23 protein-coding genes and 1 pseudogene (1 of these 24 running past the window's edge) are annotated in these 40,489 nt (G+C 54.8%); 12 read left to right on the forward strand and 12 right to left on the reverse strand.

Annotated elements, in window-relative coordinates:
• Positions 1 to 1,071, forward strand: the 3' portion of a protein-coding gene (locus QEH53_RS19190; RefSeq protein ID WP_309024838.1) for an aminotransferase class III-fold pyridoxal phosphate-dependent enzyme. Its footprint begins 156 nt before the window's first position; the window shows 1,071 of its 1,227 coding nt (coding positions 157-1,227); the start codon falls outside the window, past its left edge; the stop codon is at positions 1,069 to 1,071.
• Between the two features lie 27 nt (positions 1,072 to 1,098).
• Here QEH53_RS19190 and QEH53_RS19195 read toward each other — a convergent pair whose 3' ends face one another.
• The 3 genes from QEH53_RS19195 to QEH53_RS19205 form a co-directional block, all read right to left on the reverse strand.
• Entirely contained in the window at positions 1,099 to 2,163 is a 1,065-nt protein-coding gene (locus tag QEH53_RS19195) for a hypothetical protein (RefSeq protein ID WP_309024839.1), read from the reverse strand.
• A gap of 12 nt (positions 2,164 to 2,175) precedes the next feature.
• Positions 2,176 to 3,222 (reverse strand): NAD(P)-dependent oxidoreductase, encoded by a 1,047-nt coding sequence (locus QEH53_RS19200; RefSeq protein WP_309024840.1) that lies wholly within the window; start codon positions 3,220 to 3,222, stop codon positions 2,176 to 2,178.
• Positions 3,223 to 3,298: 76 nt separating this feature from the next.
• Positions 3,299 to 4,075, reverse strand: a complete 777-nt coding sequence (locus QEH53_RS19205; protein WP_309024841.1) for a sugar phosphate isomerase/epimerase — start codon at positions 4,073 to 4,075, stop codon at positions 3,299 to 3,301.
• A 125-nt stretch (positions 4,076 to 4,200) separates the two neighbouring features.
• Between QEH53_RS19205 and QEH53_RS19210 the strand changes: the two genes are divergently transcribed.
• Positions 4,201 to 5,067 carry a hypothetical protein gene (locus QEH53_RS19210; RefSeq protein ID WP_309024842.1) on the forward strand — a complete coding sequence of 289 codons (867 nt, stop codon included), beginning with the start codon at positions 4,201 to 4,203 and terminating at the stop codon, positions 5,065 to 5,067.
• A 397-nt stretch (positions 5,068 to 5,464) separates the two neighbouring features.
• Here QEH53_RS19210 and QEH53_RS19215 read toward each other — a convergent pair whose 3' ends face one another.
• The 7 genes from QEH53_RS19215 to QEH53_RS19245 all read right to left on the reverse strand — a co-directional run bounded on the left by QEH53_RS19215 (position 5,465) and on the right by QEH53_RS19245 (position 19,508).
• Entirely contained in the window at positions 5,465 to 6,382 is a 918-nt protein-coding gene (locus QEH53_RS19215; RefSeq protein ID WP_309024843.1) for a sugar phosphate isomerase/epimerase, read from the reverse strand.
• A 252-nt stretch (positions 6,383 to 6,634) separates the two neighbouring features.
• Positions 6,635 to 7,951 carry a glycoside hydrolase family 28 protein gene (locus QEH53_RS19220; protein WP_309024844.1) on the reverse strand — a complete coding sequence of 439 codons (1,317 nt, stop codon included), beginning with the start codon at positions 7,949 to 7,951 and terminating at the stop codon, positions 6,635 to 6,637.
• A gap of 120 nt (positions 7,952 to 8,071) precedes the next feature.
• Entirely contained in the window at positions 8,072 to 11,029 is a 2,958-nt protein-coding gene (locus QEH53_RS19225; protein ID WP_309024845.1) for a TonB-dependent receptor plug domain-containing protein, read from the reverse strand.
• 192 nt (positions 11,030 to 11,221) lie between these two features.
• Positions 11,222 to 13,216 carry a glycoside hydrolase family 88 protein gene (locus QEH53_RS19230; protein ID WP_309024846.1) on the reverse strand — a complete coding sequence of 665 codons (1,995 nt, stop codon included), beginning with the start codon at positions 13,214 to 13,216 and terminating at the stop codon, positions 11,222 to 11,224.
• Positions 13,217 to 13,238: 22 nt separating this feature from the next.
• Entirely contained in the window at positions 13,239 to 16,013 is a 2,775-nt protein-coding gene (locus tag QEH53_RS19235; RefSeq protein WP_309024847.1) for a polysaccharide lyase family 8 super-sandwich domain-containing protein, read from the reverse strand.
• 4 nt (positions 16,014 to 16,017) lie between these two features.
• Positions 16,018 to 17,700, reverse strand: a complete 1,683-nt coding sequence (locus QEH53_RS19240; RefSeq protein WP_309024848.1) for a right-handed parallel beta-helix repeat-containing protein — start codon at positions 17,698 to 17,700, stop codon at positions 16,018 to 16,020.
• A gap of 56 nt (positions 17,701 to 17,756) precedes the next feature.
• Entirely contained in the window at positions 17,757 to 19,508 is a 1,752-nt protein-coding gene (locus QEH53_RS19245) for a tetratricopeptide repeat protein (RefSeq protein WP_309024849.1), read from the reverse strand.
• A gap of 163 nt (positions 19,509 to 19,671) precedes the next feature.
• On the opposite strand from QEH53_RS19245, the gene QEH53_RS19250 reads away from it, so the two are divergent.
• The 3 genes from QEH53_RS19250 to QEH53_RS19260 all read left to right on the forward strand — a co-directional run bounded on the left by QEH53_RS19250 (position 19,672) and on the right by QEH53_RS19260 (position 23,875).
• The gene (locus QEH53_RS19250) at positions 19,672 to 20,928 is read left to right on the forward strand and encodes a VCBS repeat-containing protein (protein ID WP_309024850.1); all 1,257 of its coding nucleotides are present in this window, start codon (positions 19,672 to 19,674) and stop codon (positions 20,926 to 20,928) included.
• A 75-nt stretch (positions 20,929 to 21,003) separates the two neighbouring features.
• Complete coding sequence (locus QEH53_RS19255; protein ID WP_309024851.1) at positions 21,004 to 22,332, forward strand: acetylxylan esterase; 1,329 nt, start codon at positions 21,004 to 21,006, stop codon at positions 22,330 to 22,332.
• A 7-nt stretch (positions 22,333 to 22,339) separates the two neighbouring features.
• Positions 22,340 to 23,875, forward strand: a complete 1,536-nt coding sequence (locus QEH53_RS19260; RefSeq protein ID WP_309024852.1) for a sulfatase-like hydrolase/transferase — start codon at positions 22,340 to 22,342, stop codon at positions 23,873 to 23,875.
• 55 nt (positions 23,876 to 23,930) lie between these two features.
• On the opposite strand, the gene QEH53_RS19265 is transcribed toward QEH53_RS19260, so the two are convergent.
• The gene (locus QEH53_RS19265) at positions 23,931 to 25,115 is read right to left on the reverse strand and encodes a Gfo/Idh/MocA family oxidoreductase (protein WP_309024853.1); all 1,185 of its coding nucleotides are present in this window, start codon (positions 25,113 to 25,115) and stop codon (positions 23,931 to 23,933) included.
• Positions 25,116 to 25,467: 352 nt separating this feature from the next.
• Here QEH53_RS19265 and QEH53_RS19270 point away from each other — a divergent pair, with 352 nt between their 5' ends.
• From QEH53_RS19270 to QEH53_RS19295, 6 genes and pseudogenes are all read left to right on the forward strand, one after another.
• On the forward strand, positions 25,468 to 26,523 hold the full coding sequence (locus tag QEH53_RS19270; protein WP_309024854.1) for a LacI family DNA-binding transcriptional regulator: 1,056 nt from the start codon (positions 25,468 to 25,470) through the stop codon (positions 26,521 to 26,523).
• Between the two features lie 93 nt (positions 26,524 to 26,616).
• Positions 26,617 to 28,080, forward strand: coding sequence for an MFS transporter (locus tag QEH53_RS19275; RefSeq protein ID WP_309024855.1), 1,464 nt, complete (start codon positions 26,617 to 26,619; stop codon positions 28,078 to 28,080).
• 689 nt (positions 28,081 to 28,769) lie between these two features.
• Positions 28,770 to 29,441, forward strand: a complete 672-nt coding sequence (locus tag QEH53_RS19280) for a hypothetical protein (protein WP_309024856.1) — start codon at positions 28,770 to 28,772, stop codon at positions 29,439 to 29,441.
• Between the two features lie 452 nt (positions 29,442 to 29,893).
• Complete coding sequence (locus QEH53_RS19285; RefSeq protein WP_309024857.1) at positions 29,894 to 30,241, forward strand: hypothetical protein; 348 nt, start codon at positions 29,894 to 29,896, stop codon at positions 30,239 to 30,241.
• Positions 30,242 to 30,245: 4 nt separating this feature from the next.
• Positions 30,246 to 32,849, forward strand: a complete 2,604-nt coding sequence (locus QEH53_RS19290; protein WP_309024858.1) for an NB-ARC domain-containing protein — start codon at positions 30,246 to 30,248, stop codon at positions 32,847 to 32,849.
• Positions 32,850 to 32,889: 40 nt separating this feature from the next.
• Positions 32,890 to 33,193, forward strand: a pseudogene (locus tag QEH53_RS19295) (cell filamentation protein Fic); the annotation flags it as partial.
• 435 nt (positions 33,194 to 33,628) lie between these two features.
• Here the strand turns inward: QEH53_RS19295 and QEH53_RS19300 are convergent.
• Entirely contained in the window at positions 33,629 to 35,044 is a 1,416-nt protein-coding gene (locus tag QEH53_RS19300) for a hypothetical protein (RefSeq protein WP_309024860.1), read from the reverse strand.
• Between the two features lie 384 nt (positions 35,045 to 35,428).
• Here QEH53_RS19300 and QEH53_RS19305 point away from each other — a divergent pair.
• Positions 35,429 to 40,489, forward strand: a 5,061-nt coding sequence (locus tag QEH53_RS19305; protein ID WP_309024861.1) for a fibronectin type III domain-containing protein, incomplete at its 3' end; no start/stop codon positions are given.

Consider the following 40,489-nt stretch of genomic DNA (forward strand, 5'->3'; position numbering starts at 1 on the left):
GGTTGCCGCGTCTGGGACCTGGACGGCAAGGAGTATATCGACTTCAAGGCGTCCCTCGGCCCCATAATCCTAGGCCACCAGTATCCGGAAGTTGACGACGCTGTCAAAGCTCAGCTGCAGGACGGCGTACTCTTCAGCATGGCGAGCCCCCTGGAACTGGAAGCAGCAGAAGCCATTCTCGACACCCTCGGCTGGGCAGACAAAATTCGCTTCATGAAAACAGGGGCCGATGTCTGCGCCTCCTGCCTGCGCCTCGCTCGCAGCAAGACGAAGCGACACCACTTCCTTACCAGCGGCTACCACGGCTATCAGGATTGGTTCGCCCTCGGCTGGCCGAACAACGGCATTCCCTCAGACCTCCAGAAATTCTCTCACGCCATCGAATACGGAGACTTAGAGGCGGTGGACCAAATTTTCGCTGCCGTCGGTCAAGACCTCGCCGCCGTCATCGTCTCCCCCGTCGAGTGGCACAAGGAACCGAGCAAGGCGTTTCTCGAAAAGCTGCGGCACAAGTGCAATGAATACGGTTCCGTGCTCATCTTCGACGAAGTCCTGACCGGCTTCCGCCTCGCCAAAGGAGGAGCCAGCGAGTACTTCGGCATCGTGCCTGACCTCGCCGCTTACGCTAAAGGAATCGCCAACGGGTATCCGCTTTCCGCTTACGCCGGAAAAGCGGAGTTCATGAACGTGCTCGATAGCAGCATCATCACCACCACCTACGCAGGAGAGTGCCTTTCGCTCGCCGCCGCTAAGGCCACCATGGACGTGTTCCAGCGCGAGCCAGTCTTCCACCACCTAGCTGCTCTCGGTCAAAAACTGCGAGACGGTTTCGATTCGATCTTCAAGGAATTCAGTTACCCCGCCAAAACCGTAGGCCTCGCTCCTGCCGTTACCATCCAGTTCGGAGGTAACGAAGCCGAACAGAGCACCGCCCGAATCAAGCTTTTCGAGCAACTTTTTCAGCGTGGGATCTTCGCCAACAAGGAATGGTTCATCACCTATTCCCACCGAGAAAGCGACATCACCGAAACCCTCGAAAAATTCCGGGAATCGGTGAAAGCAATATCTTAAAGGACCTTCGCTGTCTCTCCTTGAGCTTCAGCTCAACCAGCGATCCAGATTCTCTCGCACGAACGTATCGTCGTTAAGGCTTGGATACGCAGCATAAACGCGATCCAACTCTTCTTTCTGTCCGGGCGACAATACTTCGTCAGGATTCAAACACCAAAGCCCTTCCAACAGGCCTTGTCTACGGAGGATTTCATGGATACCAGGAATGCAGCCAGCAAAGCCATTTGCGACATCAAAGATCGCCGCGTTCGCATCCGTCAGCTGGTGAGCTCGCGTCAGAAGTTCTTTAGGCAAAGCTTGCCCGTGCAGCGCTTTTACAACGTCCAAATCCTTGGCAGCTTGATGCGTCCAAACCGCCCACTGCCCTAAAAGTCCCCCGCGAATACGGATCGGCTCCGCCTCTTCCGAGAAGCGGAATTCGCTGGCCAGATCGATCAAAATATTGTCGTCATTCCCCGTGTAGAGAGCGACCTCACCTGCACGCCCCGATTCGGAAACCGCTCGAATCACATTCAAAGTCTCGTAACGATTGAAGGGAGCCATCTTGATTCCGACCAGATTCTCGATCTCCACTGCCTTTCTCCAGAATTCATAGTCGAGCCGCAACCCTCCAACCGATGGCTGTAAGTAAAAACCACATACTGGAATCACTTCCGACACTGCTTGTAAGTGGGCGACCATGGCATCATTCGAATTCCCTTTCAGGGCGGCCAAACTAACCAGTCCCAGGTGATAGCCCAGCCCGGCCGCGATTTCCGCTTCCGCCACCGCTTGTTCGGTATCGCCCGCGATGCCCGCGATCCGCAGCAGTTCGTTACTCGAACCTTCTTCGCAGGAATCCATCGTACGCGCTGCGAGTTCCAAGACCGGCTGGTAAAGACCATACTGCGGTTCTCGGATCTCGAACTGAGTCGTGTGCACACCTACCGCAATCCCGCCCGCCCCAGACTCGCAATAGTAACGCGTCAAGGCGACCTGTCGCCGCTCGTCCAATTTCCGGGAACGATCCAGAGCCAAAGGATGAGCAGGAATAGCCACTCCATCCATCAAGCGTTCGTGAAGAGAACTCTTAAGAACCGTTTTCGAACTCATGTATCCAAATTGTTAGAACTTTCCATCGCGCTTTTCGAATCCAGTCGGCTTCCCATAGGTGCTTCCGCCTCCCGCCAGCCATACAGCCACCCAATCCATCATAGTATTGATAGCGACGGCCGGTTCGCCGAAGAGTCGATGCGAGCGACTGGCATTGTTCAACCATGCCGTTTCGCCCTCCTCTCCCTCTAAACGAACCGTACGGCCAAACTTGCGAGCGAATTCCTCGGCGATCTCCCGAACGCTCAGAATCTCTGGCCCTGTGATGTTCAAAGGGATTGCCGGAGATTGAACCAAGGCCAAAGCCTGCACGATTTGGCAGAGCGCGTCGTTTTGCCAGATCACATTGACGAAGCCCGTCGATACGTCGACCGGTTCTCCCGCAAAAACCTTGCTGGCGATATCGACCAAAACCCCGTAGCGAAACTCCACCGAGTAGTTGAGCCGAATCAGGACCACCGGCGTGTCATGCAGCGCCGACACCTCCTGAAAACAGAGTTCCCGCTCCAGGCACGATTGGGCGTATTCACCCACTGGATTAGTGGGTGAACCTTCGTGTGAACCACCGGATGCCGGGGTGACAAACGAATAGACGCATCCAGTGGAGAAAGCTACAATGCGGGACGCGCTATATCGGCCAGCTAGTCGTTTCGCTAAGTCGACATTAGTCTCTCGCAGAAGGTCCGGATGGTCAGCGGTTCCAAACTTCGCACCTACCAAATAAAAGACGGTCGCAGCTTCGGGAAGCGACTTCACAAAATCGTCATCTCGCAAGTCCCCAGCACGTGTTTCGACACCATGCTCCTCGTATTCACTTTTGGACTTCAGGTTTCCGAAGCGAGAAACCGCGATCACTCGATTGGTTTGTTCCAGCTCGTTCAAGGCAAACCGAAGCATCAAGCAGAGGTGCAGCCCCATTTTTCCTCCAGCCCCAAGTACCACGATGTCACCTTCCAGGTTCCTCAGGGCGTCGCAAACCGCCTCGCTCGGTTGCGAGAGGAACAGGTCTATCTCTGAGCGTGGTACAGGTAAATTGCGTCGAGCGTCCGGGAGCGCCATAGCAAGACAGTTTCGGGAATTCACGGCAGGCGCCGCAACGAAACCCACAGTTTACAGAAAAACAGCGAAAAATGCTCTAGCCTCGGATCCAGCTCCGCAAAGTAGTCGCATCTTTCCGGAAATTCTCGATCGAGTGATCCTTCACATGCTCGATGCTGATCCATCGCTCTCGTCCATCTGACCGCAAAACCTCCAGAAACTCCTTCCACGGTTCCTCGCCCTCTTCCAATAAAAGCGAGTGGGGCCAACCTTCTTTGGCGAAATGGTAACAATGCACGTTGCTCACCCGTTCCCCCAGCTGCTGTAAGCCTTCCAGTCGATAGGATTGATCCATCGATAGGTACGGCTGCCAAAAGGTGAACAGGTTGGGATGTCCGACCTCCTTTAAGAACAAAGCAGCTGACTCGTTCGAATCGGTCAAGGTATTGTCGTGGTATTCCAAATCGACCGTTATTCCGCGTAACCGCGCTTGCTCAGCGATCTCGCGACAGCGTTCCACGATTCTCTCGCGTTGCATCGCAGTAGTATCTTGCGAGCCCGAGCGACCTGCCCAAACACGAATCGACGGAGCCCCGAGCTCGCTCGCCGTGTCCAAAACCGCATTCCACGCAGGTCCGCTATCAGAACCATACGAGATACAATCCTCGAATCGGTAATAGGAACCGTAAGAAGACACCTCCAACCCCGCATCCGCCGTCATTTGCTTCACTTCCTGCGCGCGTTGCAAATGCCCATGCGGCACGTGCTCGTCCCCACCCCATTCTACGCCGCCGAGCTTCGCTTCGCTGACAAGGCCTACGATCTCTTCCGCCTGCAAATTTCTAAATGTGATAGATACCAATCCCGTTTTCATACGCGTAACCTCCAAGCATTCATCCGATCTTCGAGAGGTATCGCAAGGCCGCTGCATAGTTACGATAAACTAGCACCCCAAGCGACAGCCTTTGGTCAGCGGATCAATATAGCGACAGACGATCGATGAGCATCTCCAATACCAACGACCAATCAAACAAGCTTCCGGTTCTAAAACTATTCCTGAATACCGGGACCCTCCGCGACCTGCCCCAGCATAGCCAGCCCTCAGGCCTGGACCTTATTCAACAGTACAAGTTGATCCAAACTGCTGGATTCGTCGGCCTGCAAGATGGCGAGGCCGAACCATGCCGACAGTTAGGCCTCGATCGCGCTGGAAGCGGTAGAGTCAACCACTCTTCCGAAATCGAACCGCTCGTCGAAAAACACGTCAAGGAAGGGCTTCTCGCCACCACTCTCCACGTCGGCTGGGGAACAGAGAACGACCAAGAGATTGACCAACTGATTTCCCAAATAATCGAAATATCAAGCTCCTACCGTTACCCGCTCTACGTAGAAACGCATCGAGCAACGGTGACCCAAGACAATTGGCGTACCGTTCAAATCGCAAAGCGCTTTCCCGAAATTCGCTTCAATGGAGATTTTTCCCACTGGTACACCGGCCACGAGATGGTCTACGGCGATTGGGAGGAAAAGTTAGAATTTATAAAACCGGTTCTCAGCCGCGTTCGCTTCATTCATGGACGAATCGCCACTCCCGGAGCGATCCAAGCACCATTGCAGGCGAACCCAAATACTGAATACGTCTCCCATTTCCGCCAAATATGGCGTCATTGTTTCGAAGGTTTTCTCGAAACAGCGACTTCAGGCGACTTCATCATATTCGCTCCGGAGCTTCTGCCAGCTGCTATCTACTACGCGCAAACGCACCAAGACAAGACCAAGCAAATCCGCGAAAGCTCAGATCGCTGGCAAGACGCGCTCCAGTTGAAACAGATCGCCGTGGAAGAATTCAAGAACGCGAAAAACTAGAATACCCGTCCTACCATCGCTACGGACATGTTTCAAAATGTTGAGCTGGCATAGTCAGAATAGTTGCAGTGACAGCTTCACCTGTGATCCCTAAAACGGAAGCGCTTTGAAACTAGGACCAATCCGCTACGAAAAAGCCTCTTTAGCATATTCTGATCAAACTGCACAAAGCTCTCTTCTGGCCATTCGTTCATGCGAATCGACCAAACCCGCAAGGAAGCTCATCGATACGAAACTCAACATGCCCGCGAGGTTTGAAGGCTAAGTACCGAAGAGCGAAGCGATGACACACCGAAACGAAGCAAAGAATAACAGCTGCATTTCTGCTTCAATTCTCAGCCATGGCATCCACTAGGCAGGCATACTGCTAGTAGCTCTAACAGTCCATGGCTCCGGCCTACTCTACGTCCAAGCCTTTGAGGTAGGCTAAGCTGAGCGGAATGTCGACATGGGGCCGGATGCCCTCGTCCTCGATGAAATGAAGGTCCACCCCGTACTCGAGGGCCGTGCTGATGACGGCCTCCCAGTCAATCTGGCCGGTGCCTACCGCTACTTTATCTGTGGCAGGAGCGCCTCCGGTGGGTTTTCCAATCGGGGCTCCTTTCCGGATATCCTTGATGTGTGTGGCAATCCAGCGGTCCTTGTACTTGTGCAGGAGTTCAACTGGATCTGCCCCGCCGTGCACCACCCAGAAGACATCCATTTCGAACCAGACGGTATCGGGATCGGTCTTCCGAAACATGGAATCGAGGAGAGTTTCACCCTCCCGTTCGCCGGGGGCAAATTCATAGCCATGAGGATGGTAACCGAACCGAATCCCTTCTTTGGCAAACATCGCTCCCCACTTGTTGAAATGGATCACTGCGGTGTTCATCTGCTCTATATCGAAGGTATCGCCCTGCCGTATCCATGGAATGAAGACCGCCTTGACGCCGAGAGCCTTCATTTCTTTCACCACTTTTTCAGGATTTTCCTTCATCGCCCTGTATTGGACGTGGGCAGAGCGCAACTTGAGGCCGCGCTTTTCGATTTCTTCGCGGTACTCTTCAGGAGTCCATCCATAGAGACCGGCGGCTTCCACTTGCTCGATCCCCCAAGCTTTGACCAGGTCCAAGGCCATCTCCGGGTCCTCCTTGGTCAAGTCACGCAGGCTCCACAGTTGCAGCCCAATGTTATTTTTGAAATGGCCGGGACCATGATCATGGGCCTTGTCGCTCCCCGCGAAGAGGAGCGGCGGTGATAGTGTCAAGGTCAGGGTAAGCAGGGTGAGGATCGATTTCATCAGTCTGTCGAAGACAGTAGTTAAAAGAGGCATTGTAAATCGGAAAGTGGCTATCGCCCGTGGATCTTTTGTGGAAATGGCGTAGTGCAACTTCGGATCAAAACGGTAAACGCGCAGCATACCATCCCGCCCGCTAGAAGAACCTTTCACCTAGGTTCTGTGGCGACTTCACCTTCGCTTGAAATGGTTCTAAGGCTGCGAAGCTGGACGAATGAATAGACTCTTAGGACTACTGTCTCTTGCCTAGGACTAGACCGTCATAATCTTTCCTTCTCTCGAGCAACCTTATTGCCAATCAACTGCTAGGGCGTTGATCGCTACGCTCTCTTCTTGAGACGTTCCCCCTTCGATCCCAGATAGTCTGACATCAGAGACTGGCAGCAGCGAGTCTCCACAGATTCGATAGACATAACGCACATTTCCTACCTTTATGTTTTCCATTCGAACAAATTTTATCTGAGTAATTCGCTTCTCATAGGTCGGCACAAGTTCACGCCACTGGTAGAGAACGTCCGTATCGATCCCGAGGATACCTTTACGGAGATCTCCCGACTCGATATTTCGCATCCATACATTACGCACCCAGCCGCCACGACGTTCGTTTGTCTTGATATACAGTAAGTGCCCGACGTCGCCCAACGACTTATCGAGGCTACAATTTTCGATCAATACGTTTTCCACTCCCGCTGAAAGCTCGGTGCCGATCGCCAGGAGCTGGTGGGCGTTCTTCACTTCGCAGTTGCGGATCACCACGTTGCGAGTCGGCACTCCGATACGCCAAGCATCTTGATTACGACCCGACTTGATCGCGATCGCATCATCGCCCTGATCGAACACACAATCTTCAATCAGCATGTTTTGGCACATCTCCGGATCAACTCCGTCGTTGTTGTGTCCGTGCGCTCTAACCGAAACGCCGCGTATCACCACGTTTTCGCAAAGAAAGGGATGCAATACCCAGAAAGGACTGTTCTCGATGGATACGCCTTCGATCAATACCTGCCGGCAGCGGTTAAACTGCACGAACTGAGGACGCAGGTTGGCGTCGCCCTTCGTCATGTCGCGCTCACCCAATGGCCAATCTTTGCAGCCCATTTCGTAGAGGAGCTTCAAGCCCTCCATGTGAGCAGGCGGTCGGGCAAACCACTTTTCCCAAGTGTCCATTTCCGCGACCAGCGTTCCCTCCCCGCTTATCGCCACGTTCTCGCACTCGTATCCATAAATCAAAGGCACATAGTTCAAGCACTCGAACCCTTCCCAACTTGAGGGAACTGCCGGCAAATAGTCTTTCGGATTTCCTGAGAACGAAAGACGTGCATCGCGAGCGAGGTGCAGGTTCACGTTGCTCTTGAAGCGAACACCGGAGCAAAGCCACTCGCCTTTGGGTACAACAACCACGCCTCCACCCGCAGCATTCGCGTCCGCAATAGCCCGTGCAATCGCCTTCGTGGTGGCGCTTCGATCCTCCCGCGCCGCACCGTAGTCAAGGATGGAGTAGCGCTGGCAGTTCTCGAAATCCGGAATTCGGATACGGGGCATCTTAAACGGAGCCTCGACTTTCACCAATTCGTATCCAAGGCGTTTCTCTTTTTCTTTCTGCATATTGTGTGCGTGTGAAGAGGCCTTGCGGAACAGGTCCTCTATGAAAATAACGACAAAAGTGGCTACGCCGATTTCCGACGCAGCCACTGATGAATCAATTACCTAAATTATTCAGACCTCTTAGAATATGAACGAATTCGTGAGCGACCACGTGAGCCCGTCCGTTGGGCGCCACTTGTAGTCCTGCCATTCGAATGTGCTAGGATCTGTGCCAACACTACGTTTCTCGATGACGTAAGGATCGTCGTCGTCGAAAACGTTCTTCACGTTGAACTGTACGCGCCAATCCACCTTGTCATTGATGGGACGGCTGTAAGTTGCGAAGAAATCAATTGTTGTACGCTCATCACCCTTAGCAGGGCGGCTTACGTCAAAGTTGCCGTCAGCATCTACGAAATAGCCAATGATCGGAGCACTGGACCAGCTGAAGTTCGTCCCCACAGAAGTACCTTTCAGAGCAGAATCACTTTCAAAACGATACTTGAGGATACCGTTCATGCGATACTTGGAGGAAGGGAAACTTTGATTGCCTTGCAAGGCGATGATCTTAGCAGATTCATAATCTGCTTGAGCTAAGTAGCCCGCCAGAGTTGTCGTACCATTCTCAGTAGTGAGAGAAGCGTAGTCTGGATTTGTATACACGGAACGACGTCCCTCGAAATAGTCCAGCATATCAGTGCCTGCTTGCTGAATCGTTGTCTCGTTCTCACGACCTGAAAGTCGGAACGTCCAGCCGTTACCGAGTGATCCGTTAACGATCAACTCTGTACCCTCTGCGATTTCATTGGATCGTGAATGTGAACCAGAGTTTTCGAGCAGGTCTGAAGTCGAACCGGTTACGTCCGGATTGCTGTAGAGGATCGTTTCGATCGCACGAAGATCGTTAACGAACGACGAGAACTGACGCGTTTGTTGAGCAACCGTTTCATATTGGTTGATCGAGATATTCAAGCGATCTTCCAACAGGTTGAAACGGACTCCGTACTCGTCAGTCTCTCCATCGGTCGCTCCCAACAACTCTCCATAGATATCGTTACTTTCCGAAGGCAAGCCGATGCTGTTAGCTCTGCTGAAGGAAAAGCTGACCCAATCCGTCGCGTGGAAAACAACTCCATGGTTACGAGAGATACCTGAATTGGTTCCCGTCTTCTCATCTGGCAGCGCCGCATTGCGGAAAGAGCGATCGCCCACAGGCGTCCCGTCTACGAAGCCATACTCCGGTTCTACGATCGTGTACTGGCTGCTTCGGTCGCCCGTGATACCAGTTGCGAGCCATTCATCTCTCGTTTCATCACGATACCCGATCGAAGTTACAATGCGATCGTTCCAGAAACGGCTCTGTAATACATAGAGCTTCGTGTCCAACTTGTAAGTTTGATTCTTGTTGGCCCAGTTGTCCGTCTTCACCCACTCGAAGGTATAGCCATCGATATTCATGGTTTCCTTATCCCAATAGGTATCTCGCCAGTCAGAAGAGTAGTACTCGCCCTCACTTGGATCGAAATATTCCTTAAACAAAGGACGGAGGCTACTAGCTGCGAAATTAGAGGTTTCGATCGGGCCGTCCGGAGTTCCTGTCGTAACCATACGCCATTGGTCCCAAACCTCGTTCTTTTCGTTTTGCTCCACCATGGCAGCTAAACGGTGCGTACCAAAGATATCACTACGCTCTCCAAAGTCGAAATCGTACGACAAAGACAATCGGTAGTCTTCGATGTCCCAGTAGCGACGAATCTGCATCGGACGCGAAGTCGATGTATAGAATTCGCCGAAGTGCTCTCCAGACTCGGGTTCTACACGCAAGGAAGTACTAACCGAGTGAGTCGACAGTTTTTGTTGGTCGGACTTTCCGTAAGAGAAATCCAAATACAGGTCTTCAGTGATCTTTTGCTGAAGATTGAACTCCGTTACATTGAAGCGCGTATCGGAAAGCGTGTTCGTTCCGGAAGGCTGGTAGTTAAGCGGGTAACCGGCATCAATCAACTTCTGCGGGTTGCTGATCGTATAGCCATTTTCCGAACCGGTTTCCGAGAGTAAGTAGCGGGACCGCGTTGCGCTCTCACGGTCGCTTATCATGTAGGCGGTACCAATGATTCTCAGATCGTAGTCGCGTCTATCGACCACCGTGTCGGAACCTGCGAGCAAGATAGCATTGCCTTGGGCGATCCCGTTCGGGTTTCTAGGATCGTCCTCCGCGATATAGTAATCCACCACTTCAGGGGCACCTGCTTCGAGATAACGCGAAAATTGGTCCGCGCCGAATACTTTTCTTGGATAAGCGCGATCAACATTGTTGTACTCGTGGCTCAAGGTCAGCGTGGTTTTCTCGGTTGGCTTCCAACGCAACGATGCGTGAAGCGCGTCAGACACCGTGTAGCCCGGCTTATGAAAGTACTCCCAATCCTGGCTCAGAGCGTTTACGCGCAGAGCAAGTTTGTCCTCGATCAACACCTTGTTGATATCAGCCGTCGCACGCTGGCCACCTTCGCTGCCGATCTTGTAGGAAACGTTATTCTCGTCCGCGAAGAACGGGACCTTTGTGGAATAGTTATAAGACCCACCGGGATCACCGAGTCCGAAAAGCACCGCGTTCGGCCCCTTGGAGAAATCCACGCGCTGAGCATTATAAGCCTCCACCGACGTTTCCAGGTTCATAAAATTACGCGTGGCTGTACCCACCTTGAAGCCACGAATCGTCAGGTAGTTGAAATTCCATGCTTCGCGTTCCTCGCCGTTCGAATTCGCGAAACCAACCTCCGCTGGCTCTACATTGTTGGCGATGGCTGCCATGTCTTGCACGTCTGTAATCGCCAAGTCCTCGATTAAGTCCTTGGTAATAACGTCGACTGAGTTGGCGATGTCTTTCATGCCAGTCGCCGTACGGCCGCCTAGCAGCGAACTCGTAGCCCGGTAGCCTTGCTCTTGCTCAGCTGAAACTTCGAATGGACTGAGTTCGAAAACCTCGTTGTCCATTTGCTCCGTGGATTGAGCAAGAGCGTTGGTCGCACCAAAGAGTGCTAGGCATGCCGCTGCTCCATATGCAGGGCGCCAATTTGGCTTTGTATCTATTTTTCTCATTGGGATAGAAGGGTATTCAGTTTGGTAGTTTTGAAAGACGGCTCCCCCATTTTATTGAGAGCCACCTCGGAATGTTGGACTACTAAGTAACAGACCGATCAAACCAGCAACTGCCTCAGCTATGACTAAACAACCATAGCAAGTATATTCATAAGCATACAGGGATCGCTCGATGCGCCCCCGCTTATGCTACTACTGCGACGCTTCCCAAAGCGCCTTCCAAGCATCCAAACTATCGACCTCCACCTCGCCACTCCAGCCGAAGCCACTGCGGTAGCGAAACTCTCCGTTCTCGTCTGTCTTGCCAACTAGTAGCTCCTGTCCGGCATCCCCGGAAGCAAACTTGGTAAAGCTAGTCGTGTCTACGAGCTGCAGCGCGCTGCCAAGGGTCCCGTCGTGGAACGCCTCCCAAAGCCCAAGCGACGCCTTTTCCTCGTCGTTCCATATCTCAGGACTCTTAGACTGGGCAACCAGTCCAACTGCCACCGGCAAGTCCTTTACGCCTTCCCAGGTACCCGCATAGACGAACTGTGAAACTGCTTCGTAGTAGCGATCCCCCATATCGAGGGTGATCGTCTTCTTCTCTGTAATTGCGCCGTACTCGGTTTCCGGATACTCATAATGTACCGTAATCGATGCCCTCTTTGATGAAGTCCAGTTAACGAAGCCGCGATCGTAAACATTTGCTTGCAGCAGGGCATCGCTCTGCCAGATCCCACTCCCTCCAAGTCCCACTGTGGGACCGACTTTGTATCCGTCAAACCCTTCACCCGTATCTTCGTGGTAGCTCTTCCCATGCTTCAGGTCGCCTTCGTACCACTTATTGATGACCGGGTAATCGACCTTCTTGGTCCATGCGTCCACTCCACTGCGCTCTTGCGACTCTCGCAAGGCAGGGCCGTAAACACGGAAGGCAACCACATCGTTTTCCCATGCAATGTCGTCCTTACGCTCGGGCACCAAACGGGCGAAAGCTCGCGGCTCGCCCTCACTCTTCGCAAGCAAGCTCTCGGCCCGGCTCAACAATTCGCCACACAGTGCTCCTTCAGCTTCACCAAGCACCTTCATGTACTCCGCGCCCGCGAGCAATACGGCTCCAACGCCGTAGTCTTCCGTCTCCTTAGCCGTTAAGGTATCCGGGGCCGAACCGATCCGCTGCACGTAGCCAACGCGACCGCTTTCCTCGATCCGAGTCAGAAGCCCCTCCCAAGCCTCCTCCAAACGAGGCAGGTACGTATCACGATCCAGGTATCCATTATTGATACCCCAAGCCAAGCCGAAGGCAAAAAAGCCGGAACCACTGGTTTCGCCCACGGAAATTTGCTCGGGGTCGCGCAAAGATGGATACCAGAGGCCGTCGTCTTGCTGGGCTCGCAGCACCCCATCCGTCATTTCCAAAAACACCTTTTCCAGAAACGGACGGAATGCGTACGATTCCGGAAGCTGCTCCAAGGTGAGAGCCAATCCGCCATACACCCAGCCATTTCCTCGGCTCCAAAAGATCTTTTTCCCGTTTTCCGTACGGCGGTCGAGGAACCGGGTATCGCGGAAGAAGAGCTTCTCCTCCTCGTCATAGAGCTCGTCGTAGGTGAACCGGAATTCCCTCTCTAAAAACTCCAAGTAGCGCTCATCGCCTGTAGCGGCATGCAAACGAGCGAGGGTCGGCGGCGCCATGTAAAGCGCGTCGCACCACGTCCAGCGATCGCTGACACTGACCTCTGGATACTTTTGCTTGTTGCGATAGTCGAGCTCCTCCAAGCGGGGCTCCGAAAAAACCTCCTCGAACCGCTCGACGAAGGGACTTAGGCGCTCCTTTCGATCGGTATCCATAAAATAGATATCTAGCCAGGCATGACCCACCGCATGGTCATCAGCATGGTAGCGACGCGGCCCCGGCAACCAGACCGATTGCTCTCCGAGCTCCAGAACAGTCGCGAGGTAACGCTCATCGCCCGTCGCGTCGGCGGCCCGCAGCAAACCGTCGTAAAGGGGGGCGATTACCCAATGTCTCGTGTCCCGCCCGCTTGGGTTGTCCAGTATCCAATCCGCCACGCGACGCACTTCCGTTTCCACGGAGTTCCCCTCATGCTCTTCCGAGCTAGGATTGCACCCAACCCCAAACAATGCCGCGACCGCCATAGCCGTCGCTCCTCCTATCGATCGCTTCGCTAGATCCTCTATCTTCATAATCTTAAATTCACCTTTTACCTTACTTTTCTACTTTTATTCTCAAACTCACGGACTTGCCGCCATGCATCGACGAAAGGGGCAAGTGGAAGACCGCGTCAACCTGCGATCCCTCAGCATTTCCAACGCTCACCTCCAGCTCTCCGCCCTGGCGCGAAGGGTCCGCAACCGTCAGAACGAACTCGTCATTGCCATCCTTAGAAACAAGCAGCACGCAGCGTTTGCTCACAGAAATCCAAGCGCCGTCCGGCAAGGCACATCTTCCTCCTTCATGAAATACGAATTGGCTATGTCGTCCTGCCGCATCGGCCACCGCTTGCACTTGCTTCGTGTTGGCCAAAACTCGGTAGGGTACCGCTTCCACAAGCTCAATTCCTCGTTCTCGCTTCGCTGCGCTAATCACCGCGTATTCATATTTTTCAGATTGCGGCTTAACTCCATGGGAAAGCGTCACCGAAAATACCTTACTCTCAACTTCCATTGGGCTTCCAGTAAGACGTAGCTCCCGCCAAGATCCTCCTTGCATTTGGCTACCAACAAAAACGCGCTGCCCTTCTGGCAAGTAATACAAAGTCCCGTCGTGCCAAACGCCCAGTGCTTGCGGCGATTCAGCCATCTCACGCATTTCCTCCAGGGCTTCCACTTGAGACGTGCCCTTTCGCAAGAGATAAGCACTTCCCTCCGCGAACCGCTGCTCCACGGAGGTTTGCAGCGGCTCTTCGAGGTCCGACTCGATTCCGGCGCCCAGCATCACCATGCCCCAGTCGAAAGCGAAGTAGCTTTTTAAAGCCTTCACCCCATCACGCTGATAATCGTACACCGCCGCTCCGCGCCAACCGTCGCTGGCACCGCCCACGAAATCCGTATTTCCTTTGGTCCGTACCACCTTGTGGTTGAGTTCTGGTATCGGCTGGTTCGATACGACGCCAGTCACGCCCGGTATACGCCTCCAATCCCAGACCGGTTGAATGTTCGCATACTCCTGGCCATCCTTAACGAAAAGGGTTGAACCATCGGGAAGGTAATAACTCTTCAATCCTTGCCGGTTGATCGACTCCGTTCCCGTCAGGAATTTCGAATACGCCTTGACCGACGCATAAAACGCTTCCCGCCGATGAACCATGAATTCGGAGCGATAAAAGTAGCGGTTCCCTTCCAAGAGATCAGGCCCCTCCTCTTGCGTCGAAGCGACAAGCCGCTCGAGCTCCCGCTCGCGTCCATCACCCATTTCCAGCCACAGCTTGGCCACCGGAGCCAAATAGCTGGAATCCTTGTCCTCCACCGAAACCATACGCCCCAAGGCTCCGAAGTCGGCAAAGGTGCCTCGTGCCATCCAGCGATTACCATCCAAGAGCATACCGAGAATCAACTCCCGCTTCTCCTCCCCGAACTGGAAGCGCCCGCCATGGGCCATGTACATCACTTCCGTCAGGTCGGTCACAAACTTAGCTCCGTAGCCATGCGAGTAAAGTTGGGGACCGTGCTGGTGAAAACTGAAGTCCGCCTGCAAGCCTTCACCCTCTTCCACTCGCACCATGGCTGCAATCCGCTGAATCGACCTCTCCACCAGGGACGGGTTCTCCTCCAACAAGCCACGGATCATGGTGATCTTGTTGATCCAAATCAGGTTTTGCCCCGTCATGGGACGCTTGGCTCGTCGCATGACATTCAGGACCGACTCCCGGCGTGCTCCTTCGAGCTCGTCCCTCAGATAGAGTCCGATTCGAGCGAATTCCAAGGGATAGCCGATCTCGTTGTAGTACCAATTCCGATGCCAAAGATTCTCCGCTATGGTATAGTCTAAGCCTCTATACACAGCCTTCAGAACCTTGTTTCGCTTAGCCGCTGTGAGCGCCATCCTCTCGCGAGCGTAAGCGAGCTTTCGCATACGGTAGAGGTGCTGCATACGACTGGTCGCGCTCACCGAATCGGTATGGCCGTATTCAAACTCTGGCCACCGTCCGTCAGGCAATTGGGTTGATATCCATTCGTCGATCTCCGGTTCGCTGACCTCCTCCTCTTGCAATTCTATGAATCGATCCGTCAATCGCTGCAGGTCTTGCCGCGTCTTGCTGTCGATACGGTCCGGCTTGGCGGGATCGGTTTGGTGATTCCGGAATCGCTCCGCCATCTCCGCTTGCTGGTCGAGCAACCGTCGCTTGGCTTCAGGGCTGAGCCGTCCGTCTTTCCCTACCATCGCCATGTCTCCCCAGAGAACCGGCATCAAGAAGGGGCCTGGCCCTGAATTCGCGCTGCGGCGCTCGATGCGAAAACCAACCGCCTTTGCTTCTGCCAAAGGCTCTCCTCCAAGCTGCTCGAGCGACAAGGACAGTTCCCATTGGTAGCTCGAGGCGGTCCGCTTCCCCGCGACTTTAATCACCTCTCTCGTTTCGACCGACGCAGCACCCGATCGTATCAAAGAAACAGATACTTGATTGTTTACGTCCGGAACCCCTACCAAAAAGTGAAAATCGTCGGCTTCGTAGCTGAAGTCGCTGTCGTTGCCTAAGTCGATGCCGAAATTGAAAAAGTCCTTGGCGTGGATCTCCCAAAAACCGGAATCTCCTTCCACTCGCGCCATCAAGTATAGCTCCGCCCCTTTCCAGGCAGCCTGGAACTGAAAACCACCTTCCTTTGTCGGCGAGCTCGCGAGCTGCTCCCAATCGGAAAAATCTCCGTCGATCGCCAAATCTCCCTCCGTGGCTACCCACAACTCTCTCGCATGCTCAGCCGAAGCAAGCGTTCCCGCTAGCCCCGCGCCCAGCGCAAAAAGCATCCCTCTTTTCAAAATCCCCATCGTTCTATCGCTCAGTAGGAAAGTATGCTGGCAAGGGCCTTCCCGATTCGATGGCACCCATGTCCGGTCCATCCCCTGAGTAATCGTCGTTAAAGTTTGGTAGCTTTGCCGCAGCTCCGTAGCCCGGGCTATCTTCCGCAAGCGGCATCGCCCAGATAGTTCCCTCACGTAATGATTCGGCAAATACCGGTACTCCATGAATCCCTTCGCTCTCGCTGGAATGATGGGCCTGCACGCGGCCATTGTAGAGGTCGTAGTTGAAATCGTTCAACTCGCTGGACTGCCCGTCATAGACCGCATGGCCATTGTCGTGGCGCAACCACAAGATGTTGTTCCGGCTCTGGACATTGACCTGCACCTTTCGCTGCGTGCTGAACTTCAAACCCGCCTGAGCCCCCGAGGTGTCATTCGTTCCGTCCCACGGTTCGGGTTGCAAAATCGTGTTATGGAACACGTAGATCCGCCCCTTCGTGTAGGCCTCGCTCCTCGGCTCCCCTCCGAGCTTGAGGAAGAACTGCCCGCGAAACGCATCCGGTCCCTTGCGGGAACGCAAGTAGATGTTGCGAAAGACGTAACACGGCCCTACCGAGGTGCCAGCTGTCGCAATCGCTCCAAACGTGCTGTCGATTACATTGCCCCACACCCGCACATTCTGGTTTGCGCCTTCGATCTCCAAGCCATCGTCCCAACATTGGGAAATCCAATTCCCGTAAATATCGGAGTCATTTACTGGAAATCCTCCGTATCCAAAATTATGCCACTCGCCCATGGCATCGTTGAACATATGGTCCCAGTCAGAATAGATTCGATTGTGACGTATCACCATCTCACCTCCTCCGTTGATAAACGAAATCCCTTGAGGACCAATCGGGTGACGGCTCCCGTTCCGGCTCTCGCGCGCTTGCGTCCAAGCGTTCGAATTCGAGCGCGGGTGGTGCAGCAAATTATTCTGAATCACGATCCGATGCAGGGTCTTTTCCTCGCCTTCTGCCGTTTCGTGAAAGATCGCCGAATCGAAGTTACGTCCCCAGCCGTCATCGAGATCTTGGCCCCAACCAGAGATATCGCAGTTTTCGATCACAACGTCATGGACCTTGCCAAGTTCCACGCCGTGCTGCGAAGCCCCCACCAAAGTCAGGCCGCGCAAGATAACGAAGTTTGCCTCCACCAGCACGTTTACGCGATCCTGATTGCGACCGTCTATGGTTGTCCCATCTTCGCTCGCTTGATAAAGCACGTATCCATCCTGCGGATTCCCTCCTTCACGAATCGTAAGCGTTTCATCCATACGCTCCGGCAGTGTCACGACCCGAGCGATCTTGAAATCCGAATCGCGGGTTTGCACCTCAACCCGCTCCGTAGGGAACCCACCCTCCAGGCTCAGCTCGACCTCATAACGGGTTCCTTCCTTCAATCCCACGATGCTCCCGCGATACTCGTCGCTGAATTCTGGCGCTTCCTCGCGCTCGTAGTCGTCGAACCAAAGCGGCAAGGCTTCCCTCCAAACATCCCTCCCTTTCTCTCGATAGCGGACCGAACAAAGAATATCGCTCCCCCCTTTTTCCGGCGCCCAACGCAAACCGATGCAGTCAAAGGTAGGTACCGCCTGCGGAGCAGACGCTTTTCCAGCTACGCTCCAACTGAGGCACATAGTGGCCAAACAAACAAACAGGGTGTAAACTTTCATACCAAAAACGTCCATCTAGCTACCGTTCCCACTCTTGAACAACCCCACGTCTATGACTAAACAGAATCGGACTCCTTATTCAGTTTGTCGATCATGGCAGCGAGGCGCCGCGCCTCAGGCAATGCGCCCTGGGCCAGCGCGAGTCGTCGAGCCGCCTCGAGACTGGCAATTCCCTCCGCGAATTGGTCGAGCTGCAACAAGGCAACGCCCTGGATTTTCCGAACGAAAAAGCTTTCCGGCAATTGCGGAACAGCCACCGACGTCAGCGTTTCCAACGCTCGCCACTCTTCTCCCTCCACCAAACGAGCGGCAACTTGCCGGAATCGCTTCTCGCTAGCGGGGTTGCTCCCGTAGGCTTTGCTCAATGCCGCCAACCACTCAGGCCGCTGCCCAGCCTCTTCATGGTCTAGCGCGCGCGCCAGCCAGTACTGGGATTTCAAGCGAGGCAACGCCTTCTCTCCAGGCAATCGTGCGGCCAGCGTATCGACTGCCCACGCGGCTTGCGCCCAATCGCGACCTTCAATCGCCGCTGCCAAAAGCTTAGCGTAAAGTTGGCCGGTCATCGGACGCGCCTGCAGCGCCTTCCTGAAAAGAAGCAGGGCCTCCTCGAAACACCCTTGCTCTCGGGCCAAATCGCCACTCGCCTCCAGCAATTCTCCATCGAAGCGGTGCTGCTCTAACGCTTTATTCAAAACAGTTCGCGCCTTGTCGGAACGGCCCAGAGCCATCCAGCAGCGCGCTTCCAGCAACGCGACACGAGCTCCGCCGAAACCGCGCTGCTTCGCGCCTTGGCAAAGTTCCAAGGCTTTACGGTAGTCCTCGTTTCGATACAACTCGTCTCCGTAAATGGTAAACGCGTGACGAGGTGCATCCTCGCAGGCGACCGCCTTTTCGATGGCCTGGAAAGCTGGGCCTCGCCGATCCGAAGCGAATTCCAGTTTCGCCAAACCGACCCACAAATCGCCGCTTTCGGGATAGAGCTCGAGCCCACTCTCCAAGACTTCACGGGCCTCATCGAAGCGCAAGGCGGTGAAAAGCTCATCTGCGTCGCACGACAAACGGTATTCTCCGTATCGATACGCACGAAGTTCCTCCAACCACGGATCACGCGTCGTGGTGTGTCGCGGATTCCCCTGCCCTATCTCCAGAAAACGCTGGGCCGTGGCTCCCTCGCCGGCCGCCGCATAGAGGTTTGCTAGAAGCAACGCCGCATCGCCGCAATTCGGATCGCGTTGCAGGCAATCGAGCAATCGACGTTTCGCCTCCGTTGAATCCCCTCGTCGCATCGCTTGTTTGGCTAAGGAGACCGAGGCCCCGGCGAAACTTGACGCTTCCGCCAAACAGGCTTCGTACAAATCCGCCGCATCCTCCCCAGTCGCCTCCTTCAGGCGAGCCAAACGGAGAGTTGCCCGAGGATAGTCAACACCCCGGTCTCGCTGCTCCTCAAGGAGGTCACGAGCCCGGGCCGCATTCCCTTGCGCCTCCCTGACGCAAGCCAAAAGGTAGGCGGCCCGATCCGAAGACTCGCCGATTCCCGTTTTCGCGACCCATTCGTAACAGCTCGCCGCCTCCGCCAAAAAGGCGTTAGCGTGGTAAAACTTCCCTAAGCGAAACGCGGCGCCTAAAGACTCCCCGCTTCGCTCCCACAAGTTCCGATATGCTGATGCCATGACCACATCCTCTCCCAGGTCCTTCTCGAGGAGTTGAGGCATCACGCGAGCCTCTAAACAATCCACCCCTGAAAACACGCAGGCAAGGCAGGCGATAACCGGGGCGAAACGGAGCACTTTGAGGTTCGAAAAAGTCATCGGAGTCTCGGGGTAACGAAGAATCACAGTACTCTCTCACCATTTCCGTCCCGACGCCTAGAGGAAAAGCAGCCCCCACGGCCGACTTCCAATGACTAAATATTCATAGCCTTTAAAACATCAGTAGTCGCAGCAATATCGCAGCACTCCTACGAACCCCAACATGCCCCGACTACCCATCCCGTTTCGCATTCCACTTGCAGCTGCCGCCATACTGGGCATTTGCCTTCCCCGAAACCAGGCGAGCGACGCACTCGCTCCCCTTTCCCTCCCGTCCTACGTGCCGCGCACGATCGGTTTCCCTGCTGAGAGCGAAGCCTGGATTACCGACCTCAGCATCGCTGACCTCGACGGCGACGGTCATCGCGACGTCATCGCTGCCGAGGGTCGGCTTCACCGCATTTCCGCGCTTTTCGGAGAAGGCGACCTGAGCTTCGCCGAGACCGTCCTCAACGAACAAACAGCCGGCCCCGCCCACGTGGAGGCTTGCGACTTCGACCAAGATGGCGACCTGGACCTGCTGGTCGCTTGCATGGGCATCATCTTCCCGAGCAACCAGAGGATCGGTTCCATCGAAATCCTCGAACAAACCGCCCCGCGCGCTTTCAAACGACATGTGATCGCGGAGCAAATCGCGCGGGTCACCGACCTGCGAGCGGGCGACCTCGACGGCGATGGCGACCTCGATCTCGCCGTAGGGCAATTTGGATACGAGCAAGGCGAAGTGCGTTGGCTGGAAAACCTGGGAAATTGGCAATTTACCAGCCATCCGCTCCTCGCCCTGCCCGGAGCGATCCACACACCCATCGCCGATCTCGACGGGGATGGCCATCTCGACATTGTCGCCCTCATCTCCCAGCAGTGGGAGGAAGTCCACTTTTTCAAAGGGAACGGAAACGGCAGCTTCCAAAACCAAGTCATCTTCGCCTCCAGCAACCAAGACTACGGCAGCAGCGGACTTTCGCTTTCAGACATCGACGCCGACGGAGACCTAGACGTTCTCTACACAAACGGAGACGGATTCGACTACGCCCGTCCCGGGCCCCGCCCCCACCATGGCCTGCAAGTCCTCTACAACGATGGCGGTCGCTTCCTCAACCAACGCATCGCCGACTTCGCGGGGGCTTTTAGTCCCCACGCCGTGGACCTCAACCAAGACGGGCGGCTCGACATACTGGTCACCAGTTGCTTCAACCATTGGGAAAACAACCCCGTGTCCCTCGCTGCCTACCTCGCTCTTCCCGACGGCAGCTACCAGGAACACCCGCTCGCCCACCAACCGACTCATCTGGTCGTCGTCGACTCCGCCGACTTCGATGGAGACGGAAAGGTCGAACTCGTTACCGGAACCTTTCAAGTCTACCCGCCCTTTGATCCGCTCAGCCGCATCACCCTTTGGACCGCAACCGAGAATCTTTAGTCAGCGGAACGAGAATCGACAGCCAGCACGACTGTACCTAATCCCCTGCGTACCCGACATTTTAATACAATTCAAATGAATCACCCCTTCAAACTCCTATTCATCGCGTTTCTTTGCCTCGCGTCGTATCTCAATGGTCAGGCTGACAGCCCCGCTTTCCTGCAAATTCCAGAACTCACCGTCGCTCCCGACCGCTCTGACTGGACCTACGAAGTGGGCGAGCCTGTTGCATTCACCATCTCCCTCCACGCCCACGGCAATCCGCTGAGCGATGTCGAAGTCAGCTACCAAGTCGGACCCGAACTGCACGAGGGACCCGCTCAAAGCGCGATCATTCGCGACGGTCGCTTCTCCTTCGAAGCAAATCCACTGCAAAAGCCTGGATTCCTCCGCTGCATCGCTACCGTCACACTGGACGGAGAGCAATACACTGCGAGAGGCACGGCGGCCTTCAGCCCAGAGCGAATACGTCCCACCCAAGTGGAACCAGCCGACTTCGACTCATACTGGAGCGACCAACTCGAAAGCCTCGAGAAGATCGACCTGCGTCCCGTCAAGACTCCGTACCCAAAACTCAATACACCTGAGGTCAACACGTTCAAGGTACGCTACCAATCCTGGGGCAAACAAAATGGCGAAGCTCCCTTCTACGGCGTGCTCACCGAACCGAACAAAGAAGGCAAGTTTCCCGCCGTCCTGCAGGTTCCCGGAGCGGGCGTACGCCCCTACACCGGAAACCATCAACTGGCGAAAGCTGGATTTATCGCCTTCCAAATCGGCATCCACAGCATCCCCATCGACCTAGAAGGTGACGTGTATTCCAATCTCAGATACGCAGGGCTCCACAATTATTGGGGCTACAACCTCAATGACCGAGACGAGTACTACTTTCGCCGCGTCTTCCTTGGCTGCGTCAAAGCCCTCGACATTCTCACCACCCATCCGAACTGGGACGGCGAAACGCTCATCGTCTACGGTGGCAGCCAAGGCGGATTCCTCAGCATCGTGACCTCCGCCCTCGACAAACGCGTGACCGGACTGGTGGCGAACTATCCGGCCTACTGCGACGTCACAGGCACCTTGCATGATCGCGCTGGCGGCTGGCCCAAGATGTTCCGCTACGATCGCTATCGCCAAGAGAATATGATTGCCACTACCGCCTACTACGACGGCGTTAACTTCGCCAAACGCCTCACCGTGCCCGGCAGTTACGCATTCGGCTACAACGACACCGTTTGTCCGCCCACCAGCATGTATTCAGCTTATAACGTCATCACCGCCCCCAAGGACCTGACCATCCAAGTCGACATGCCGCATAGCCCCTCCAGCTCTTTCCGCGACGAAACTTTCCAACGCGTCCTGAGGATCGCCGGAATGGAACTAGAGACCCAATCCAGTAGGTAGCGCCACGATGCAACAGCGCCCAAATATCCTCCTCATCACCAGCGACCAACAACATTGGAATACGATCGGTAGGTACTTTTCGGAGATCGATACTCCCAACCTTGATCGTCTTGCTGCCCAAGGCATGCACGCCAGCCGCGCCTACTGCCCCAACCCCACTTGCACTCCGACTCGAGCCTCCATCCTCACCGGCCAATACCCAAGTAGCCACGGCGCTTGGTCACTGGGTACAAAATTGCCGGAAGCGGTCCCAACCATCGGAGAGAGCCTGCAGCGAGACGGCTACGACTGTTCACTCATAGGTAAGGCTCATTTTCAGCCCCTTGTATCCACCAAGGAACACAATTCAATCGAATCCTATCCGCTCATCAAAGACCTTGAATACTGGAAAGACTTCCACGGACCTTTTTACGGATTCAATCACGTCGAGCTAGCGCGACACCATGGAGACGAAACCCATGTCGGTCAGCATTACGCCCTATGGCTGGAAGAAAAAGGACTCACCCACTGGCAGGACCATTTCCAGAACACTTGGGAGGATCAGGACTTTTCGGAAGGTTCGCCCAATCCTCCGCAACGCCACAGCTGGTCGCTCCCCCAAGAATACCACTCGAACACTTGGATAACCGAACGATCGATCGTGCGCATGAGGGAAGCCAAATCTCAGGAGAAGCCTTTCTTCCTATGGGCCAGCTACTTCGACCCCCACCCTCCATACGTAGTACCGGAACCGTGGGCCTCCATGTACGATCCCCAAGAGCTTACAATCCCCTGCTTGCAAAAAGGAGAACTCGAACAGGCAACGGAACTGCTTAGAAGGACACAAGACCCGTATCCAGATTTCAGTGATTTCGATGAATGCGGCTTCGGCAACCATGGCTTGCACAGTCACCTGCAGGATCGCGAGGAATTAGCCAAGGACATCGCCACCTACTACGGCATGGTTAGCTTTCTGGACCACCAAGTCGGCAAGCTGCTCGACGAACTAGAGGAACAGGGCGTGGCCGAAAACACTCTGGTCGTCTTCACCTCGGACCATGGACACTACTATGGGCACCATGGGTTGACTGCCAAAGGACCGTTTCATTTCGAGGATGGCATTCGCGTCCCTTTCATCGCAAGTTGGCCTGGACAAATTCCCGCTGGGCGAGAAACGAGCTCATTGATATCGCTCGTAGACCTTGCCCCCACTTTCTTGTCAGCGACCGGTTCAGCAAACGCGCTACCCGCGACTCAAGGCCTAGACCAGCTTTCCCTCTTGCTCGGTCGCAGCTCGAAGCTTCGCGAGAACCTGATCGTGGAACACCGAGCTCAGGAGCAGAAGCTCTACCTAAAAACGGTTGTTACGGATTCGCACAAACTGACAGTTTACCTCGGGTCAGAACAGGGGGAGCTCTACGACCTTTCGAATGACCCTGATGAGTTAAAGAACCTCTGGAACGAACCAGCAGCCAACGCCCTAAGAGAACGGCTCCTACGCGAACTCGTCTTCGCTACGATGCGTCAAGAAGCGGTACCGATGCCTCGCCTTTCGATCGCCTAGGCGAGGTTCGTATCGCTAGGAGGAGGTGCTTGCAGGCTTGCTGGCCCCTTGTTCCCTACTTGCTCGAGGGAACTTGGCTTGCGGTCTTCCATGGGGCCCCAGCCTCGCTCAAAAGGACCCCTCTTTCGAATGCGTTGATAGCGATCGATTCCAAACCTCTTATCGCCCGGAAAGTATCGCCATCCTTGGCAAACTCTTCGAGATATTCGTCCGGGATCCCTATCGTTTCGCAACCCCTATGCAACGATTCTACGACCTCGACCTGGGGGATCGCTTGCTCCGGTCCGCAGAGCCAGGAAACACCGCCAGATAGCTGATGGCCGATCTCCTCAATCATGATGCGAACCTCTTCTTCCTCAGAACTCAGGTCGATACGCCGTTCAGGCTCCCCCTCTACGCGATAGTAGGCGCCTTCATCTTTGATCCATTCGATCTCACCTTTGGTCCCGATGATACGGACCATCGGATCCACCGTTTCGCGGCTAGCGTGAGAAGCGATGAAGCTAACTGGGATTCCTGTACCCGTCAGGCCGCGCAAGCTGGCTGTATCGAAATTTTCGATATCATTCGCGCGATAGGTTTCAGCCTCAAAATGATCTACGATCGACGCGACCGAATTTAAGGCATCTCCTGCCCAAAACAGCATCAAATGAAGAAAATGGGCAGTCGCGTTGCTCACGGGAGAATCCAGCACCAGCGAATTTCCCAATCGGACCTTCCCGGCCCAAGAGTTGCGGGAAAAATACGACACGCCTCTCGGCCAAAGCGTTATGCCTCTAATCTCCCGTATCTCCCCCAGCACTCCCGCCAGAAGATCCCGCTTGATCTTGCGGGTGGCGGCAGAGTACATCTTCTGGAAACCTACTGCCACGAACCGGTCGACTTCCGCCGCTCGTTCCATGATCCTCGCGCAAGCTTCCGTCGACGGAGCCAGAGGCTTTTCGATCAATACGTTGGCTTTCGCCTCCAGAGCGGCCAGCGTCATTTCCTCGTGCAGGAAGATAGGAGTCGGAATCATGCACAAATCGAGTCTCCCCCGCCAAACGCGCAGCATCTCTTTGTAGTCGCGAAACAACTCGCACCCTTGAGCCCGCAGTTTCGCGCACTGGTCCTCCTCTTCCTCTTGGTTGATCACCGTAGCCGCCACCAGCTCAAGCTTATGCTTCGACACCATATAGTCGATCATTCTCAAGTGCACGCGACCGTAACTCGAGACGCCGATCAAAGCTGCTTTTATCATTAAACTAGGGCTCGTATAAGTGGTTAGAAATAGAGGGGTACCCCTGCAGGGTCTGCAGGAGTTCTTTTTCCCTACAGGAGTTTCGAAAAACGTATCCGCTAGGCGTCGACACCATAAACATAGGCTCTTTTTCCCAGCCAAATTTCAACGCTTCCCCAGATGACTAAATAACCATAAGGCAAGGCTTGCCGCCTAATCGACTGCCATCATGTTCCATATTCACAAATAAGCTTCCGTGCCCCCACCTCAAAACAATGCAGCACGACCGTACGGCGTACCAAGAAATCTCAAACTGTAAACCGTTTCCTTACTCGTCACGAAGCGCTGCTGCAGTACTCGATCATACAGATAGATGAATCAAGACTTCCGTGTAACCCAAGCCGATATCGCCCGCAAGGTAGGATGTAGCCAAGTCACAGTGTCTAGGGCTCTCAATGACGACCACCGAGTCGCAGAGGACCTGAAGAACACGATCAAGCAAATGGCCGATCAGCTGGGATATCGGCCCGACCCCATGCTGCGGGCCCTCGTGACCTCCCGTCGCTACCTCAACGCCAAAAGCGCCAACGCCAGCATCGCTTTCGTCTACGTCGGCAACAAGCCCGACGCCAACACCCCCTTCAGCAACTTCGAGTACTACAAGGGCGTCAAAGACAAGTCCGAAGCCCTCGGTTTCAACCTGGAAGCCCTCAAGTTCGACTCCGGCGAGATCTCCCCTGAACGCTTCGCCAGCATCCTCCGCCACCGCGGCGTCAAGGGCGTCGTCTTCGCCCTCTCCAGCGGACATTGGATCTTCACCCAGCCTATTTTCGACCTGCCCGAATTCGCCTACGTCTCGCTGGGCTACAACTTCGCCCACACTCCGGTCAATTGCATCATGCCGGACAACTACCACTCCATTACCGTAGCGTTCCGCGCCGCCCTCGACCGTGGCCACAAGCGAATCGGCCTCTCTGTATCCAAAACCCAAAACGAACGCATCGACTACGCCTTCACCGACGGCTTCCGTCGCATCGCCCTAGACAATGGCCTAGACCCGGACCTTATGGTCCACCTCTTTCGCCACGAGACGGGTGAAGAACGGAACTGTATCGACAAGAACATGATAGACTGGATGGAACGGGCCAAGCCCGACATCGTCATTGGCGAACTGGGCACCCGCCCCCACCTCGCCAAAATTCTTGACCGCAGCGGAAAAGAGCTGGGCAAGGACCTCCCCTTCATATGCCTCGATATTCGAGCTCGTATCAACGGTGACGACTCCGGTCTCATTGGAAACCGAGAACTCATGGGCCAACGGGCCGTAGAAAACATCGCGTCCCAGATCACTCGCAACCATGCGGGCTTGCCTCGTACCTACGAACGCTTGCTCGTACAATCGACCTGGCACGACGGCGAAACGTTCTAGCGAGGGTCGCCATAACGGATGCTTAGTTAAGCATCTTTCGAGCTATTGCAGATAACAACTTCCCAAGACTTTGGTGGAGCCGCTCCCAATACCATGAAACCAGAAACCCCCGATTCTCAGACCCCAGACGCAACATCGCCTCCCGACAGCACTCTGGCCCAAGTCTCCAAACCACAGGGCGAGTATCGTACCTCGATAAAGGAAAAGCTGTCTTACGCCATCGGCACCATTCCCTTCATGCTAGGGTCCAGCGGCGTAATGCAGATCGCCAACCCACTCTACAACCTGACCCTCGGACTCAGCCCGACCCTAGTCGGCGTCGTCATGGCCATTGTCCGCCTATGGGACGGCTTCACCGACCCCCTCATGGGTTCTGTCAGCGACAATACCCGAACCCGCTGGGGACGTCGACGCCCCTTCATCGCACTTGGAGCCGTCCTCTGCGCCATCACCTTCCCCATAATCTGGCTCGTACCCATCGATTGGGGACAGACCGCCACTTTTGTCTACTTTCTCGTTACTTGCCTGATGTTTTTTACGGCATTTACGGTTTATGGCGTGCCGTACCTGACGCTTGGATACGAGCTCAGCTCGGACACCCACGAGCGTCTCCGTATCCAGACCTACCGCGCCATGTGTACGAAGATCATTAACTTCATCGCCCCCTGGATCTTCGTCATCGCCCAGCTAGACTTCTTCGACAGCACCATATCCGGATTCCGCACCGTTGGCCTCATCATCGGTGCGCTCTTCATCGTCCTCGCCATCCCAGCCGTTCTCAACACTCGCGAACGATTCAAGAAACGGGCAGCCAAGCAGCAAAAGGTCAAACTGGTAAAAGCAGTAAAGCTGACCCTCGCCAATCGCCCCTTCCGCTGTCTCGTCGCCATCGTCGTCGGCATGCTCATCGGCACCAGTATGGTCAACATCCTCGGTATCTACGTGAACAGTTACTACGTCTTTCCTGGCGACACCGAACAAGGGGCCAAATACCACGCACTTGCTCTCACCCTCTACGGAGTAGCCGGACTCGTTGCCGTTCCCATCGTCAGCAAGATCGCCAATCGCGTAGGAAAGCTCAAGGTCCTGCAATGGTGTCTCTTCATAGGCATCATCGCCTCCGCCAGCAAGTTCTTCAGCTACACGCCCCACGCCCCCTGGCTACAGTTCCTGACCATGCTGGCCCTTTCTCCTGCCTTCTCCGGCTTCTGGGTACTTATCGACCCCATGAAGGCGGATACCGCCGACTACGACGAACTCAGCACCGGCATGCGCCGCGAAGGCATGTACGCCGCGGTGGCCAACTGGATCGAAAAGGTCGCCCTTACCGGCACCCTGCTCGTTTCGAACTCTATGCTCGACATCACCGGCTTCGACGTCAGCAAAGGCGCCGACCAAGGTGACGGAGCAATCCTCTCTATCCGACTCTGCTATTCGCTGATACCCGCCGTCCTCTTGACAATCGCCTACATCATCGCTCGCAAGTATCCACTTACTGACGACGGCGTTATCGAACTAAAAGGCCAGCTGGAGGAACGTCGAGGTAAGGTAGTATAAAAGAGAAAAGGTAGGGCGTGCCCGCCGTACACACCGCGATTCCCCAATCGCACAGAACGCCCCCCAAAACGCATCCACCCCGGAGCCGCGACTACCGGTAGCCCTCCAGACAGCCAACGGAGAGCGCCGCCGACGCCCAGCAGCCCGCTACCTCGCTGCTTCCCTTATATTGGCACCATAGGCGCTTTTACCATTGGCACAGACTTTTCCACTGTGCATCAAAAGCCTGTCCTCAAAAGACTGAGCTTCACTTGAGACCCAGCCGCTCTCCCTTTCACTCTTCACCCTTCCCTTTTCACTCTTCCCACATGCCTCTCCACAAGAAGGCCTCTTCCACGAAAGACTCCACCGCCAAACTGCGACCAAAGCCCACCGGGCCGACCCCCAGTGCCCCGCCACTAACAGAGATTTCGACGACGCCGACCTCTCTCGCAACATGAACGAAACACCGAATACGTCATGTCAATTACAGGCCACAGCGCTCACGGGCAAAGCTGTTTATACTCTGGAAACCGCAACTTACGAAGCATCATTACCTTTGGAAGGCTCCGCTTCATCCGGGCAAAAAGAAACCTCGGCGCCTGTTCGCCGCAAGCAGCGAAGGAAGGGGTTCCGAGGTGTACATGTGTTACAATCGACACGATCGAGCCCTAGTCAAACGAAATCCTTGCGCCACACGCACCCTCCCCATGTCCCCGCCCAGCTACCTTAAGATCGAAACTGCGCTCCACACTGAACGACTCGACGCCTATCGCCAAGATGGAGCTGACGAAAAGATCGCCCTCGCTCGCTACGCTCTAAACATGGCGTTGGCGGAAGCGCTCTACCCCTCCCTCCAGTTCGCGGAAATCGCCCTCCGCAATGCCATCCACGCCTCCTTCACAAACCGCTTCGGAACATCCAACTGGTACGACGGAGCAATAAAACTCCTTCCTTGGCAAAGCGCCAAAGTCCAAGAAGCCAAAATCACTCTAGACAAGCTGAGCAAGCCAACCACTCCCGGTCGCATCGTAGCGGAGCTCAACTTAGGTTTCTGGACTGGCTTCTTCAACAAACAGCACAACCGCACCGGCCTCAGCCACCACATAGCAAAGACGGTATTTCCACATGCACCCAAGGCTGAACGCAACACCACCAAACTCGACCTCCGTTGGCTCGCCATCCGAGACCTGCGCAACCGAGTTTTCCACCACGAGCGCATCCTCCACTGGAAAGACCTCGGCCAGCGCCACCAGGACATCTCCACTACGACCAAATGGATCTGCCCTGAACTAGCCGCCTACGCTCAGAGTCTTGACCGCTTTGCAGCAGTCCGCAGCCACGGGCTTGCACCCGGGCTGAAAAAGATCGAACAACTCTGACACACGTAGCGCTGAGCTTAAGCCAGCGTCACCGTAGCAAAAACCTCAAGCACTGGCCCAAACACTCCACCCATCGCGACCAGATTGTAGTACTCCCTGTCTGATAATTTTCTAGAAGCCCATCCTTTCGCGAACACTCCCTTTCATGCCCAATTTTTCCTCTACCGTTAAAACGTCCGCGCCGCCTGCGGCCTTTCGTCCAGTCCCCTAAGCTGGCACCTCATGGGCCACCCTCCTCCCACGGCCCTCCCAATATCAACCAGCAGAGAACGCCCCTCGCTCCACCGCCTTCCAGCTCCCCGCTACCTAACCGCTTCCCTGATATTGGTACTATTCGCGCTTTTACCATTGGCACCGACTTTTCCATCGCCCATTAAAATCCCTGTCTTCGAAAGACCTAGGCCCATTCCCTAGGACCTGCTGTTCGATCGATCCCGCCTCACTCCCACACCATGCCTCCCCGCAAGAGAACCTCTCCAAAGAAAGACTCCTCCGCCAGGTTCTGGTTCGCCGCAGACAAGCTGCGCAACAACACGGGCGCCACCGTGCGACACCCGTGCCGCAGGCAAAGGCATACGCACCGTCCCGGGGCTCATCTTTCTCAAGCACATTATCCGGCTCTTTCAAGGAGCACCGGGTCAAGCTTCTACAGCGACCAAAAACTATTGGAAGCTTTTCACAAACTCTACGCCCCACTCTACGAACAAGCCGAATCCAACCGAGCCCAATCCCGCAACCTCGCCAATCTCCGCGACACGCTGCTACCGAAGCTGCTGAGCGGGGAGTTAACCCCTGTCTAACCTCATGAAACATATCGCGATAGAACAAGTGCTCGAACGTGCCGAGAGAGCAAAATCTGACTCCGACTATACCTATTTTTTCGCTCTCCTGTTTGCAGCTGAAGCTCTTGCGAAAACAATGGTGCTGGGAATGGTTGCTTCAATCGCTGATGACAAAGAGCGAAACCGCTACAGACTAGAACATCAACTTGCACGGGCAGATGGATTGGGTGATTGGGGAAGAGTTTTAGAGGACGCATTGATTGGCCCCGCTTCACAATATCTGCTAGCTGACGCAAGAGATGAACGAAGAGAACTGACACAAGCTTGTAAAGAAAGCGAATGGCAGTACGACGCAATCGCCGCTTTGAAAGCTGCTCTGCAGATTCTGGAAATCGAGAGCGAAGAACTTCCCGTAAAATCGGACATGAAACGTTGGTTTCGACTATTTGCAACCCTCCGCAACAAAACAAGAGCACACGGAGCACCTCAGCCAGAGAGAGCAGCAAGGGCAGCAGAACACATAGCCAAGAGCATCGAGCTAATATATAATAATTTCAGATTGTTCTCCAGACCCTGGGCTCACCTACACAGAAATTTGAATGGTAAGTTTCGAGTCTCTCCAATCACTGATGACGTCTCTGACTTTGCCTTTCTTAAGCAGGTACAGGATCGACAGTTCCCAAATGGCATTCATCTATTCATTGGAGCCCCTCGCCAGATTCTGCTGATGCGGACCGACCCAGAACTCCGCGACTTCTACTTCGCAAATGGTGGTCTAACAGGAAAAAAGTTTGAGATGTTGTCCTACTATTCGGACGACAAAATGAATGGTGAAGGGGCAGATTTCCTGACGCCCCCAGGCAGCTTGCCTCCGAGTGAAACAGAAGGTTACGGTGAGCTAATGCCTAAGGGCAGTTGCTTCACAAATTTGCCGGACCTTGTTAGTGACTACGTTAGTCGTCCGAGACTTGAAGAGGAACTACTCAAACTGTTGCGGGACGATAAGCGTTCCATCGTTACTCTGGTCGGTCGTGGTGGGATAGGAAAGACATCGCTAGCGTTAAAGGTCATTCCCGAACTATACAACGGTGAACACTTTGAAGGCATTGTCTGGCTGAGCGCTCGCGATATAGACCTCCAGTTTACCGGGCCGAAACCGGTACGGCCTCTGGTACTTTCGCCGGAGGACATGGGGAATTTCTACGCAGGATTAGTATTACCTGCAGAAAAAATCAAAGAAAAGGGCTTCAACTCTAGGGTCTACTTCGAGCAGCAACTTCAAAAGTGCGATCTCGGCCCATGTCTCTTTGTATTCGATAACTTCGAAACCACGCAAAACCCCATAGAAATGTTCAACTGGATCGATTCGTTCATCCGGTTACCAAATAAGGCTCTAATAACGACTCGGCTCCGCGAATTTAAAGGTGACTACCCGGTGGAAGTCTCTGGTATGGAGGAGAACGAAGCATGTATATTGATCAACCGAACAGCGGAGTCCCTCGAAATCTCAGATTTGCTTAGCAGCTCATACATCAATGAACTAGTCGAAAAGTCTGAAGGCCATCCATATGTCATAAAGGTATTACTCGGAGAAGTCGCTAAAGCAGGTAGGGCCATCAACATCCCCCGCATCGTCGCAGGCACCGAGGACATTTTAACTGCTCTCTTTGAGCGAACATATAGCTCGCTTTCTCCTTGCTCACAACGAGCTTTCCTAACGCTCTCCGCCTGGAATTCACCAGTCCCCTTACTCGCCCTTGAAGCAGTTATGTTCAGGTCAACACATGAACGGCAAGAGGTAGAGAAAGGGATTGAGTCACTGCAACATTATTCGATGGCCGAAATACACGTAGCTCCAGCTGATCAACAGGAATTCATAAGCCTACCGTTAGTTGCCAGTATCTTCGGTAAGAAAAAGCTAAATATAAGTCCATCCAAAGCGGCAATTCAGGCCGACGTTGAAATACTGCAGATGCTTGGTGCTAGCAGGCGCGATGATGTGCATCTCGGTTTGGCAAAACGCCTCGAGAACTTCATATCAAACGTCTCGAGGCGAATCGAGGGAGGTGCGACGTACGAATCATACGCTCCCGTATTGGAAGCCATCTGCCGGTCGTATAACCCAGGGTGGTTACTACTTGCACGTTGGCACATGGAAGAACGAACTGATGACGGATATGCTCGAGCAAAAGAAGAACTCAGAAGGTTTCTGGAGAACGGACCTCCCAATGGCGAAGCAGCAGAAGCTTGGAAGCTACTGGGTCACGCTTGCTATCAGACTCGAGATGCACTCGGTGAAGTGCATGCTTTCATAGAACGTGCGCAAGTATCTGACGTTAGCTTCTACGATCTATCCAACACAGCAAACAGACTAAATTTATTCTTACGCGATCAAGGTCTCGATATTGATAGAGAACAGAAGCGTGATCTAGCTACACGGATCATAGCAGTGCTAAATGCAAGGCGAGCAGAGGCAGGTGCTAACGATCTTTCCCGTATGGCATGGCTCGCAATTCACTCAGGTCAGGAGGACTTGGCGAGAGAGTTTGTTAAAGCGGGATTAGCGAAGGAAAGGAACAACCACCACCTTGTCAGGCTCGGCCAGCGACTAGGAATCTGTCTTTAGGTCATGCCCCCAACGAATCCACCGCCGAAAACCTGACCCCATGACCAAAAAGAAGCCAGATCCGGACGAGCACCCTAAGAAGAAAGCCAACGCATCGCCCATTCACTCCTCGGCGGCGGAACACCTGACTCTTGTCGCGGCAGGCGGTAGTTCGGAAGGCAGCATCGAAATGCTGCTACTAGGACGATTACATCTGGCTAACGCAGAAGATGGTGGCGGAGCTATACCGCGTCTCCATCCCCGCCATCAACCAGCACCTCAAGAGCATCTTCAGCGATAACGAATTGGAGGAAACCTCAGTTGTTAAGCAGTACTTAACAACTGCCGTCTGCGGCAAAAGCTACCACAAAACAACGGACATTTACACAACCGCTACGAAAGGTTTCTTTGCCGCGGTCTAAAGCAGAATACTCAGCACCGTGCACATACCAAACCGTGCTCGCCCAAGCCAAGCTCCTCCGCACAGAGTGGACGTAAGTAATGGGCACGACAGGACCTTGCCGTATTAACTCTCAAGGTCCCCTAAAAAAAGAACCCACCGTACCCATAATCTGTGACAATCTGTGTCATCTGTGGTTCTAAACACACACCCAATCATCCCCTCCTCATTCGTGTCCATTGCTTCGCCATCTCCGCGTCGCTCCGTCGTGGGCTAGAGAACACAAGCCACCTATTCGGACCTAACGCTTCGCCTCCCCCTTTCATCCAGACACGAAAAAGCCCACGCTTCCCCAGGCGTGGGCTTCCCCATTCAACTAGAACTACACTAACAAAAAGCTCTAAACCTTAGCGGGAACCACGCTTTCCTCAAAGTATTCCATCGCCATCAGCTCTTCCTCGATACTCGCAATCTGCGTGCGAATCAGCTCCGGGCTATAAAGCGACTTCAGCTCCACGAGCCCCACCGCTACGATAACGTTCTCCAGAACCGTGTTCGCCTCCTTGAGGTCCGCGATCGACTCCTTCACGTTGAAGCGTCCTGGCGTCGTAGGAAGCGGCGGCCAACGGCTGTCGGAAACCCAAGCGTTTGTCAGCAATCGACGCGCTTCCTGCAAGTCGTCACGCATCGTACCAAAGTCCGTCCCCAAACGTTGACTGACTCGACGCAAGCCATCGTGGATATCGCGGCAAACCGGATCCATGATGCGAGAGTAAACCGTATTGGCCCACGCCTTGGCGGTTCCTCCGTGCCACGCTATCCCATTGTCCACCTTGTAAACCTGGTCAGTCTTTATTACGTTCTCGCTGGAGTCTATCACCTCTGCTGGCGTTCCCAGTTCGTATCCAAGGTCTAGAGACACATCGAGCAACTCCTTAAATCGGTCCACGCTCTCCGGCATTGGCTCGAAGAATCGGGCTTCATTAAACTGCTTCACATAGAAATAAGCGCTCGTGCCGATGTATTCGGCATCTTCCGCGTACGGCATGATGAAGCTGCCGGTGTCCTCCACGCGTTGCGACCAACGCTCCAAGCTCTCGCGAATCTCATCCAGCTGCACGGGCGTCTCGCGATTTCCTTCGGTCGCCCCCATCAGGTACCAAAGCATTGGATTGGCCATCATATCGGAACGAAATATCAAACGCAACCCGTTGGACAGTTCAGTCGGGTTTGTCAGCAAGCGAAGGAAGTCAGGCTTGTCTTTGATGTAGTCCTCGATCCGGAAGAGCTTGTTCTTGTTACTGTGGCTGCGCACGTCGTAACTTAGGCCCGTCGCTTTTCGAATTTCGTCGAAGGATAAAAACAGGCTGTCCGCGTCGCCGATCAAATTCTTGAAGCCGGCCTCGCGGTAAATCGACGGCAAATACTCCGCCCAGCTGCATTCGGGATTCCATCCCGTATCCGGGCGGACCCCTACATAACGCTCCCAAGAATCGAGGCCGTCGAGCAAACTGTGGAACCCAATCTCTGGGTCGATATTCGACAGCATAATGTGCGTGTGCGGCGAAGCCACACCCTCAATGCGGCCTTCCTTTACCAGAGCCTTAAGCTTGTCCAGAGACTTTGGATACTGTTCCGCCATAATTTCCAGGGTCTTTCCGCTGGCTTCAAAGCCAATACGGTAGCGGTCGTCTGAAGCTACGAGGTCAAACAGTGGCTCATAGGACTGCTGAGCCACCCAACCTCGTTTCGACGGTTCGAGCTGGGAATATTGCAAGTTGCCATGGGGCAGGAAGAGAATCTTACGTTTTTTCATATGATCAGATAAAGTTATTTGGGGAGGATAACACTCTCGCCCGAAACCCGTCCGGGAGAAAGCCAACGGGCGATGACTAACTATTCACCCCCTGCAAATACCTAAGCCCCCTCCGCCGTCGCTCACTCAAAAGGTAACACCTGTATAAATCCGCTGTATACCCCAGTGACTCAGCAGCTTATTTATACATTGCCAAGTGGGTTGGCAGTCGGCTCTCGAGGGGACAAGACAGTGAAGAATACCTGTGTCACCACTGCCTCTAAATTTTTGGCAGGCTGGCGCAACAAGCCCCATCCCTCCGCCCCGCAGTCGCGAGCCGAAAGGGGTGAACGCCAATCAACCCACTCAGTGCAGTGCGCACATAACCCCCTGACACCCAAATCTATGAAAAGGTCGTTCCCGACGTTTCTATTAAAACTGCTGGCGACGCTTGCGTTGCTCGCCATCCCGGCACGAATGTATGCCGTTGACTACTATGTCACCCCCACTGGAGCCGGAGCACAAGATGGTTCCGACTGGTCAAACGCCTACGACGAAGACCAAATCGAGAACCTATTGAACAGCTCCGTTCCCGGCGACCGCGTTCTCCTAGGAAGCGGCACCTATACAGTATCACCAATCGATATCACCACCAGCGGCGTCGCGGGCTCTCCTAAGGCGCTGGAAGGCGTGGATACAGGCGGCGGACTCCCGCTCTTCCAAGGCACCTTCGACGTCAAAAACAACGCGAACTACACTTTTCTGGAATTCCCTGGAGCCGCCCATTACTGGGAAATCAAGAACCTGCGCTTCAAGGACCAACCCTTTGTGATTGGAATGAAGCGTAGTGGTACTACCGATACACTACGAACCAACATCCTCTTCGAAAACCTCCACTTCGACACCATCGAAGACGCGATTCGCCTCTACAATACCAGCGAAATCCTCGTCAAGGATTGTACCGTCATTCGCCATACTAAGAAAGCCTTCCGCATCGGCGACTACTCGAGCTTCGTCACCTTCGATTCCTGTTTTACCGACTGCAATGGAGGTGATCTGTCATTCCCGTCGCGCCCCATTCCTAACGGTTTTGCGGGCGACGACACCGATGGACAACCCATCATCCACGATATCACTTTCATCGACTGCGTCGCGATAAATAATGGATACAACCAATCCAGCTCACAATATTGGAACGGCGATGGCTTCAGCACCGAGCGCGGGACCTACAACGTATTCTACATCCGCTGCAAGGCCTACGGCAACAATGACGGTGGCTTCGACAACAAGGCCTCCTACATCACTTACCAAGACTGCGTCTCCGCCGGCAACTCGCGCGGCTACCGCCATTGGGCCGATAATGGCCAGATGTTTAACTCACTCGCCGCCTTCAACCACAAGAAGGGCGGAACCGGCTCTTCCTACGGACTCTGGGTCAGCGGCAATGGTGGCGAACTTACCGTCGACTACTCCACCATGCACGGAGGAGGCCACGGGATCACTGTTGAAAACGGTTCCTCGGTAACCGTATCCGATTCCATCCTTTCCACCACCAGCTCCTCTTCGGTGTTCGCATCTTCTTCGGTCAACCTGATCGATACCGCAACCTACCGTCCTGGCGAAGGCACCGACCCGCAATACGTAGACACAGACCCGACATGGCAGGGAGTCCCCCTCGACGCCATGGACAGCCAATTCTACGGCTTGACCAAGGGCTATAGCAGCGAGCGGGTGGACGAGACACCAAACGTCGCTCCTACCCTTTCCATCACGTCTTCCAGCACTGGAGGAGTTTCCCCGACCACTATCGATTTCACTTCCACCGCTTCCGACTCCGACGGATCCATCATCAGCACCCTTTGGGATTTCGGCGATGGCAATGTAACGAACGAGCCAAACCCTTCCCACACCTACAACGTCCCAGGCTCCTACGTAGCCGAATGCACAGTAACGGACAACCGTGGAGCCAAGGCATCTCAAAGCGTGAACATCGTAATCGATTTTCCCACCACACCAGTAGTTTCCCGTATCGAGTCTGGCGGTACAGCCGACTTCACCGACTCCAACGGAAACATTTGGTCTGCCGACCACAGCAGCGATAACGGCGGCGGACTTGCCGACCGCGGCGACATCGAGATCGCCGGCACCATCGACGACCGTATCTATCAAACTGAGCGCTGGGGAATCTCTGACTACCGCATAATCCTCGCCAACGGCCTGTATGAAGTGAAACTCCACTTCGCTGAAACCTACTTCGGTATCACAGGAGCTGGACAACGTATCTTCACCGTTTCCGCTGAAGACAGCTACCCAGCTGGTTGGGTCGACATCGACGTATTCGGTGAAGCAGGCGGTACCAACGCCGCCCTCATCAAGTCAGGCTTTGTCGAAGTGGAAGACAACATCCTCGATCTCGTCTTCACCGGTTCGGTCGACAATCCAATGATTAGCGGCATCGAAATCCTTCCCACAGTCTCCGGAGATCTTCCTCCCCAGCCATCCGCTAACTTCTCCGCTTCGAACCTTCAAACCAACGGATTTACCGTCAGTTGGGACGCTGCAAGCGACGAAACAGGAGTAGCAAGCTACGACGTTTACCTAAACGGTCAATACGAAGGAACGACCAATACCACCTCCTACGTCTTCACCGGCCTAGATCCTTACACTTCCTATTTCGTCAGCCTCCGCGCTCGCGATTTGAACGGTAACCTCTCAGCCCCAAGCGACGAGACCATCGTCAAAACCCTCGACGACGGAACCGTTGGCAACGAAATCATTCTCGACAACGACGCCCAGCTCGGTGTGAGCTTCGTCGGAGAGTGGCCCACTAGTAGCTCGTCATCTGGGTATTGGGGAGACAACTACCAGCACAACAATGACACTGATCAAGGAAGCAAATCCGTTACCTACACGCCGGACCTGCCAACTACACGAACCTACGACATCTATCTTCGCTGGACCAGTGCCAGCAACCGAGCGAGTAACGTACCCATCGATATCGTACGCGCAAACGGTACTGACACCGTCATGGTTAACCAGCGCAGTGATGGCAGCGCATGGAACCTGCTCGGTACCTACGAGCTCGCAGCCGGTACTCTCAACAGCGTCGTACTCCGCACCGACAACGTAAACGGATACGTCATCGCAGACGCAGTCCGCTTCCTCGCTAACGACGGCCCCGCTCCCGACACGGAGGATCCAAGTACGCCCGCCAACCTACAGAGCAGCGCCGTTGGCGAAAACAGCTTCACCTTAACTTGGGAGGCTTCCACCGACAACGAAGCGGTCTCCGGCTATGAAGTCTACCTCAACGGCTCGCTCTACAGCACCGTCACCGAGGCTTCCGAAACAATCACCGGCCTCTCGCCCGAAACCGCTTACGACGTGCAGGTGATCGCATTCGACGCAGCGGGCAACAGCTCAGCCGCAAGCGCTAGCCTCACTGTCACCACGCTAGCGGAAACCACCGGCGGCGGTGGAGGAACATCTAGCGACGGCATCATCAGCTTCAACGTCACCGACCCCGGCCTCGAGTTAACAGCAACTGACAGTCTAGGTGCGGTGCCTGCAACCAACTGGCACAACTCCACCGTGAACAACGAGTCATTCACCGACGTTAGCGATAGCGAAGGCATTGCCACCACGCTGGACTTCCGCTTCTCGAACACGCCGTTCTTCTACCCGAACAACACTCCAGAATACGCTGCGCCACTCGCCGACGACGCATCCATGATGCGCACCCAGCGAGCCAACAGCAGCTCCACCAGAACTGCCGCTTACGCCGAAGCAGTCCCCTATGATAACTACGACATCTACGTTTACTGGGGTGGCGTGCGCTCCGCCGATTCACCGCCCGAGACCATGACTGTCGAGTACCAGACCTTCGACGGATCCAACTGGGTGACTCAAGAAACCAAATACATCCGCGACGACGACCGCCAATGGGACGGATCCTACAACGAATCCACCGCAGTCACCGCTGCCGGTGCCGTCGACGGAAACGAATACATTGTCTTCCGCGCACGTTCGGACGTGGACTTCAAGATCCTCACCACCTCCGGACGCCGTGTCGGCATGAGCGGCCTGCAAATCGTCTCCCACGACGTCACGCCTCCAAGCGCTCCCACTAACTTGCAAAGCAGCAATATCGGTGAAAACAGCTTCACCCTTAGCTGGGACGCTGCCTCAGACAACGTAGCTGTCACCGCCTACGACGTCTACCTCGACAGCGCCTTCCACGGAACTGTAGCCGACACCACGATAGACATCACCGGTCTGTCGCCAGAAACCACCTACAGCGCTACCGTCGTCGCTCTCGACGAAGCAGGAAACGCATCCGACGAAAGCGCTGCCCTCATCGTCACCACGGGCAGCGTCAACGGCGGAGGCTCGACAAACGGAGACACCATCAGCGTCAACATGGCCACCGAAAACAACCAGCTAGCGCCTGGCGACATCGCAGGCGCCGTACCAGCTGCTTACTGGAGCAATTCCACGGTGAACAACGAAAACCTGGTAGACGTCCTCGACAGCAACGGAAACGCGACCACAGCTGATATCAAGTTCACCAATACAGCCTATCCCTACGCCAACGAAACGCCGGATATGGCCGCGCCCCTAGATGACGACGCCAAGATGATGCGTAGCCAGCGAGCTCGCAGCAACGTCTCCTCCATGGCCTTCGAGGCCTCCGAGATCCCCTACGCCACCTACGACCTTTACGTCTACTGGAGCGGCCGTAAGTCAGGGGAAACCGTGCCTATCACCATGGACGTAAACCTGCAGTACCACGACGGATCGACCTGGGTCGTCCAAGCCACCAAGTACATTCGCGATGCGGATCGGAAGTGGGACGGGACCTACGACGAATCCACCGCCACCACCGCGGCCGAAGCGGTCGACGGAGAAGAATACGTCGTATTCCGCGGCCTCACGGAAAGTTCCGTCCGCGTAGTCGGAGTTTCCGGACGCCGCACCGGACTCAGCGGATTCCAGATTGTTTCCCAGGATGGTCAAAGCGGTTCCGGCGGAACCGGAGAACCAAACGGCAACAGCCCCGAAATCACCAGCGATTCGACAGCTACTGGAACCTATGGTGACCTGCTTAGCTACAGTATCCTCGCTTCTGATACACCTACGAGCTACGCAGCCACAGGGCTCCCCGCTGGATTGACCATCGACGAAAACACAGGAGAGATCGCCGGAACACCGACCGAGACAGGAAGCTTCTCAATCGAACTCACCGCTACCAACCAATACGGCAGCGGTACCGGTACCCTCGTTCTCGACATTGCGCCGGCTAGCCAAGCCATCACCTTAGACGCGATCAGCGACAAGTCCTATGGCGACGCCCCCTTCGCAGTGAACGCCTCCGCCAGCTCGGACCTGCCAGTTGCGCTATCAGTGCTCAGCGGTCCAGCCGAAATCTCCGGCAACACCCTCACCCTCACCGGTGCCGGTTCCGTA

Origin of the sequence: Pelagicoccus sp. SDUM812002, assembly GCF_031127835.1 — a bacterium.
GTDB lineage: Bacteria > Verrucomicrobiota > Verrucomicrobiia > Opitutales > Opitutaceae > Pelagicoccus.

Coding starts and splice junctions, on each gene's coding strand:
- QEH53_RS19200 (WP_309024840.1), bottom strand. CDS start 3,222: ATGGCGCTCCCGGACGCTCGACGCAATTTACCTGTACCACGCTCAGAG.
- QEH53_RS19300 (WP_309024860.1), bottom strand. CDS start 35,044: ATGAAAAAACGTAAGATTCTCTTCCTGCCCCATGGCAACTTGCAATAT.
- QEH53_RS19210 (WP_309024842.1), top strand. CDS start 4,201: ATGAGCATCTCCAATACCAACGACCAATCAAACAAGCTTCCGGTTCTA.
- QEH53_RS19195 (WP_309024839.1), bottom strand. CDS start 2,163: ATGAGTTCGAAAACGGTTCTTAAGAGTTCTCTTCACGAACGCTTGATG.
- QEH53_RS19225 (WP_309024845.1), bottom strand. CDS start 11,029: ATGAGAAAAATAGATACAAAGCCAAATTGGCGCCCTGCATATGGAGCA.
- QEH53_RS19245 (WP_309024849.1), bottom strand. CDS start 19,508: ATGACTTTTTCGAACCTCAAAGTGCTCCGTTTCGCCCCGGTTATCGCC.
- QEH53_RS19265 (WP_309024853.1), bottom strand. CDS start 25,115: ATGATAAAAGCAGCTTTGATCGGCGTCTCGAGTTACGGTCGCGTGCAC.
- QEH53_RS19275 (WP_309024855.1), top strand. CDS start 26,617: ATGAAACCAGAAACCCCCGATTCTCAGACCCCAGACGCAACATCGCCT.
- QEH53_RS19220 (WP_309024844.1), bottom strand. CDS start 7,951: ATGCAGAAAGAAAAAGAGAAACGCCTTGGATACGAATTGGTGAAAGTC.
- QEH53_RS19290 (WP_309024858.1), top strand. CDS start 30,246: ATGAAACATATCGCGATAGAACAAGTGCTCGAACGTGCCGAGAGAGCA.
- QEH53_RS19250 (WP_309024850.1), top strand. CDS start 19,672: ATGCCCCGACTACCCATCCCGTTTCGCATTCCACTTGCAGCTGCCGCC.
- QEH53_RS19285 (WP_309024857.1), top strand. CDS start 29,894: ATGCCTCCCCGCAAGAGAACCTCTCCAAAGAAAGACTCCTCCGCCAGG.
- QEH53_RS19255 (WP_309024851.1), top strand. CDS start 21,004: ATGAATCACCCCTTCAAACTCCTATTCATCGCGTTTCTTTGCCTCGCG.
- QEH53_RS19260 (WP_309024852.1), top strand. CDS start 22,340: ATGCAACAGCGCCCAAATATCCTCCTCATCACCAGCGACCAACAACAT.
- QEH53_RS19280 (WP_309024856.1), top strand. CDS start 28,770: ATGTCCCCGCCCAGCTACCTTAAGATCGAAACTGCGCTCCACACTGAA.
- QEH53_RS19215 (WP_309024843.1), bottom strand. CDS start 6,382: ATGCCTCTTTTAACTACTGTCTTCGACAGACTGATGAAATCGATCCTC.
- QEH53_RS19235 (WP_309024847.1), bottom strand. CDS start 16,013: ATGGGGATTTTGAAAAGAGGGATGCTTTTTGCGCTGGGCGCGGGGCTA.
- QEH53_RS19230 (WP_309024846.1), bottom strand. CDS start 13,216: ATGAAGATAGAGGATCTAGCGAAGCGATCGATAGGAGGAGCGACGGCT.
- QEH53_RS19240 (WP_309024848.1), bottom strand. CDS start 17,700: ATGAAAGTTTACACCCTGTTTGTTTGTTTGGCCACTATGTGCCTCAGT.
- QEH53_RS19205 (WP_309024841.1), bottom strand. CDS start 4,075: ATGAAAACGGGATTGGTATCTATCACATTTAGAAATTTGCAGGCGGAA.
- QEH53_RS19270 (WP_309024854.1), top strand. CDS start 25,468: ATGAATCAAGACTTCCGTGTAACCCAAGCCGATATCGCCCGCAAGGTA.